Below are 57671 nucleotides of genomic sequence, written 5' to 3' on the forward strand. Positions count from 1 at the left end.
ACACGCCGGGGGGATTCAACGTCGACATGCTGATGCGAATCTTGATGGTATGAAGCGCGGAAATTAACCCCGGCTTGCGCTTCTTGGTTCGCCCAGTTCGTGCCGCAGCTGGTCGATAACGGCTTGGAAAGCTGATTCGTAGGTGCCGCTATTTCTCACGCGATGTTCGCGTACTAGTTTCGCGAAACGTCGCGGGTGAATCTCAGGCCAGTACGGTGAAAATACAAATATTTGCCTTACCTTCGTTGTTGGGCCATTCCGTCGCCATGCATATTTCCTCGGCCAAAATCGAGCCTCAGCCGTAGTTATGCCGGCAAGGGTAGCCTGAACCCATCCCGGTGGAATCAAAGTGCGCCATCCGGTTCCATTCGCTAAAACGCAAAACGGACTGTCACTCACGGTGCATACGTTGCCGTGAGCTAGCAATTCGCCACACCAGCAGCACGGTGCGAACCCTTCAATGGCCAGTCGCACACACGCTGGAAGTCCATCGAGGTCAAGGATGCGCCCGGAAGTGTGCTTTGACCTGGGAGAGGGAGGCGCCCAGGCTTTAGCGGAACTGCCCTGCTTAATGGCATCCATGTTAAATTGGTTATCAAAATAGCGATAGCCGATTTTTTTAATCTCACCCCGTGCTGCTGCAGCCGCGGCCGCCGCGGCTTGGGCGTCGACATCAGGGTGGTCTAACGCCACAATCTGACCCTCGCGACGCACCACGCGATGTTCAATACCATCACATATCACAGCCACGCCACCACCGTTGTCCCAGTCGGGAAGGGTGATGGTTACCGGCGGCCACGCAGATGTGTGGTATTTCCTTTCGCGGGCTCCCTTATCGGACCCACCCTGTGGCGAATCCTGCATATCTGTTGCAAGCGCGGCTTCAGCCTGAAGCGGCGACCACCCCATGTCGATGTATGTGGCGATCTCACCTGGACTAAGGTTGGTATTGATCCAGCGGTGTGCGACGCTGGGCGCTATACCTCGCCTCTGGTACGTCATCGCGTCCTCAAGCCCGATGCCAAACGCCTTCCAGTCCGCCCAGTCTGCTAACGGGATGTTTGAGTTGCGTTGCCACTGGTAGATCTCATTGCCGGTGAAACCGCAAGCGATCAAGCGCTTGAGTTCCGTCACCGCAAACCCGCAATCTAATAGCTCTTCCAGTTCGTTAACTGGCCGGACGTTGGCTACGTAGCGGCCAGGTGCTCTCCAGCCATTGAGCAGTTCGAGCATTTCTTCGAAACTTAGGGGTGCGTCTATGAAGCGTGCCATTCGATACAATGATTGCAGACGTAATCCAGCGGCAGCCCACCGTTTTGCATCCTCCGGCCCGAGGCCCGCGGCACCCAGCCTCTTCGCATAGCTGTGCACGTTCCAGACATCTAAACCGGCTGAAATCCAGCGCTCGCGGTCTTGTGGCCCGAATAGAGGCTCGTGCGGCTCGTTGAAATTCTGAGTGTTAGATTCCATATCGTCCCTTTTCGTTGAAGCGGAAGCTTAGGCGTTGCACGAAGGAAGCCAGGTGAGTTCGTGAGAGGTCTCTGGAACCATTTTTCAGCCTGCTAGGTTATCAACGTGACCATTTTCAACAAAATATACATAGTAAACCGTGTCACCGCCGACGATTTTATGAGAACGATCATGCATCGCCGGCCCGTTCGGCAGTATGGCCGGCGCCTCCGTTCGCTCGCGCACGACGTGGTTCATTTCCCGGTCATGCGTCAGCGATCGGCAGCGCCCGCGCCCGCGCTTCCGCAGCGGACCGAACGCTGGTGAGCACCCGGTGAAAACGATTGTGCACGTTATCCTGAAGATTCAACGGCAAGTCCAGCGCGGTGAACAGCTCGCGCTCTAACACCCATGGCTCCGGCACCGCAATCCAGGAGACCAGAGCGTTGTGGGCCATCCACTGACTCAGCAACGCCTCGCCGGCCGCAAACGTGCGTCGCGTCCCCGATCCAACGCGCCGGAGTTCGATGCCGAGCTCATCGGCCAGCAGACATCCCAACGTTTTGCGAAGCGTTGAACCTTTCGCGTTGCCCCGATAATGCTGCGTGATGCGCTTACGAATGTTCTGCTGGCTGGGTGGTTTTCCGTTTGCGGGCGGTCGGCTGGGACTGATTCCGGCGTAGAGCAACGTCAGTTCACCCTTCCGTTCGCATCGGGAGACATCAATGGCGGCCGGCAGCTGGCGAAACCACCACCCGTAAACGCCCGGTTCCGGCGGGATGGGGCTCGGCCGCGTGAAGATCTCGCTTCTTAAATGCGGCACCGCGGCCAGGTAGCGATCGATCAATTCGCCTTGACTCATGGCATCCTCCCGGTAAGGCACATCGGCGTCACTGCGCCGGCCCTTCGGGCGGCAGCTCCACACCGAGCCGCGATCGCAGCTCCCCGGACAGTGGCGTCAACAACCGGAACGTCACCAACATCGGCTCGGATCCTTCGTGGCGCAAGGGCACCACCCGACCCAGGTACGTGAACGCCCCGTCGGTCGATTTTCGCCGCATCCACAGCTCGATCGACTTGCCGGTCTGCAGCGCGTCGAGAATCTCCTTGCCCTTCTTGCCCCCGGGCGCCGTGGAAGACTGCGAGCTCCACACGAAGATGTCGGGGGCTTCGAAGTGTTCGACATATGGCGTGCGATCCGCGCGTTTCACCAACGTAGCGAACAAGATCGCGTGCTGCTTAAGCGATACATGGCCCGACTGCCAGTTTCCTGGGTTGAAAGCCTCACCGTAGAGCGCGGGAACGTCGCCCCGCTTGAACTGCTCACCGATCCGCGAGGCCAGCGGGTTGACGTCATGCTGGTCGAGCCTGGACACCAGACGGGCAACAGGCCGCATATCAGAACGCCCCTCGATCGGGGCCACAGCGGGATTCGTTGATTCCAGGAGATAGCCCGAACCTTGCCGGCGCAGAAACTTGAGCGTACCGGCAACGCCTGATTTTCCGGCCGTCTCGACCAACACCGGCTGGTCCACATAGTCGCGGGCCGATCCGCCGGTGATCCACTCAAACAGCAGCGGGTCGCCGTGCCGGATTGGATCCGGTCCGCCGTCCATCGAATCACCGTGGGCGAAGCACACGAAGTGACTCGACGGCGCTAGCTCGTGGCCGGCCTGGCGCCGGATCGCGATCTCGCTGGCTGCGTGGTCGCTCCACGATGTCGCCGCGTCCGGCCCGCACGCCACGGTATAGTCGCCGAAGAACGGCACGTAGTCAACGTCAAGGCCGTCAGCAGCGGCAGCGCCGGGGCGCAGCACCAGGGTGCCGTCGATCTGGTCGAGCTCCACGGTGTGCGAGGTTCCGGGATGACCGGCCGATGGCCCGAACCAGCCTCGCAGCAACCCCGGCAGCGCATTGCCGGCCAAGCCGTCCCGGGTGGCCAGGGCAATCGCGCCCTTGGCGAACGACGCGTCGTACTCGATGCCGTCGGCGATGAATGATGCTTGCCCCGAGGGCAAATTCGGATGCTGCCGCCGGTCCAACCGAATGACCGGATGCCCGTTTGCGTAGGCCAGCCGGCAGGTCCACGAGTGAGCCGCCGGGGCGTCCTTGTTGAGCAGGTAATTGGCCAGCCGGTACTCAATGATCTCGGCGACCAGCGAGTCGAAAATAGCCCCGAAGTCGTCGTCGACCACGAATGTCGGCACGATCCGGTCGGCTGCCAAGCGGAACAACGCGTTTGGCCGAGCAACGCCCGATCCGGTGCCGGCCAGGTGGGTGACCGGCCATTTGCGCCAGTAGCCTGCCCACTTCTCCGCCGGCGCGGCGGCCACGTCGGGGAACTCCTTGGCCGGCACTTCGCGGGCAAGGCGCGGATCAGCGAGCAGCAGCCCGCGCGAGGTGTCCGCGTTGTGCGCGATCGCGTCCCCGGTGCGCAGCGCGCCGTCGTGCAGTAGTGCGCGGATCGCTACCAGCTTGTAGCTCTTGGCGATGCTCTCGGTTTGGAAGCCGCGCAGCGTGTCGCCGTGGGCATCGACGACGGCCGCCTCGCGTTCACCGAGCAGGCCGGCGGTCCGCAGGAAAGCGAACCAACTGCCGTGCTTGGCGGTCACGACCGCGGGATCGTGTCCGGCCCGAAGCGCCTGCGCAGCAGTGGGACGCAGCCCTTCTTCATCGAGATAGGAACGGCAGAAGTCCTCGACTGCATCGTGAGCGGTGATGCGCGACAGCTGGCGCAGCATCTCCACCACCGTCAGGTCGTAGTCGACCGAACAGCCATCGGGAAGCTCGAATTCGCCCGCCTCCAAGGCTTGCAGCACCTGCAGCGTCGTCGGGGCCTCTCGGCGGCCCAGGCTCAACAGCGTGCGAGGCTTGAGCAGGAACGATCGGTGGTTGCCGATGAAGTCGATCACCGCCAGCGCATCCTTGCCGTCCAAGGTTCGCAGGCCGCGGCCCAGCTGCTGCAGGAAGACCACTGGTGACTCGGTGGGCCGCAGCATCAGTACGGTGTCGATATCCGGTACGTCGAGGCCCTCGTTGAAGATATCGACGGTGAAGATCATCTCCAGCTCCCCGCTGCGCAGCGCCTCGATCGACGCATGCCGCGGTGCGCTGGTCGGCCCACTGTGCACTGAGGCGCAACGAATCCCGCGCGCGGTGAAGAACTCGGCCATGAAGTCCGCGTGGTGCTTAGTGACGCAGAACGCCAATGTGCGGGCACCGCGCCGAGATTGCCACTCGTCGAACGCCGACTGGGCACGATCCTGGGTTTCGACGGCTGCTTCCAGGGCGGCCGGGTCGAACTTGCCGTTGCGCCATGGGATCGGCGTGAAGTCGACCGGGTCAGGCACACCCCAGTAGTGAAACGGCACCAACTCGTCGCGCTGAATGCCTTCCGCCAGATCGCAGGAGAACACCAGGTTGTCGGCGCAGAGTGCCAGCAGGTCGGCGCCGTCCATCCGATCCGGTGTCGCCGTCAACCCCAGCAGGAAGTTCGGGGTGAAGTGGTTGAGCACGTTGCGGTAGGTGGCGGCCGCGGCGTGATGAAACTCGTCGACCACGATGTAGTCGAAGGCGTCGGGCGTAAAGCGGTCGAGGTTTCGTGACAGCGTCTGCACTGAGGCGAACACCACCTCGGCGCCGGGCTGCTTCTCGTCGCCGTAATACAGGCCCAGCGAGGCTTGGGGGATCACCTGGCGGAACACGTCCCGGCTCTGCTTCAGAATCTCCTCGCGGTGTGCAACAAACAGCACCCGTACCACCTCGGGGCGTGCCGCGTCGAACGCCGCCAACCAGGTCTTGCCAAGACCCGTTGCCATCGTGACCATTCCGGCGCGGAACCCGGCGGCGCGGGTTTGTGTCAAAGCTCGCAGTGCCTCTTGCTGGATCGGGCGGGGTTCTGGTGGCGCTTCTGGCGCGTCGATGACTTCGACTGCTTGCGGAACGTGTGCTGGTGCCGGCTGGTAGGCGGCGATCAGTTCGTCGGTCAGCGGCAGGCTGCGCTCATCGCGCCACAGCGCCTGGAACCTTTCGCGCAGCTCAGCTGTGGCCCCCACCAGCAGGTTCCATTCGATGCCACTGTCGAGGCCCGACCGGCTCAGGTTGCTGCTGCCCACGAAGGCGGCCTCGGCGCGCCCGTGCGACGAATAGAACAGATACGCCTTCGGGTGAAAACTGACATCCGGATCGTGAAAGACCCGGACGTCCAGCTCGTCGGGATGATCGTCCATCAGGTCGTGCAGCCGGGCGAGTGCGGCGAGCTCGGTCAGCGATAGGTAATCAGTGGTGAGAATCCGCACGGTTGCGGCGCGCTCCAGGGCGTCCTGAAGCGCCCCGATGATCAGATTCAGTCCGGACATCTTGATGAAGCTGACGACGATGTCGACGTGGTCGTAATCGACGTCGCGTAGGTGCTGCACCAACTCAGGCAGTAGCAACCGCACCTGGCCGTCGACCAACAGTGGTGTCTTCGATGTCAGCCCGGGCTCTTCGAGACTCTCGGCTGGGTCGGCCAAGTAGTTGCCGCGAGAAGGGATCACGTTGCGCACGCCGCCGCGCGGGTCCGCGATGTCGCCGGTGTAGCGCGGGATGACGTGGAGGTGCAGGTGGTCGACGGTCTGGCCGGCGGCCCTCCCGGCGTTGAAGCCCACGTTGAACCCGTCCGGTTCGTGGCGCTGCGCGATGTGGGCACGCACGTCGTCAACCAAGGCCATCAGATCGATGCGTTCTTCCGGGGTGGCCGCCCACCAGTCGCTGATCTGGCGGCGCGACACCACCAGTGCGTGGCCTGGATTGACGGGAAAGGCGTCCCACACCGCGAAGGCGGACCGGTTCGAGGCAATCCACTCGGCGCGGGGGATGTCGAAGAACGGGGACTCCGGGGAGGGCATTGTTCACTTTCGGGTCGGGCGGCCGTTTCGCGGCGGTTGGCCAGCATTATGCCGAGCGGCGCCGACAGCCTCGCGCGATGGACGACGGCAAGACACCCGAGCAGTCGTCGTCCGTCGGCCCGGTATGCGAAGCTGCGGGTTACTTCGGCGGAAAGGACGTGACAGTGGACGGCGTGGAGCTCGGCGGGTCGGTCGAGGCGGAGGTCTGGGAGCTGCTCGACGCCGACGAGACGGTGAGCGAAGAGACCGCCTACCTGGTCGCCGCGGCACTGCACGGTGACGACGACCTCACCGAGCAGCTGGGCGGCCAGGCCCCGGTACCCCAGCGCCCCGACACCACGACGACAGATACGCCGGCGCCGTTGCGGGCGTTTCTGCGTTCGATCACGGTGTCGGGATTCCGCGGGATCGGCCCGCGCGCAACGCTGGAACTCAACCCGTACTACGGGATCACGGTGATCAGTGGCCGCAACGGATCCGGGAAATCCAGCTTCGCCGAGGCTCTGGAGTATGCCCTGACGGGTTCGAGCTACCGGTGGGACAACAAGAAGGGGCAGCACTGGGAAACCTCCTGGCGGAACCTGCACAGGGGCGAGCCGGCGGCGATCGCCATCGACTTCGCGATGGAACCCGACGATGCGCGCGGCGGAACCACCGCCACCGTCGGCGTCGACTGGGCGACGGGGGCAGAGCTGCACGGTGCCCGCCGGTGGTCGCAGATCAAAGGGCAGAAGCGTGAGCCGGTCACCGCGCTCGGCTGGGACCAGGCGCTGGAGACTCACCGCCCGCTCATGTCCTACGACGAGCTCGGTGGGCGGTTGGAGGATTCCCCGTCGGCACTTTACGACTCGCTCAACCGCCTCCTCGGGCTGGACCTGATCGCCGACGCCGACAACCGGCTCAAGGACGCCGAGAAGCAGCTGAGCGGGCCACGCAAGGCCGCCAACGAGGGCCGTACCCAATTGCGCAAGGGCCTGGACAGCTCGTCTGACCCCCGCGCGGTGCAGGTCAAAAAACTGACCGCGCGCACGCCCTACGACCTCGAGGCGATCACGGCGACGACGCTGGGCACCAACACCGCTCAGGCGGCCACCATCGCACGGCTGCGGGCGCTGGCCGCACTGGTTGTGCCCGAGCCGGCGAACGCCGCCGCGGTCGCGAGCGAGCTGCGGGCCGCGATCGATGACCAGGTGGCAGGCGCCGATGCCGCGGTGAAGGCGATGACGGCGCGGGCGGCGCTGCTGCGCGAAGCGCTGCATCTGCACGCCGACATCGGTGACGGAGCCTGCCCAGTCTGCGAGACCGGGGCATTCGACGCCGACTGGCGGACGGCGGCCGAGGAACGGTTGAAGGAAGCCGACGCGAGCACCATCAAATATCAGGCGATGACGCAGCGGTTGGCGCGGGCGCGGTCGGCGGCCGACGGATTCTTCGGAACCATCACGAGCCAACCTCCGATCGAGGGAGTCGACCTGCCTGCGTTGTCGACTTTCAACGACGCACTGGCGAGTGCGCGGTCGGCGCCCGACAGCTTGTCCGACCTGCCGACCCACCTGGAGGTGGCGGCATTGGACCTGGCTGAGGCCGCGTCCGCGCTGCGGGCCGAGGCCGCACAGCGTGCCGCCGAGCTGGAGGACGCTTGGGCGCCGATCGCCCGCACGATCGCGGCGTGGGTCGAACTGGAGACCGCAGCCCGCAACGACGACGACCGCCTCGACCAGGTGACGACGGCCTTGAAGTGGTTGCGCGCCAATGCCGAAACGCTGCGGGACCGGCGCCTGGCCCCGATGGTGGGCCAAGCTCAGCACATCTGGGGCCGCATGCGTCATGAGAGCAACGTCGACCTGGGCAGCATCACCCTGGAGGGAACTGCCACCCGGCGCCGTGCCGTCATCGACGGGACCGTGGACGGGGTACCGGCCGGAGCCCTGTCGGTGATGAGCCAGGGCGAACTGCACGCACTCGCGCTGGCGTTGTTCATCCCGCGAGCGACCACCGCGGCCAGCCCGTTCCGGTTTATCGTGCTTGACGACCCGATCCAGGCGATGGACCCAGCCAAGATCAGCGGGTTCCTCGACGTGTTGATTGAGCTTGCGAAGACCCGTCAGGTGATCGTTTTCTCCCACGATGACCGGCTGCCGGCGGCCATCCGCGCCCGCTCGGTGCCCGCCCAGCTGCTCGACGTCACCCGAGAGCATCAGTCGGTGGTCGTGGTGAAGGAGAACGACCTGCCGGCCGAGCGGTACGTCGCTGATGCCGAAGCGGTGATCTTCGATGAGGACCTGGATGACCTGATCAAGCGGAAGGCGGCACCCGGCCTGTTCCGCATGGCGATCGAGGCCGCCGCGCACCAGCGGTTTTTCAGCGACCGGGCCAAGGCCGGCGTGGCCTACCACGAGTCCGATGCCGAGTGGGAGAAGGCGATGACGACCCAGAGTCGGGTGGCGCTGGCGCTGACCGGGGACGCCTCAGGCGATGTGTCCGGCTGGAAAGCCTATCGGCCACACCGCTTCCCGACGATAGCCATCTGCGCTTCGGGCGTCCACAAGGGCGCCGCGCTCGACCGCAACAGCGTCGCGGATCTCCGCAAGACGGTGCGCGATATCGTGGAGAACCGTTGACCACCACCGGCGAACTCCTGCTCGCGCGGGCCGACGCACTGCTGGACTCCCCGGACGGCGCGGCAGTGGGCAACTCCGCGCGCCTCGCGGCATTCCTGGCACGCCAGGCGGTGGAGGAGCTGATCGACGCCCGCTGCGCGGTGCTGTGCGGGGGGCAGGCGGCGGTCGGGACGCAGAAGGCGAAACTCGCCGTACTTAAGTCGCTCGACACCACGCCGGCCGGCGGAGTCCTCATCGACGCCTGGCACCAGCTGAGCGGCTTCTGCCACCAACACGCCTACCAGCTTTCGCCGACGGTGGGAGAGGTTCGGGTGTTGTGCGCGGCGGTTCGGGACGCATACTTCAGCGGGATACGGTCGGGGACGGTGCCTGCTGCAGGAGACACAGCTGGCACATGACAGCGGCACTCATGTGCTCGCGCCAGCACCATGACCCCTTTCGACGTATTCCACCACCGCATTCAGCGTCGCGATCAACCGCATGTCCTCCACGTTGCGTGCGCGGGCGTTCAGCAGCTCCTCGGTGCACACCAGATATGCCAGGCACCGGGCTCGGCTGATCGCGACGTTGAGCCGGTTGCGGGAGAACAGAAAGTCGGCGCCTCGGGAGATGTCCTCCCCGGTGGAGGTGGTCATTGAGAAGAACACCACCGCCGCCTCACCGCCCTGAAACTTGTCGACGGTGCCGACCGCCACACCACGGGTCGACGCGTCGGCATCGAGCCGGTCTCGAATCATCCGCACCTGATGGTTGAAGGGTGCGACCACCATGAAATCTGAGACTGTCAGCGGGTTTTCGTCGCCGTCCTCGTCGGTCCAGATGGTGCCGACCAGCCGAGCGATCTCGGCCGCGATCAGCTCTGCCTCCTGCTCCGAGGATGTGCTGTTGCCGCGGTGCTCGGCCCGCAGCCAGCGCAGTCCGGTTCCGGCCACCGTGTTCTGCTGCTCGCAGCTCGAATCATGGCCGAGTTGGCCGGCATAGATCTCCTCGGAGATGAACCGGCACACGTCAGGGTGCATGCGGTAGGTCTTCGACAAGAAGACACCACGATCGCGGGGCATGATCGCGGCCTCGCCGAGGATGTGTTCCAGTACGCTGCGCCCGCTGTCGTTGGGGTGGCTGGCCTGGGCGACCTGCGACAGTTGCAGCGGATCACCGAGCAGAACGACATTGCGCGCCGACAATGATGCCGCAAGGGCGTCGGCCAGCGACACTTGGCCGGCTTCATCGATCAACAACACATCGACGGGGGAGTTGCGCATCTCCTTCGAACCGAAGAGCCACGTCGTACCGGCGACGAGGTTTACATCGCGCCGGGCGCACTTGGTTTTGCTGCCGGCCGTGGTGCCGTCAGGAACCCATGTCGAACCGCTCTTCGGCTTCTTCACCGCGTTGAGCTTGTCGATATCGCCGTTGTCGCGGAACAGCTCCACCACCTTCTTCAGCAGGTGGTCGACTGCGTGGTGCGTCGTCGCGGTAACCCCGACGCGTCGTCCCTCCAGTATCAACGTGCGAATGAGACGCGCTGCGCTGTAAGTCTTTCCCGCGCCCGGAGGGCCCTGGATCGCGACGAAGCTGTTGTCGAGTTTGGTCACCCAGCGCCTCATGTCGGCCAGATCGTCGGTGAAAAGACCACCGAGCGGCCCGGCACCGTCGGTGAAGCACGGTAGCTCGCGGCGCAGCAGCGCCATTGTCACCGGGTTGGTGTCGGCACCGTCGAGCAGCTGGGCGGCAAAGCCCGAGAGTGCCTCGCGCTTCGGTTCCGGACCGATCCAGTCGTGCAGGAGCACCACACTGGGCGGCAGAATCCCGGCTTCCCGCACCTTCGTGCCCCACTGCAGGTCGAGAAGGTGGTTCCTGCGGTCGAGGTTCTCAATCGCGCAAGAGAACCGTTGGCCTTCGGCGTCGACGAACATGACACTTCCGCCGTCGTAGGGGAAACGGTGGAGCGATTGCGGGGGGAAGACGAAGCGCAGCCCCGGGGTGATCGGCTTCCCGGTCTTGCCCAGCCGCTCGACCTCGCCGACGTACTGTAGTTCTGTCAGAGCTTCGGGGTCGTCCCGTAGGGCGGTGGTGTCGCCCTGCAGCTTGGCCATCTTCGGCCCGATGTAGGCGAACCATTCCCGGCGCCAGTATCCGAGCAGATCACCGAGAAGGTACTCGGAAGTATCGGCGGGGAAGGCGTGCAACTGCTCTACGTGCACGTCGAGTTCCGGCAACCCGGGGTCCGGTTCGAGGACGCTTTCGCGCCACGCCAACTCAGCCGGACGGTGCTGTACCAACCAATCTCGTAGCGCCATCGTCGCTCGCACATCGTCTTCGTTGTAGACGGCGATGCGGTCCAATCGGGCTTGGCCGCCGTGTTTCATGAATTCTTCGTATTGCAGTACCGCGCCGGCGCCCTTGTCGATGTCGTGGCTGCGTTGAAAGTCGGTGAGCCGCTCCAGGGCTTTGAGGCCGTAGGATTCGGTGCCGACCTGGATACTGTTGCGGGCCACCAGCAGAAGGTCCACGAACAAGCCGGTCTCGATCAGTTCCGCCAACGCCCGCTGCGCGACGTTGTGCTTCTCGGCGAGCGTTACCAGCGACGATCGTTCGGTGTGGTTGTAGTGGTAGACGTGCATCTCCGGAAAGGCCGCGCGCCGCTGCACCAGGTAGTCGATCAGTTCGGCTGCCGCCACGGCTTCGGCCTCGAGATCGTGCGCCCGCCATTCGCGGTAGTGCCACTGCCTGTCGCTGTCGCGTTCCAGCAGACCGAACAGGAAGAACAGTCCGGTCTCGACACGCCAGAACGGATGCCCCTCGAAGTCGAGGAACACATCGCCGTCGTCGGGGCGGGGAAGTTCCTCGAATCCATGCCCCCACATCGGATCTTCGCCGGGTTCGATGAGCTGGAACGGGGGTGCGGCGTCTTCGCCCAGCAACGCTGCTTCAATCTGCAGCCGTGCCTGTTCGGTCAATCGCTGCAGCCGCCGCGGACCCAATCCCTCCACGGGTGTCTGTGCCTGAGCCAGCGCGGTCATGTTCGGGATACCGGCAATCTCCAAAGTTGCGGTCTCCGGTGCGCGAATCCCGGCCACCAGGCTCAGCGCACCCTCGTCGCGCCACTGCTGATCGCAGAGCGTTCTGAACTCGCAGAAATCGCAGTACGCGCAAGGCCTCGGAACAGTACCGGCTTCGGGTCCGCCCGCCAGCGTCTCGGTCAGCTGCTTGCGCAATCGGCGCCAGTAGGGGCTGAAATCATTGACCCGCAGCGTCTCGGTCTTCCCCGAGCCCAACCACAGGTGCATGTGCTCGGGACGCACCCCGGTGAGTGCTTCCAACGCGTCGGCGTAGAAACAGAGCTGCAACACGTGGCCGGGCTTGGCTTCGGCGCGCGCAAGTTTGGCGTCCACCGGCTCGTAGCCGCCGTCCGCGGTGCGGACCAGGAAGTCGGCGATGCCGCGCACTCCGTCGTGGATGAACGGCATCTGATAGATGATGTCCCACCCGTCGTCGAACGGGTTGCCGACGCGAGCGACCCACGACTGGAAGGTCTCGCCTCGGCCTCTTGCGGGCACCTCCAGAACAGACTTGCGGTTCGCCCGGTACTCGTCCAGACACTGCTGCTCATGCTGCAATCCCTTGTCGAGCAGCAGCTTCGCGAACTCGCCGAACGTCGACCTCGGCTGCGGCAGGGTTCCGCCATCTACCTGGTTACGCAACGTCAGGTAGTGCGCGCAGTCCAGCCAAGCGGTGATCTTCGACGGCGTCAGCAGATACTCGGTTGGTATCAGGTCACTCACCGGACGATCCTCCTGTCGCGTTGTTGCGACGGTGATAAAACGGCGGCGGATACGCCGGCTCATACGGTGCGCACACCTCATGTGCGGGGTCGTAGTATCCGCCCGAGCAGGTCTGGTCGTAGCCGGGCTGGGGGTTGGCGGGTAGATACGGCTGGCAGATCTGGTGCACGGGGTCGTAGTAGCCGTTGCCGCCACAGGGGGCCAGCGGGATCACGATGCCCGCTATCAGTACGTCGATCATCGCCGTTGGCCTGGCACGGCGTTGTTGCCGGGGTGGGGAACCGCGACTGCGATCTCTTTCAACTTGAAAACCTTCCGTAGCTGAACCGCCGCAATAGTTATAGGCCGGGGCGCCGACACAAGGCGTTGGTTCGCCCAGTTTTCAGCGCGATTCCCAGCGCCAGCCCCGATGCTCCTGCCGATCGGTGGCGCAGGCCAGCAGCGACCACCGTGGCCCTTGCCAGGCGAAGATCGCTACCTGCCCGAAACGCAGCCCGACTGCACGGGCCTGATCATCGTCCAGGCCGAACACCGCCCGACTCTCTTGGCGATGAATGCCATCGAAGCTGCCGCCGATCGCCCGGATCGAGGCGACACCTGCGGCCTGCTGTTCGCGGTCCAACGCGGTCATCCGTGCGACGCTCTCCGCGCTGATGGGATCGGTGTTGGGTTGCATCGCGGTGATCGCGTGCAGCAGGCCCAGAGGAGTACGGGTGCAACCAATTTCGTCGCTATATAAGGGCCATGTTCTGCGAGCATTGAGTCCTGAGTGAGGGGGCCGATCCATGATCGAGATCGCAGTCATCGCCTTCGTCGTGGTGAACACCTTGGCGCCCGGCGCGGCCGCCGAGATCCGGCCGTCGATACACCGCAGTTATTGCGGTAACCGCACTAACTGCGGTATGGTGGAGTATGTCCAACCGATACAAGCTGATTCGCAGTCACCTTGACCACGCCGAGTTGGCCAACTCGGCGGCCCAAACGCTGCAGCACCTTCGTTCTGTTCTGACGGAGGTTGGCCAGTTGCTCGATGAGCAGCTGGCCAACGCGGTCGTCGACGACGAGCTGTCGCTCGCGGCGGCAGGAAAGAGCGCCGGCCTCACCGAAAACGCGGTGGGGCCACGGTTGGCCAACACGGCCAGGTTGGCGCCGTACGTGACGGCGGGAGCGGCCCGAATCACCGCCGAAGACGTCAAACGTGCCCGCCAAGACAAGTACGCCCGCAAGTCGCTGCCGCCGGCGGCTCCTGCCGAACCGATGCGGTTCAAGCCGCGCCGAAGCACCAAACCGTCCCGATAACCCCGAAAGGACCGACCATGTCCAATCAGAATCTCACCTGGCTCGTGTTCCTGCTCGACCGCTCCGGCTCGATGCAATCGATCAAGTCCGATGTCATCGGAGGATTCGAGGCGTTCATAGCCGAGCAACGCGCGGGGGAGGGTCGCTGCGCGGTGACCCTGGCGCAGTTCGACAACGAGTACGAAGTCGTCTACCACGGCATCGGCCTCGACGACGTGCCGACGCTGAGTTTGCACCCGCGCAACAGCACCGCGCTGTTGGACTCGATGGGTAAGCTCATCACCGACACCGCCGCCGAGATCGGTGCGCTGGACGAGGCCGACCGGCCCGGCACCATCGTCCTGGCGATCATGACCGACGGGCTGGAAAACGCCAGCAACGAATGGCGTCGTCCCGACATCAAAGCCCTTGTGGAACGACAGACCAATGACCACGGTTGGGAGTTCCTCTACATGGGTGCCGACCAGGATGCCGTCGAGGTGGGCAGGGGGCTTGGTGTCAAAGACGGACAAGCCATCACCTACGCGAGGGGCAAGTCACGCGAGTCGATGAGGGCAACGTCGATGAATATCCGCGGTTACCGCACCGCCAAACTGAGCGATGCGGACGCGGCGATGGTCGGATTCTCTGCCGAACAACGCGCAGAGCTGGCGGACGACGCTCAAGCGGGACGTGGGGATGCCGGGCGGGAGCGCTAGCCGCCTTTGCCTCGGCATATTCGGCACACGGGCGCGGGTATGGATGTGCAATTGATCGCCTGGCGAACGGCATTAGGCCGCTGCTCGATGGGATTCCCATAGCGACCGACATCGAAATGTGCCTACATGGGCCGTTCCCTCTCGGCCAGCGGCTGCGGCGGGTCCTCACCGCTGGCTTCCATATCGGCGATCACGTCGTCCATCAGACGCAACAAGCCGGCGAACGCCTCCGCAGGGGATGCCTCGAGCCACGATAGGGAGGGGAACTCCACGCACAATGCGACCCACTCGCCATCTTCGGGGGACCACTCAACGCGGTAGGTGTAGTCTTCACCGAGTTCTCGGTCGGCGGCCGGCGTGTGCGTCCTGCCGGGATGTGGCAGACCTGTTGCAGCCGTTGACGAAGACGCATCAGCACCGTCATTTCTCCCGTCTTGTCCTACCGCACTCTGGGGAAGCGCGGCTGGTGGGGCAGCCAGTCGAATAGCTCGGCTGCCCGTTGCGCACACCGTATCCGGAACGGCTGACAGGCCAGCGGGATTTTGCGAGCACAACGATCTGTCAGTGCCTGGCGCTATCCTGAGGTTGCGTCATGAGATGCCGTTGCCAAGCTCCGACTGGGCGGCACGCCAACCCCACGCTCGTGGGTGGCTCGGATGACGACGCGGCCTGCATCAACCGGTGCCGGCAAGAGCGCCTCTGTCAGCAGGGGCCCGAAAGCTCGGTGGAGTGATGGCGGAATTGGATCTGGCGAAGTTGCGTGCTGCCGCTGCGGAATTCGGATATTGGCCAGCGACTACCGACGATAAGCACCTGGCGAAGCTACGCGACGACAATGATCGCTTCGACGGCGTGAACTGGATTGGGCGACACCGTTTTCGCGGACATGATCCGCACCCAGCGCCGACCCATGATGATCCGGAGCGATGGGATTGCGATTGCGGCGAAGTGTGGCGCGGCCACACCCGCGGACAGACCAGTAGGAGATACGCACACCTCAGGGCCCAAAGAGATAGGAGAACCCCGGATGACTGACTCCGCGGTGGCAGGTTACGACATCATCGGCGACGTCCACGGCTGCGCCGACGAGCTGGAGGCGTTGCTGGCCCAGCTCGACTACGAGATCTCCGACGGCACAGGGGAATACCGCCACCCGAGCCGGCAAGCGGTGTTCGTTGGCGACCTCATCGACCGCGGTCCCGGCCAATTGCGGGTGCTACAGGTTGTCAAGGCCATGGTCGATGCGGGCAGCGCCCAGATCGTGATGGGCAACCACGAGTTCAACGCACTGGGCTACCATTACGAACACCCGGCCGGCAGCGGGAAGCACCTGCGAACCCGCAACGCGAAGCACACCAAGCAGCACCAGGAATTCCTGGACCAGCTCACCGACGACCAACAGCGCCACTACCTGGACTGGTTCGCCACCCTGCCGCTGTGGCTGGATCTGGAGGGCGGGCTGCGCGTCGTGCATGCCTGTTGGCATGAGGAATCGATGGATATGGTGCAACGGCACTGCAAGTCCAGCGCCCCTTTTGCAGATGCGGCGCACCTGGTGGCGGCATACGACAAGGCGCACGAGCTCTACGACGCGATCGAAAACCTGCTCAAGGGCGCGGAGATCAGCCTCGTCGGGCACGGCCTGCCCGCGTACCAAGACAAGGACGGCCACACCCGGGAGGAAGCCCGCACCCGCTGGTGGAACAGCGACGCGCGCACCCTGCGTGACATCGTCGTGATGAGCAGCAGCTACACCACCGCGGATGGCGAGCTCTACCCGCAACTGCCGGAGAAGGCACTGCCGCCCGGGGACCGACCGTTCGTCTACACCGGCGAGGTCCCGGTGTTCTACGGCCATTACTGGCGGCAGGATTCACCGACCCCCGGCGAGGACTTCACCGGCCGCACCGCGTGCGTGGACTTCAGCGCCGTCAACGGCGGGACGCTGACCGCCTACCGGTGGTCGGGGGAGGACACGATCGACCCCGACAACTACGCGCAACTGCGCTGACCGATGATAGCGTCGGCGCTACCCATTTCGGAACTATCTATGTCCTTCCGGCACGGCGGCAGCGCATTTTCCCGGGCCGATGATCGGCGCCGGGATCGGTCGCACCGGCTACGTCTACGTATTCGCCGCGCAGTGCCGCGCTGAGGCCCTGCGACCATGTACCCATGACCGCAACACTCGTCGCCAAGAACGTCGCCGGCGGCTTCGCGCACCGCACGCTGTTCGAGGGCGTGGACCTGACCGTCGCACCGGGCGACGTCGTCGGCGTCGTGGGTGCCAACGGCGCCGGCAAGAGCACCCTGTTGCGGATCCTGGCCGGCGATCTGGAGCCGCTGCACGGCGCGGTCACCATCGCCCCGGCCGATGCGTTCGTCGGGTGGCTGCCGCAGGAGCACGAGCGGGTGGCCGGGGAGACCGTCGGCGCCTACATCGCGCGCCGGACCGGCTGCGCCCAGGCGACGCAGGCCATGGACGCCGCGGCCGCGGCACTGGCCGATCCAGATCTGGCTTCCGCGCATGCCGATCCGGCCGAGGCCTACTCGACCGCGCTGGATCATTGGCTGGTCACCGGCGCGGCGGACCTCGACGACCGGGTGCCGGCGGTGCTGGCCGACCTCGGACTGGACTCCGAGGCGGTGCAGCCCGAGTCGACGCTGATGACCGGCTTGTCGGGTGGGCAGGCCGCCCGGGTGGGACTGGCCGCGCTGATGCTGTCGCGGTTCGACATCGTCCTGCTCGATGAGCCGACCAACGATCTCGACCTGGACGGGCTGGCCCGGCTGGAGCAGTTCGTCCAAGACCTCCGTGGCGGGGTGGTGCTGGTCAGCCACGATCGGGAGTTCCTGGCCCGCAGCGTCACTCGTGTCCTGGAGCTGGATCTGGCGCAGAACACCACGACCGTCTTCGGCGGCGGATACGACAGCTATCTCGAGGAACGGGAGATCAACCGCCGGCACCGGCGTGAGCAGTACGACGAGTTCGCCGAGAAGAAGGCCGACCTGGTCGCTCGGGCCCGCGTACAGCGGGAATGGTCCAGTCAGGGCGTCCGCAACGCCATCCGCAAGGCCCCCGACAACGACAAGATCCGCCGCCGCGCCGCCACCGAGTCCAGCGAGAAGCAGGCGCAGAAGGTGCGCCAGATGGAGAGCCGGATCGCCCGCCTCGAGGAGGTCGTCGAACCCCGCAAGGAATGGACGCTGCAGTTCACCATCGGGACGGCGCCACGGTCGAGTTCGGTAGTCGCGACACTCGACAATGCCGTAGTGCGGCACGGCGATTACGTCCTCGGACCGGTGTCGCTCCAGGTGGATGCCGGCGAGCGGATCGGCATCGTGGGCCCCAACGGGGCGGGAAAGTCGACGCTGCTGCGCCTGCTACTCGGCCGTCAGCAGCCCGACGCGGGCCGCGCAAGCCTGGGCGCCAACGTCGCCATCGGTGAAATCGACCAGGCCCGCGCCGATTTCACCGGCCCCGCCCGGCTGGTCGATCGCTTCGAGCAGCGGGTCCCGGACTGGTCGACCGCCGACGTGCGAACCCTGCTGGCGAAGTTCGGACTGACCGCCGATCATGTGGAGCGCGCGGTCGACGACCTTTCGCCCGGGGAGCGCACTCGCGCCGGCCTCGCATTGCTGCAGGCCTGCGGCACGAACGTGCTGGTCCTCGACGAACCGACCAACCATCTCGATCTGCCCGCCATCGAACAGCTTGAACAGGCACTGGAAACCTACGACGGTGCGCTGTTGTTGGTGACCCACGACCGCCGGATGTTGCAGAACGTCCGGTTGGACCGCACCTGGCGGGTCGAGGCCGGGAGCGTTACCGAGTTGTAGGCCGAAGGGCTCTAGGTGGCTCAGCCACCTGACCGGCGCATACGTAGACGGGCGGCGTGCGGTGCCATGGCCCCATCGCTCGGGGCGCCGAACTCCGCTAAATCTCGCAACGCGGCGGGTTACTGCCGGTGGATTTGAGGACTTCGGTGTGTGCTTCGGCGAGCAATTCCTCATTCTGGATGTCGGGTCTGCTGCATGAATAGGTGACTGTCACCTATCCGTGCAGCAGACCCCTTCCAAGAACTGGTTGCTCAGTGGGCTCCGAGCGAGGACGTTATGCGACACCACGTCGCCGAACGGAAGTTCCCCCGTCACCGCTGAGCTGCGCCACCAGTTCCACCGGATCGGCGCCGTCCGCCAGCAGGGCGGCCAGCGGATCACGCTGCTGCGGCGAGATCGGTTCCAGCGCGAAGAACTGCAGCCCGGCCCCGTCGGTCGTCACCCGGGCGCAGACCAACTGCCCGGGCTGCAACTGCAGGCTGGTCATGCGTAGGCCTACCTCGTGCCGGCCGCCGGTGTGCACGTCGCGGATGGTGACACTCTGGTCGCCATGCACGTCCCCGATTTCGAACACCGCCCGTGGTGCCAGCAGCCACTGCTGAGCCAATGCCCATTCGTCGTCGGGAAGCAGCGGGCCGCGCACGGTCAGGAAATCCTCGAAGCCGCCGCCCTCGAACAACACCGCATCGATCACCAGCGGATCGGCCAGCGCCGCGTTGAACGCGTCATCGTCGTCCAGGATGGCGAACCGACACCGTTCCCAGGCGACCGCATGGCGCAGATCGGTCCAATCGCTGAACAGCACGTGCTGAATCGCCTTGTGATACAGCCAGCCCACCCGGTCGCGCAACGGCAGCCCGCGGAGATGGCACTTCTTATATTTCCTTCCGGATCCACACCAGCACAGTGCATTTCGGCCTAGATCGGTCCGCGGCGCGACGCGGTGCAACTGCAGCAGGTATGTCAGCGGATGGTCCGCTGGTGCTCCGGCACGGCGCAGCAGGGCCAGGCCCGTCTCCGCATCGCCGCGGTCGGAGGCGATGCCGGCCAGATCGAGCAGGGGCAACGGCCACTGGCCGTCCATCGCCTCAGCCGCCAGCAACTCACGCTCGAACCCGGCGACATCGCCTGCGCGTTCCAGTGCCACCGCACGAAGCCAATGGCAGGCCACCCGTGCCGACGGCGGAACCCGTGAGGCCAAAGCGTCCGCCAGCAACCGCAAACCGCCCGCACTGAACCGGCCATACCGCACGGTTTCCGCCGCCAGCAGCTCGGCAATCACCGGATCGCTCAGCGCATGGCCCACGTCATCCATGATGTCGCCGAACTCGATCACTGCAGACTCGACGGTAGTTGCTTCGGGCCATGAGTCGTGCAGCTGGCGCACCACCATCAGCCGATACAGCCGCAGCAGCGTGTTCAGCGTCAGCGCGTCATCCTCGCCGAGCCGGTGGCGCCGCGCGAGCCGCTCGCAATCCCGATCGAAAACCCAACGGCTGAAATCGAATTCCGGTGGTGCCAGCCACACGCCATGCTGGGTCACGCCGTGTTCGGCGACAAGCTCCGACAGCGGGGCGCCCGGCCCGGTGAACAGCGTCGGATCTGCCAGGCACGCCTTCCAGGCCAGTGCGTCGACGCGCTCCGGCTGCCTATCGAGTTGCGTGGCCAACTGTGTGCCCGCCGCGGAGTCGGTTGTGGTGGCGACCCGTTCGACCACCAGGCCTGCCTCGCCCAGACGCAGGGCGACCAGATCACCTTTATCGACGCCGAGTGTCTCGAAAGTGCCTGTGGCCAGCGCGAGCACACCGCCTCTGTCGACCGCCCACGTCGGAATCTCCAACTGGCCCAGCAGATGATCATCGCCGGGCATCACGTAGTGGACCGCGGACCCGTCGACCAGTCGTTGATACGGGGCACTGTCGCAGAGTGCGGCGATCGGGGCCAGATCCGGGGTGATGTGGAGTAGGTCGAAGCTCACCTCCGGCTCGGTGACCCGGCGCGTGAACACCCGGCCGCCCAGCACGCCGGGCAGCCATGCCCAGCGCCCGTCGGTCAATTGACCTACCGGAATGTCGATTTCGAGGTGCAGTCGCCGCAGGACGCGGGCGGGGTCGGCCACGCCGGCGTCCCGCAGATAATCGGCGATGTCGTCTTCACCCAGCGGGCCGTGCTTAGTGAGAATCTTCGACAGTGCCCCAAGGGGATCCAACGGTTCGTTCATGGCGGTGAGGCTAGGGACGCGGCCGTTGAGCCGCACTTCACCTGATCGGCCGGTGGGGAGAACTGCCGCGACATGACGTCCGTTGTCGCTCAGAGGCGGTCAACGATCACATATGTCCGACGACTGGTTACTCGACTGGCGCTGGTTGGGCGGTGCCGCCCTGTCCGTCGATCACCTGCTGAATCAGCCCGGCAATGCGCTCTTGACCGGCCGCGGTGAGGGCGAACTTGGATCGCATCTCCTGGCGCATGTCGGTGATGTCGCGCCGCATGTCGACCATGTCCGTCCGCAACGTATTGACGCTTGCGACGGTCGCCCGACGGAAACCCCGAATCTCACTGACGTCGCGGTCGACCGCCCTGGCCAGCTCGCGAACAGCAGCCACACCGAGGTTGTCGGGCTGCATGGGTGGCAGCGTACGCCGCAGCCATGGGTAGGCAAGTCACGCCAATCCCAGCGCCGCCCGCAGTCGATCGGCGTCCATGCCGCGCCCCGCGGCGGCCCCGGACGGGAACGTGTCCAGCAGCTTGATCAGATCCCCGCGGCGGGTCGGGTCGTCGGCGGCATGCCGCGGCGTGGCCCCGTCCAGGGCCGGGATCGACTCGTCGAGCCACCGTTCTTCGTGCTCGCGGATCATCTTCTCCATCAACGCGAGCAGCTCCGGGTCGTCCGGCTCGGGAAGGGCCGCCGTGGCGCCCATTGCCGCGGCCTGCCGTAGGTCACTCATCGGGGTGCGGGTCTCCTCGAGAACTTCCAGTGCCGGATCGATCCCGTGCAGCACCCCCAGCACGCGGTCCATCCGGGCTTCGCTGTTGGTCTCCACGGTCGCCGTGTCGCCGTCGAGCCCCAGGCCGGCCCGAACCCGCTGTTGGCCATCGGTGGTGACGAATTCGATCCAGCGCGGCGGGTCGTCTTCGGTGCGCTCGTAGCACTCGTCGAGCTCGGCGGCCACCGCAATAGGGGTACTGACGCGCACCCGAGCTTCGCAGAGCACCATCGGGTCGCCCTCGGTGTTGACCAGCGTCGGCGGGGCGAACCGGCGAGTCAGGAACGCCACTAGCTCCACCGGATCGGGCTCGGAGTCCAGCAACTCGATCAGCGGCCCCCGTTGGTGCAGGGCGACCGGTTCGATCCCGCCGAAGAACTCCACCACGTCGTCGTCGGTCGGTACCACCCGCGCGCAGATCAGCTGTCCGGGCTGCAGCATCCGGCTGGCGGTGCGTTCGATGACCTCATGCACGTCGCCGGTGCGCACATCACGCACCGTGATGCTGTGGCCGGGCTGCACCTGCTCGACGTCGAACACCGACCGCCGCACCAACAACCACTGCTGGGCCAGCAGCCGCTCGTCGTCGGGCAACAGCTCCCCGCGTAACTCCAGGAAGTCCTCGAACGCCGTGCCCTCGAACAGCACTGCATCGACCGCCAGCGGATCGGCCAGCGCAGCGGCCAACAGATCGTCACGCTCCTGTTCGTCGTAACGGGACCGTTCGTAGCCCACCGCCGCCAGCAGGCCGCGCCACTCGCCCAGCACCACGTGCTGTTGAGCCTTGGCGTAGAGCCAGCCCACCCGCTCGGTCAGCGCGAGCTGCTCGTTGCCCAGGTGGCACTTCTTGTACTTGCGGCCGGACCCGCACCAGCACGGCTCGTTGCGCCCGACGTCGTTGCGTGGCTGGGCCCGGTGCTGTTCGAGCAGGTGCACCAGCGGGTGATCGGAGTCCGCACCGGCCCGACGCAGCAGGTCCAGGCCGGTTTCGGCGTCCCCGCGGTCGGAGGCGATCCGGGCCAGGTCGAACAGCGGTAGCGGCCAGTCCGGGTCCATCGCCTCGGCGGCCAGCAGCTCGTGTTCGGCCCCGGCGATGTCGCCGAGCCGTTCGCATGCCACCGCGCGCAGCCAGCGGGTCGCCACCCGTGCCGCCCTCGGCACCTTCGGCTCCAGGGTCTCGGCGAACAAGCCCAGCGCGGCGGCCCCCTGCCTGCCGCTTCGGGTGGTCTCCTCCATCAGGATCTCGGCCAGCAGGGGATGGGCCAGGACGGCACCGAGTTCGCCGAGGATCTCCGCGTACGTGCCGCCTGGCTGGTCGACCGATTCGCCATCGGTAACTGCGCCGTCGTCGGGTGCGGTGTTGTCATCTGCGGCGTCCAGCGCTCGCGCCATTAGGCCGTGCACCTCGATCAGCGTGGTCAACGCGAACGCGTCGTCGTCTTCCAAACCGTAGCGTGCGGCCAGCCGCATACACCTGCCTTCGAAATGCCAACGGGCAAAATCGAATCCCTCTGGTGCGAGCTGCTCCCCATCGCGTGACAGGCCCTGCCGGTCGGCGATCTCGCCCAGCGGGGCCACCGGCATGGTGAACAACGTCGGATCCGCAGCGCACACCGCCCACACCGCGGAGTTGAGGTAGGTCGGTTCGTCGGCGTCCAGGACAGCGGCCAGTCGGGAACCCGCGGTCGTGTCCGTCGTCGCCGAGACGGGTTCCAGCGCAAGCCCGTCATCGCTCAACCGCAGCCCGACCAGGTCGCCGGCGGTGACCCCCAACCCCGTCAGCGTGCCTGGCGGCAGCAGCAGCGCGCCGGAATCGTCGATCACGTCTTCCGGGATGCCACGCTGCTCCAGCAGTACCCAGTCGAAATCCGGCAGCACGCTCTGCACCGGCGCGCCGTCGCTGAGCTGCTGGTACTGGCTGTGCTGGCATAACTCGGTCACCGGATCCAGATCCGGGGTGACGTGCAGCAGATCGTGGGTGATCTCCGCGGCGGTCAGTCGGTGGGTGAAGACCCGACCGGCCAGCAGCGTCGGCAGCCACACCCAGCGGCCATCGGGCAATTCAGCAACCGGGCAACCGCATTCGTCGAGCAGGTCATCGATAACGGAGTCTGGATCGGTGACCCCAGCCACGCGTAGGTGCTCTGCGATGTCCCCATCGGCGAGCGGGCCGTGCTCGGTCAGGATCGTCACGAGGGCCGCGATCATCTCGGGGGCATCTTCCACAGTCGACACTCTAGAGTCGGCGGGCTTCAGGCCGGGGCGGCGCCGCCCTGTGTGTCGATGACGGTTTGAATCAGCTCCACGATGTGCTGCTGGCCGGCCGCGGTCACGTCGAACTTGCCGCGCATCTCTGCAAAGCCGTCGACCATGTCCCGGCGCATTGCATTGAAGCTGGCGGTAGTGGCTTTGCGGAAATCGCGGAGTTCTTCTCCGAGTTCGCCGACATCGCGGTCAGCCCCGCCGGCAAGCACCCGGGCCGCGGCGGCGTCCCGTTCGCTGGCAGCGACCCGGCGGCGCAAGTCCTGCACCTGGCCCTCCAGCGCCCTGACTCGTGGCTCAAGGTCCTCCGGCGGCATGCTGGCAGCGTACGCCGGGGCGGCGGCTTGGGCGGTCGGTTCATCCACAGCCCCCCGCTGTCGGTACCGGCTGCAAGAACTCAACCGTAGGCAGGAGCTGCAGATGGATGATCTCGCTGGTCGGTTGCTCGCCATCGGCCACCGGGCCGCGGCCCGGATGAGCCCGGAGACCAAGCGTCTGGACCACGGCACGCTGCTCTACGACGAGCGCGGACTGCCGGCATGATCGCCGACACCTCCGCGATCATCGCGATCCTCAGGGATGAAGACGACGCGGCCCGCTACGCCCGGCCGTCGCCGGGGCCAAGGCTCGTCGACTCTCGGCGGCCGCCTAGCTCGAATGTGGGATCGTCCTGGACTCCCAGCGTGACCCGATCATCAGCAGGGCGCTGGATGAATTTCTCGACGAAGCCGGCTTTGTCATCGAGCCGGTCACCGAGCGGCAGGCCCGGCTGGCCCGTCAGGCCTACGCGGATTTCGGCAAGGACAGCGGTCATCCTGCAGGGTTGAACTTCGGGGACTGCCTCTCCTACGCACTGGCCGCCGACGTTCGCGAACCGCTGTTGTGGAAGGGCGACGATTTCGGGCACACCGGAATCAGTACCGCCTTCGACGCGTAAACCATTTGACCAGCACAGATTTTCTAAGAGTCGCCGACGGCCCGGTAGCCTGCGACGTCCTGATCGCGCATATCGGCGAGCTCAGCTGACCCCGTCGCCTTTCCGGTGAATGGGATAGGACTGGCATTTCCCTTAGGGATATGATGTGGTGTAGACCACGTTGGAATCGTCGATGTGACGCACACCACAGGAGATGGGGCAATGACCACTTTTCTGAGCGGTCTCGGCATCACCGCTGCCACCGCGACCGTCGGCGCCAGCATGATGGGGCAGACGACGGTGGCGTTGTGCGTCGCTCTGGTATCGGCGGCGTTCTTCGCCGGCCGAATCTGCTGATTCGCGAGAGGGGCGCGTTTTCCCGCGCATGACCTCCCGGCAGCCATAGGTCGCCGGCATATTTCCCGTGCCCCACCGCAGCACGAGGCACCGACAACTATCGTCGAGCGATGACCCCTGAGGAGCGGCTGACCGCGCTCGAACAGATCGAGGCGATCAAAGCCCTCAAGCACCGCTACTTCCGGGCCTGTGACGCCAAAGACCCCGAGACCTTCCGGGCCTGCTTCATCAATCGCGGGGCCGACATTCATTACGGACCGCTGGGCGGGTTCGACGACGCCGATCAGATCGCGGAGGTCTTCACCCGGATCGCGCTGCACAAGGTGGACGGCAAACCGGTGATCCTGGACATGCACCACGGTATGCACCCCGATATCACCATCACCGGCCCCGGCACGGCCACCGGACGATGGACGCTGAAATTCCGCCAGCTCAACATGATTGAGCGCACCGAACGCCTGCTCACCGGCGAGTACGACGACGACTACGTGATCGAGGACGGAGCCTGGAAAATGGCCCGCAGCCATTTCCGCCAGTTCTGGGTGATCACCCGACCGCTCGGCGACGCGATCGTGGAGGCCTGAGATGAGCACCCGAATCGCGTTGGTCACCGGTGCCAGTCGCAGCGTCGGCAAGGGCATCGCACTGGCCCTCGGCTCGCACGGCTGGACCGTCTACGTCACCGCGCGCGGCGAAGTCGGCGCCGACGGGCCACTGGATCAGACCGCGGCCGAAGTCACCGAGCGCGGCGGACGCGGCATACCCGTGCAATGCGACCACCGCGACGACGAGCAGATCGCCGCGCTGTTCGCCCGCATCGCCGACGAGTGCGACGGCCGGCTGGATCTGCTGGTCAACAACGTCTGGGCCGCACCCAAGGGGTTCGCCGGGTTCACCGAGAAGTTCTGGCAGCGCCCACTGACCGATTGGGACACCCTGATCGGGGTGGGCCTGCGCGCCCACTACGTCGCCTCGGTGCACGCCGCGCAGCTGATGGTCCCGCGCGGCGCCGGTCTGATCGCCAACATCTCCTCGTTCGGGGCCCGCGGGCATCTGCACTCGGTGCTCTACGGCATGTCCAAGGCCGGGCTGGACAAGATGGCCGCCGACATGGCCGTCGAGCTGACCGGGACCGGGGTGAGCGCGGTATCGCTGTGGCCCGGCCTGGTGAAAAACGAAGTCATGCAAGGCTTCATGGCCCGTGGCCTGGACAACTTCCAAGGCTTCCCGCTGGCCAACGCCGAAACTCCGGAGTTCATCGGCCGCGTCGTCGCGGCCCTGGCCGATGACCCCGACCTTGCTGCCCGCAGCGGGCACACCCTGATCACCGCCGAGACCGCGCAGGACTACGACGTCACCGACATCGAGGGAAACCAGCCGGATTCGCACCGCAGCCTGTTCGGCGGCGGCCCACTGTATTGACCGGCTACCAGTTGCTGGGCGCGTAGTCCTTGAGGAAGCACCCGTACAGATCTTCGCCGGCTTCCCCGCGCACGATCGGGTCGTAGACCCGGGCGGCGCCGTCGACCAGATCCAACGGGGCGTGAAAGCCCTCCTCGGCCAGGCGCAGCTTGGTGGGATGCGGGCGCTCATCAGTGATCCAGCCGGTGTCCACCGCAGTCATCAGGATGCCGTCGTTCTCCAACATTTCGGCGGCACTGGTGCGGGTCAGCATGTTCAGCGCGGCCTTGGCCATGTTGGTGTGCGGGTGGCCCGGGCCCTTGTAGCGACGGCTGAACTGTCCCTCCATCGCCGACACATTCACCACGTACTTACGGCGGGCGGGAGCCGCCGCCATGGCCGGGCGAAGCCGACTCACCAAGATGAACGGCGCGGTCTGATTGCACAGCTGCACCTCGAGCAGCTCCAGGGCGTCGACCTCGTGCACCCGCTGGGTCCAGCTGTTGACCGCGGCGGTGTCGGGCAACAGCCCGCCCGCGTCGATTGCGGTACCGGCGGCGATCCGCTCGGGGGACGCGCTGCGGGCGGTCAGGGCCAGTTCAGTCAGCGCGTGCGGTGTCTGGTGCTCGGCGAGGCTGCCGGCCAGGGCCGCCGGGTGGGCGTCACTGACATGGTCGAAAGTGATCACATCCACCAGCTCGCCCGCGGGGGTGCGCTCGGCCTCGACCAGGGCGGCATAGGAACCCGGTGCGCGCCGCACCGTCTGCGCGGCGTTGTTGATCAGGATGTCCAACGGGCCCTGGGCGGCGACCGTGTCCGCCAGCGCGACAACCTGCGCCGGGTCGCGCAGGTCGATACCCACCACCTGCAGTCGATGCAGCCAGTCGGCGCTATCGGGCATCGCGGCGAAGCGGCGCACGGCATCGTTGGGAAACCGGGTGGTGATGGTGGTGTGTGCACCGTCGCGCAGCAACCGCAGCGCGATGTACATGCCGATCTTGGCCCGCCCGCCGGTGAGCAGGGCCCGTCGTCCGGACAGGTCGGTGCGCGCATCCCGCTTGGCCCGGCTCATGGCGGCACACCCCGGGCAGAGCTGGTGATAGAACGCGTCCACCTGGGTGTAGTGGGTCTTGCAGATGTAGCAGGCCCGCGAGCGCAGCAGCGTGCCCGCCGACGCCCCGACCGCGGCTGAGACCAGCGGAATGCCCTGCGTCTCGTCGTCGATGCGGCCCGGTGCCCCGGTGGCGGTGGCGGCGATGACGGCCTGGTCGGCGGCGGCCACCGCATCGCGTCGGGCGGTCCGGCGGGCCTTCTTGACCGCCTTGAACATGCGGGCGGTGGCCCGGCGCACGGCCACGGCGTCCGGGTGCTCCGGTGGCAGCGAGTCGATCTCGGCGAGCACCTGTAGGCAGGTGGCGAGCCTTTCCGGGTCGATGACGGTCACGCCTGGTAAGGGTACGGGCCCGTAACGACCGGCAGAAACACGACGGACCCGCGATTGGGGCCAAGGCCGTTCCACGCGGTCAGATCATCAGGTAATCTAAGCATCGCTCTACGCGCGGAACTCGGGTTCCGTATCGGTTGGCAGCATGGTTTCTTCGCCTGTAGTGGGCGTCGCGCGAGCCGGGTTGCCCCCGTCTGGATCTGATCGACCCGAACGACCGAGAGGCCTGCACCCGGTGTTCCGACTGATGAAGCGGTTCTGGATTCCGCTACTGCTGGTGGTCGTCGTGGCACTGGGCGGGTACGCCATTTCCCGGATTCGCCAATCCGTGGGCCACCAGGGCCCGAATCTGGCGGAGGGGTCGGCAATCACCGAGAACTTCAACCCGAAGCACATCACCTACGAGATCACCGGGACCGGCGGGACCGCGAACCTCAACTACCTCGACGAGAACGGGCAACCCAATCTCATCGAAAACGTATCGTTGCCCTGGTCGTTCACGATCGTGACGACACTGCCGTCGATGTCGGCCAACATCATGGCTCAGGGCGACCGCAACACCCGCGACCTTCGATGCCGGGTGACCGTCGACGACGAAGTGCGCGATGAGCGGACCAGCGACGACACCATCAAACCGTTCATCTACTGCTTGGTGAAATCCGTATGAGCCGGCCGCAGACCCACCGCTCCTTCTTGGCGCGGATGGTCCGGGTCTTCTCGCTGCCGATCATCTTGTTCTGGGTGCTGCTCGTGATCGTCCTGGGGGCGGTAATCCCGTCACTGGGCGAGGTCGCGGCCACCCGGTCGGTTCCGATCAGCCCCACCGGCGCCCCCTCGTATGCGGCGATGCTCAATATCGGCAAGGTGTTTCAGCAGTACGACTCGGACTCCACGGCGATGGTCGTGCTCGAGAGCGACGAGCCGGTCGGGGAGGCCGCGCACGCCTTCTACGACCAGATCGTCGCCAAACTCGAGGCCGATCACGAGCACGTGCAGAACGTTCAGGACTTCTGGAGTGATCCGCTGACCGCGGCGGGTTCACAGAGCGTGGACGGCAAGTCCGCCTATGTGCAGATCTTCCTCAATGGCTCACAGGGCACCACCGAAAGCCACGAGTCGGTGGCGGCGGTGCGCGACATCGTCGCCTCGGTGCCCCCGCCGCCGGGTATCAAGGCCCATGTCGCGGGTAACACGGTCCTCAATGCCGACACCAGTGTCGCCGGGCATCAAAGCATGCATCGGCTGGAGTTTGTGTCGGTCGCCATCATCATCGTGATGCTGCTCGCCATCTACCGCTCGGTGGTGACCATGCTGATCTCCATGGTCGCCATCGGCCTGGGACTGTTTGCCGCAATGAGCGTTACGGCCGCCGTCGGCAACCTGAACATCATCGGCCTGACCCCGTATGCGGTGAGCATGGTGACGATGCTGTCCATCGCGGCGATCACCGACTACCTGATCTTTCTCCTCGGCCGATATCACGAAGAGAGAGCAAACGGCCTCGATCCCGAAGAGGCCTTCTATGTCTCCTACAGCGGCGTCTCGCACGTCATCCTGGGTTCGGGGTTGACCATCGTCGGCGCCTTGATGTGCCTGAGCATGACCACGCTGCCCTACTTTCAGACCATGGGTCCGCCCTGCGCGATCGCGATCCTGGTGGTCATCGCCGCATCCCTGACACTGGCCCCGGCGATCCTCACCGTGGCTTCGAAATTCGGGCTGCTCGACCCCAAACAGAAACTCTCGACGCGGAACTGGCGCAAGGTCGGAACCATCACCGTCCGCTGGCCCGTCCCGGTCATCTTGATGAGCGGCGCGCTGGCCGTCGTGGGTTTCATCAGCTTGCTGACGTATGTGCCGCAGTACAACGACCAGAAGTTCACTCCCGCCGATATGCCGGCCAACCTGGCCATGGCGGTCGCGGACCGGCACTTCTCCCAAGCCCGGATGAACCCCGAACTGCTGATGCTCGAAACCGATCATGACCTGCGCACCCCAGCAGACATGCTGGTGATCGAGAAGGTCGCCAAGAGCGTCTTTCGGATGCGTGGCATCGACCGGGTGCAGACCATCACCCGCCCACTGGGCGCGCCGATCGAGCACAGCTCGATCCCATTCCTGCTCGGCGCGCAGAACGCCGGCACCCTGCAGGCCGCGAAGTTCAACAACGACAACTCGGCTCAGATGCTCGAACAGGCCGACGAGATGAGCAAGACCGTCGCCAACATGGAGCGCATGTACGCCATCACCAAGGAGATGACCGAAGTCACCCACAGCATGGTCGCCCGGACCCACGACATGGCCGACACCACCGATCAATTGCGAGACCATATAGCCGATTTCGACGATTTCTTCCGGGTGTTCCGCAACTACTTCTACTGGGAACCGCACTGCTTCGACATCCCGATCTGCAACGCACTGCGATCGATCTTCGACACCGTGGACGGCATCGACCAACTCGACGAACAGATCCAGAACCTCACCGTCGACATGGACCGTCTGGATAAAGTGCTGCCGCAGATGCTGCCGGTTCTGCAGAACACCATCGACTCGATGACGACGATGCGCGACTTCATGCTCGCGACCCACAGCACCATGGCCGGAACCCAGGCCCAGCAACAGGAATTGGCCAAAGGTGAGACGGAGATAGGCCTGTACTTCGATCAGGCCAAGAACGACGATTTCTTCTACATGCCGCCGGATGTGTTCGACAATCCTGACTTCAAACGCGGCATCAAGATGTTCATGTCGCCCGACCACAAGTCGGTCCGGATGATCATCACCCACCAGGGCGACCCGGCCTCGGTGCAGGGCATCGCTCATGTCCGGGACCTCAAAGACGTTGTCGCCGACGCCCTCAAGGGCACCCCGCTGGCCAGCGCCAAGGTCTCGCTCGCCGGTACCGCATCGCTGTACGCCGACATGCAGGACGGCGTCGTCATCGACCTGATGATCGTGCTCATCGCGTCGCTGATCCTGATCTTCGCGATCATGCTGATCATCACCCGCAGCGTGGTGGCCGCCCTGGTGATCGTCGGCACCGTGGCCGCATCCCTGGGTATCGCGTGCGGATTGTCGGTTCTGCTGTGGCAGGACATCCTGGGCCTGGGCGTGCAGTGGATCGTGATCCCGCTGTCGATGGTGATCCTGCTGGCGGTGGGCTCGGACTACAACCTCCTGGTGGTCTCGCGCCTGCGGGAAGAGATCAGCGCCGGGCTCAACACCGGCATCATCCGCGGGGTGGGGGCCACCGGGCGGGTGGTCACCGCGGCGGGCCTGGTGTTCGCCTTCACCATGATGGCGATGATCGTCAGTGACCTGCGCGTGGTCGGTCAGCTCGGTACGACTATCGGTATCGGCCTGATCATCGACACGTTGATCGTCCGGGCATTTATGACACCATCGATCGCCGCGGCGCTGGGCCGCTGGTTCTGGTGGCCGCTCAACACTTTTGAGATCACGCGGCCGGACCGCAGCGGACCCGGACCGCAGCCGGCCCGAGACGACACCGCGCCCATTCCGACCGCGAGCGGGTGAGTGACGGTGACGGCAGACACGGAATCGAAATTGCGCAGGCGCACCGATGGGCGGCTCGATCGGTCGCGTGATCCCGCGATCCTCGATGCCGCGTTGGCCGCCTTGGCCGAGAACGGCTACGACGACACCAACATGAACGACATCGCAGCACGAGCCGGCGTCGGCAAGGCCGCCATCTACCGCCGCTGGTCGTCGAAGGCGGCGCTGATCGCCGATGCGCTGGTGTACTGGCGACCCGACCTGATGGACGACGACGTCGCCGACACCGGCAGCCTGGCCGGCGATTTCGACGCGTTGGTGGGACGGATGGCGCGCACCGACGACGCGCTGATCCCCAACGACGTGGTGCTGCGGGTCGCGGCCGAGGCCGCCCACGACCCACACCTGGCCTCGGCGCTCGACGACATGCTGCTGCTCAAGGGCAGACGGGTGGTGACCACCATCCTTCAGCGGGCCGCCGACCGCGGCGAGGTGGCGCCCGGCCGGGACTGGTCGCTGATCGCCGATGTGCTTGCCGGGGTGGGTCTGATCCGGGTCATGAGTGGCCAGAGCTTCGATGCGAAGTTCGCCCGGCAGGTCATCGACACGCTGGTGCTTCCCGCTGTCCTGGCGGCGAGCGCCGATTAGTGATTCGCGCGAGGTCGCAAATACAATCGCTGGCGCAATGACCGACATCTCCACCGAGGCAGGCCGACGCCGCACCTTCGCCGTGATCAGCCACCCCGACGCCGGCAAATCCACCTTGACCGAAGCGCTGGTGCTGCACGCCAAGGCCATCACCGAGGCCGGCGCGGTGCACGGCAAATCCGGTCGCCGTGCCACGGTGTCGGACTGGATGGAGATGGAGAAGGCCCGCGGCATCTCCATCACCTCGACGGCCCTGCAGTTCCCCTACCGCACCCCCAAGGGGCAGGACTGCGTCATCAACCTGCTCGACACTCCCGGCCACGCCGACTTCTCCGAAGACACCTACCGGGTGCTGACCGCCGTCGACTCCGCGGTCATGCTCATCGACGCCGCGAAAGGACTGGAACCGCAGACCCTCAAGCTGTTCCAGGTGTGCCGGCATCGTCGGATCCCGATCATCACGGTGATCAACAAATGGGACCGTCCCGGCCGGCATGCCCTGGAATTGATGGACGAGATCCACACCCGCATCGGGCTGCGCCCCACCCCGCTGACCTGGCCGGTCGGCATCGCCGGAGAATTCGACGGGGTGCTCGACCGCCGGTCCGGCAACTTCATCCGGTTCACCCGTACCGCCGGGGGCGCGACCGCGGCGCCCGAGGAGCACATCGCCGCGGCCGATGCGCATGCCGCGGCCGGCGATGACTGGGACACCGCCGTCGAAGAGTGCGAGCTGCTGTCGGCCGACGGATCCGACTTCGACCGCGAGGCGTTCCTGGACTGCACGGCGACACCGGTGCTGTTCACCTCGGCGGCATTGAACTTCGGCGTGAATCAGCTGCTCGACGTGCTCACCGAGTTGGCGCCGGCGCCCAGCGGGGCGCTCGACGTCGACGGCGGCCGGCGCGCCACCGACGCACCGTTCAGCGCCTTCGTGTTCAAGGTGCAGGCCGGAATGGACTCCGCCCACCGCGACCGCATCGCTTTCGCGCGGGTGTACTCGGGCACCTTCGAACGTGGCGACGTGCTCACCCACGCCGCGAGCGGCAAGCCGTTTGTCACCAAGTACGCCCAGTCGGTGTTCGGCCAGCAGCGCTCCACCTTGGACACCGCCTGGCCCGGCGATGTGATCGGGCTGGCCAACGCTGCCGCCCTGCGTCCCGGCGACACGCTGTATTGCGATGTGCCCGTGCAGTATCCGCCGATCCCGAGCTTCTCGCCCGAGCACTTCTCGGTGGCGCGCAACGTCGATCCCAGCAAGCACAAGCAGTTTCGTCGCGGTATCGAGCAGTTGGACCAAGAGGGCGTGGTGCAGGTGCTGGTCTCCGATCGCCGCGGTGAGCAGGCGCCGGTGCTTGCCGCGGTCGGCCCGATGCAGTTCGAGGTGGCCGCACACCGGATGGCCAGCGAGATGGGCGCGCCGATCACGCTGGAGCCGCTGCCGTATCAGGTCGCGCGGATCGTGGACGCCGACGACGTCGACTTCGTGAACAAACAGTCGTTGGCGGAAGTCTTGACCCGCACCGACGGCGTGCACCTGGTGTTGTTCTCCAACGCCTGGCGGCTGCAGGGTTTCCAACGCGACAACCCCGCCGTGCAGCTCCGGTCCTTGGTGGCCGCGGAGGGGTAACCGACCGCCACCGCGAGCCCTCAGTCGCCCAGTGCGGCAAGCAGTTCGGGAAGTGGCACGGTGGCGATGCCGATGGCGGCGTCGCCGATACCGTACGGCAGTACCAGGGTGTCGGCATGTACCAGAGCGCCGCAGGAGTAGATTACGTTCGGCACATAGCCGTCCTGCTCGTCGCTGGCGGGGCTCAGCAGCGGTTGGCGTAGCCGACCGACAATCCGGGTCGGATCGTCGAGATCGAGGAGAACCGCTCCGACGCGATAGGTACGCATCGGGCCCACGCCGTGGGTGAGCACCAGCCAGCCCGCCTCGGTCTCGATGGGCGGACCACAGTTCCCCAGTTGCAACGCCTCCCACGCCTGCGCCGGCCGCTGCACGGGAACCGCGCTCGGCCATACCGATAAGTGATCGGAGTAGGCGATCGCATTCGATTCGCGGTCCGCCCTCGACAGGGCTGCGAATCGGCCGTGGATCCGGCGCGGAAACAACGCCAGTCCTTTGTTGGCCGCGGCGGAACCGACGATCGGTGTGGAGGTAAAGGATCGGAAATCCGTTGTCTCCAGGAGCTGTTGGCTGATATGAGATCCGCTGTAGGCGGTGTAGGTGGCAAGCCACCTGAGGGTCCCGTCATCGTCGGTGAAGCGAGCGAAGCGGGCGTCCTCCATCCCGGCCTGCTCAGCGTCCATCGCCGGCCACAGCACCCGCTCGGAAAGCGGTATGGCATCGGAGAACCCGACGGCATAGGTACGTGCGGCGATGGCGCGGATCGCAGAGATCGTCTCTCGGGCGCGTCCACGGGTGCTCAGATGGGTCTCCAGCGTGGCGAGTCGCTGATCGAGTTCCGCGCGGGTGAATCGGTCACCGAGCGCATCGAGTACGTAGCGACTGGCTTCGCCCGCATCGTCGAGACGGGCTAGCTCACTGCGGAAGATGGCCGCGTCCAACGGGGTCGGTGTGGCTGCTCCGACTGTGGCGAAGGGGCTCTTATCATCGATGGTGGCGCGCCCGGCCGCGTCGACGATGCCGGTCCGGAACCCGATCGAGGAACGATGTCCTTCCCCGATGCCCCGCACGCTCATCACGAATCGCAGCCCACCCTCAACCGTTCCCGATTGGTCGGGGTGCGCCACGATGCTGGGGTTGCACAATGCCGCACCCTCGATGGCGTATTCGCTGGTGAACGTCGCACCCAGCAGCAACATGCGTACCTCGGAGAGTTCCCGGTCGGGATCGAGCCGGTCGGCGAGTTCTCGGGCGTGCCGCCCAAAGGTGCCGACCAGATCGCGGTGACGCCCGTCGAAGCGTGTTCCGACGTCGTCCAATGACGACCGCACCTCGTCCTCGTCCAGTGCCAGGATCCGCCGCAGGACCACGCCGGCGCGGGACTCCTGGTGCTCGAAACCCTCCTGGCCGGGTACGAAGAGTCGGGTGACAACGCGTGACGGGTCGGCTGCGAGCCGCTGCGGGTTGCGCGTGACCAGTCCGTCAAGCACCGAAGTCATTGCGGCACAGTCGAGAAATGCTGAACCTGCTGCAGGGTCGACAGCACAGCCAGGGTCGACTCCGCGCCCTGATTACGGTTCACCCCGCAGGCCTGCAGACCGTCGAATCCGCCGCCCGTCTCGGGATCCCACATCGGCTGTCCCGCGTCGTTGTCGCCCTGGAACCACGCCGCGGCCGCTCGGACCCCGTCCGGCCAGATCTGCCTGGCGTCGACGCCGGCGGCGCGAGCGCACGCGTCGGCGAGCGTAGCCACCTCGATCGGCTGCTGGTCGAATCCGGGCCGAACGTCGTCGGGGCCGCGGCCCCCCGCCGGGGTGGGGGAGAGATGCCCCTCTGCCGTTTCGTATCCGAGCAGCCACTCCAACAGATCCAGGCCGCGCCCCCACAGTGTCGGCGTGTCGAGCGCAACGCCTGCGGCGATCATCGCGTCGGCTAAGACCGCGTTCGCGTAGGTCAGGCGTTCCTCGGGCCACGGCCAGGCCGGGTTGCCGTTCGGTTTGGCGACGGTGGCGGCGTAGTCGGTGACGAGTTCGCGGGCCGCGCGATGGTCAGGATTGACGGTCAGCAGTTCCGCGGCCCCCAACGCCGCGAAGGCCATGGCGCGCGGCCAGTTCGACCGCCCCTGGGCGGCGCGCTCGAACTGCACGATGGCCGACTGGCGCACCCAGCCCACTTCGCTGTGCGCGGCGGCCGTCCCGAGTCCCCAGACGCACCTGCCCCAGCAATCCTCCAGGGTCGGCTCGTCGGTCCAACCGCCGGAGCTGTCCATCCGATTGCGGCACGCGCCGGTGAGGGCTTGCGCCTCGTTCAGGAACCGCACCGCAACACTGGCGAGGCGGTGCACGTCCCCGTCGGCATGGGGCTGGCGGGTCGCAACGACGAGAACACGGCTCATGTCGTCGGCGCAGTAGCCGTGCTCGCGCCGAGGCTCGGCGAAACAAGCGTGCTCGAAGGTGCCTCGATGATCCGTCATGTGTAGCAGATGGTCGAAGATCGGGGCCGGTGCGGTGGTGCTCATACCGATGCCGGCCGCTGCGCGAGCTGGCGGCGCGCCAAGCCCAGATACGCATTGGCGACGCTCGTCCAGGCCATGGTCGGAGCCAGCCGGCGGGCCTCGGCGGCCATCGAGCCGGCCACGCGCGGGTCGGTCAGCACCCGGCGCAGGGCCGCGGCCAGCGCGTCGGGATCATCGTGCCCGACGACGATGCCCGCCCCGCTGCCGAGAAGCTCGACGGCGTGCGGGAAGGCGGTGGCGACCACCGGCCGGCCGCACGCGATCGCGTCGACCAGGACGCCAGATGTGACCTGATCGGTGGAGTCATAGGGCAGGACGACCGCCACTGAGGACTGGACTAGCGCGACCAATGACGAAACGCCGCGATAGTCGGGGTCGAACGACACCGAGCCTGCGACACCGCTGCTGCGCGCCTGTGCTGCGCGCGCGTCCCGGTAGGCCTCGCCATCGGCGGCCAGGACCTTCGGGTGCGTCCGGCCGGCTACCAAGTAGCGCGGACGCCCGGGGAGGTCATGCAGGGAACCCATCACGTCGATCACCCGCTCGATGCCCTTGCCCGGCCCCAGTAGCCCCCAGGTCAACAGAGTGGGTCGGCCCGAACGCTTCAGTGCGGCATGCCTTGGCACGGCCGCGCCATGCGGGATCGTGGTGACCTTGTTGCGATCGATGTTGAAGTCGAGGCGTAGACGCTCACTGGCGACCTCCGACATGACGACCACCTGATCCGCCTTGGCCGCGATCGCTTCGAATACCCAACGCTGGTGCGGGGTAGGGCTTTTGAGGATCGTATGAGCGACCACGATGGACGGGACGCGCAACCCGTCGATCAGATCCAGCACCTCTTCCCCGTCGGCTCCGCCATAGATCCCGTACTCATGCTGGATCACCGCGACATCGCTCTGGTTGAGCAATTCGGAGCTGGCCGCCACCGATCTCGCGGAACCGTTGACCAGCTCCCCGACGACTCGGGAACTGCCGGAAGGCGACCCATCCGCTATGCGCACCACGCTGACCTCGGCGCCTTTGGCGGACAGTCCGTCGGACAGGGCCGTGGTGAATGTCGCCAGCCCGCACGGCGTCGGTGGATACGTACTGAGGATGCCGAAACTCGGGGGGCTCGAAAAGTGTTGTTCCGCCTTAGGGGCGGTAAGGGGCGGGTAAGCGAACAGAGCATTCATGGTGATCCCGACGTACTGCCGTCACCGGTGTGCCCGGTGCGAGCGATTGCTCTACAAGATCAACGGCGAAATGCTGACTCATCCCGGACTGGCTCGGTTCCCAACCTTCTCGAGCGTACACCCCTATTTCGCCGGCCTCACCCGCGCAACCGCACCAGCCGCGTCGTCGAACTCTCGTCGAGCTCCACCAGGTCCGAGTAGGACCGCAGGAAGTCGCTGAATGACTTGTAGCCCAGGGCCTTCTCGCTGAAAGACGGATCCATTCGCTTCATCTGCGCCTTGACCGACGAATTGTGCAGCCACTCGACGTCGTCCTTCTCCAGGCCGATCTTCAGCGCGCGGATGAGCAGCCCGGTGGCGGTGTCCTGCGGATCCGGCGCTGGCGGCTCCTCGGGCTCCTCCTTGGCCCGGCGAGTGCGCCGCTTCGGCTCGGCGTCCGCGTCCGCGTCGGCGGTGGCCGGCGCGGGCTCGAACACCGGCACGCCGGGCAGCGCGTCGTAGCTGACGAAGTCGTCGCAGGCCGCGGCCAGGGCGCGGCTCGTCGATCCGGCCACTCCGATGCCGACGACATAGCGGCCCAAGCGTTTACAGCGTTGCGCCAGTGGTATGTAGTCGGAATCGCCGGCCACGATCACGACATGGGTCAGATCCGGTAGCCGGAACATGTCCTCGACCGCGTCGACCGCCAAACGAATGTCCGCGCCGTTCTTGCCGTACGCGGCCGCCGGGAACAACTGCACCAGATCGACCGCTCGTCCGACCAGCTGCGCGCGATAGCCGGTGTTGACCTCGGCCGACCAGTCGGCGTAGGCGCGGGTGAGCACCAGCGTCCCGAACGACGATGCGAAATCGATGATCGCCCCGACATCGACGGTGGCCCGCGCCAGCCGATCCGGTTGTTTGGACAGGCCCTTGGACTTGTCCTTTTGAAACGAACTGCGTCCGTTGACCTGGTCGTAGCGGGAGATCACGATGTTGTCGAAGTCGAGGTAGACCGCGACCCGGGTATTGCCGGATTCCGTCATGGTTCCAGTGTGGCGCACCACTGGTCTCATCCCTAATGGGTTGGCGGGGATGGGGCAGTTGCCCGCCTCTGAGCGACAGCTGGGGGGACGCGGGTGGGTGACGTGGGGTGAAGTGACGCCATCGGCGATGCCTGTCAGGCTTTGGCGCCAAGGAGGTCGGCGTCGTGCAGCAAGCAAAACAACTGCCGTCAACTGCAGGGTAGACAACATTGTCGAGAACGGCCTAGACAGCTACCATGCCTAAGCGGGCGAAGATCATCAGGCAGATTGCCAAGGCGGCGAAGTCAGCGGGGCTGGTGTTTGAGGTCAAGCGTGAGGGCGCCAACCACACGATCTTCAGTCTCGATGGCGTCATGATCGCGCTGGGCCGCCACAACGAGTTTGGTGATCGTTACGCCCAGATGATCTACCGGCAGTGCGAGCCAAAGCTGGGGAAGGGGTGGTGGAGGTGATGATCTATCACGTGGATGCCAGCCGCGACGGTCGCTTCTGGCTGCTGCACGTGCGCGAGATCGACCAATACTCCCAGGCGCGCAACCTGGCCGAGGTGGAGCCACTGGTCCGCGACTTGGTTGCGCTGTGGCGGGAGGTTCCCGCAGATTCGTTTGATATCTCGATTCACGTGCAGCTGCCCGGCGACGTCCAGCATCATCTGGAACGTGCCGCGAAATTCACCACCGACTCCGCGAACGCTCAGGCGCAGGCGGCCCGGGAGCGACGCATGGCCGCACGCCAGTTGAAATCCAAGGGGCTCACCGTGCGCGATATCGGTGCGGCACTGGGTGTTTCGTACCAGCGCGCGCAGCAACTCGCGTCGTCGTAGCACCGGCCCGGCGTTAGCCCGCCTTGTACCAGCGCGGAATCAGCTCCGGGTCCGGCAGCGGGTAGTGGCCGAAGAACCCGTGCGGGTCCCCGCGCAACACCTGGGCGTTCTGCACGTCGGCGCGCCGGCGGATTTCGCGCAGCCGGCTGACTTCGGCGGCGCGGTAGGCGGTGTAGCTGCGCATCAGCCGACGCGTGACGATCACGGCGAGGGTGATCACGCCCGCGGCCAGAACAAGCCAGCGCAGCCACCACAGCAGCACGATGAACAAGAGGATGGCGAAGCCCGTTCCGTTGCTGCCCGACTGTTTGCGATTCCCCATGATCGCGACGGTAATCCGGGGGTGTGACAGGTCAGCCCGTCATCGTCCTGGAGCGACGGCTGGCAAACCGAGGGTGCCTGCGGCGGCGCGTAGACGTTCGTCGTAGGCGACAAACGCCGTCAACCGGGTGCCGAACACCGCGTGACCGGTCGCTAGATGGATGGCGTCTAGGGATCGCAGCGCCGGGTCGGAATAGGCCGCAGCGGCGGCCCGAACCACCTCATCCACCTGGTAGCGGGAGACTCGCGATACCAGTGCGGGTACATCGGGCAGGCGGGCGGGGTCCAGCCGCCGAATAGCGCGAGGCAGTTCGACCTCGATCAACGTTGACGACACCCACGGCGCGGACTGCTGCGCGTCGAGCCAATCGGCGAGCGCGTCGGTCTCCGGTTCACGGCGGATCAGTTTCACCAGCGCCGACGTGTCCAGATACAACATCAGTAGCGCTCGTCATCCCGCATTTCGCGAAGCGCTTTGCCGGCCTCATGATCGGTGCGGATCGGGCCCGAGGGACGCGGCGCCGGCCCGTCGACGGTCGCAGGGTGAAGTCGCCCGGCCTTGATCATCTCGGCCAACGGATCCGCCTCGGCCGGGACCAGGCGAGCGATCACCGTGCCGCGTTCGGTGATCTCAAGTTGTTCGCCCCGTTTGACGCGGGCGAGCACACCGGCGGTGTTCTGATTCAGCTCGCGTACCGGCACCTCGGACATAGAAAAATGGTACTACGAATTTGTAGTACACCGCTGGTCACGCTTCCCGCAGTCGCAGCGCCAGCCCGGAGGCCCGCACCACCCGGCGGCCCAGCGCCGCCCGCACCGAAGCCTCCGACCCCACCACCCGGACCTTCGTCTTGGCCCGGGTCACCGCGGTGTAGAACAGCTCCCGGGTCAACAGCCGCGACTCGACGGGCGGCATCAGCACGGTCACCTCGCCGGCCTGGCTGCCCTGGCTCTTGTGGATCGTCATCGCATACATGGTCTCGACCTCGGCGAGCCGGCTGGTGGCGAACTCCAGTGGCCCGGACGCCGTGGAGATCACCGCGCGCAGGCCCTCATTGCGGACCACCACGGCCCCGGTGTCGCCGTTGCGCAGCCCTAACCCGTAGTCATTGGCGGTCACCAGCAACGGGCGTCCGGCATACCACTCGGTCCACATCGGGTCACCGGTCTGCTCGGCCACCCACCGGCGGATCTGCTGGTTCCAGTGCCGCACCCCGTGCACGCCCTCCCGGTGCGCACACAGCAACCGGTGCTCGTCCAGCGTCGCCGCCGCTGCGGTGGCGTCACCGAACAGCGCCGCCTGGCGCACCGCCAACGCGTGGGGCACCACCAGCGCCGCCAACCGCTGCGCCACGTCGGCCGTGTGGTCGGTGTCGATCCACTCCACGTGCTCGCCGCCGGCGGCCAGCAGCGCGATCGCGGTATCGGCATCACCGTCGCGGATCGCCACCGCCAGCGCCCCGATCGACTCGCCGAAGCGGTGCGACGTCCGCAGCGTGGCCACCCGGGTGTCCGGCCGCGCCGCCAGCCCGTCCACCAGATCGGCCAGCACCGCACCGGCTTCCACCGACGCCAGCTGGTCGGCGTCGCCCACCAGAATCAGCCGGGCATCCGGGCGCATCGCCTCCAGCAGCCGGGCCATCAACGTCAGCGACACCATCGACGTCTCGTCGACGACGATCACATCGTGCGGCAGCCGGTTGGCCCGATCGTGGCGGAACCGCACCGAGCTGTCCGGCCGCGACCCCAACAGCGTGTGCAACGTGGTGGCGCCCAATCCGGCCAGTCGCGCCTGATCCACCGGATCCAACGCGGCCACCTCCACGGCGACCGCCTCGGTCAGCCGGGCCGCGGCCTTGCCGGTCGGGGCGGCCAACGCGATCCGCAGCCCGGGCGTGCCGGACCGCTCGGCATGCTCGGCCAACAGTGCCAACAGTCGCGCCACCGTCGTCGTCTTGCCGGTGCCCGGACCGCCGGTGAGCACCGTGACCGGCTGCGACAACGCGATTTCGGCGGCCGCACGCTGCTCATCGAACTCGCCGGGCGGAAACAGTCGCTCAAAGGCGGGCAGTTCCGCCGGCACCGTCCCGGGCGCCGACAACGCCAACAGGTCCGCGCAGACCTGCTGCTCCTCGCGCCAATACCGGTCGAGGTAGAGCAGCCCGCCAGCAGGGATGTCATAGACCCTCAGCACCTGCTCCTGCACCAGCCGGCTGCCCCGCACCGCCGCCAACCAAGCACCCGGCGCCGGCCAGGACACGTCCGCGCCGTCGGTGTCGGCGGCCACCGATGACAGATCCAGGCACACCGATCCGTGCCGCAGCGCCCGCACGGTCAGCGCCAGCGCCAAGGCGACCGTCTCGTCGGGTTCGCCGGCCAATGCGGTGATGCGTTGGGCCGCATGCACATCGGCGGCATCCAATACGCCTGCCTGATTGAAGTCCCGAAGCAGTCCGGTGGCTCGGGAGGCCACTCGCCACTCCAACAGCTCGCTCATGCCGCCCGCCTTGCGTGCAACAGGTCCGACAACGCGACCACCAGCGCCGTCGGCGGCCGCCAGTCGAACACCCCGGCACGGTGCCCGTCGATGACCGGGGTGTCCGGCCCGCACATGCCGCGCACGAACAGATACAGCACGCCGCCCAGATGCTGCTCGGGGTCGTAACCGGGCAGCCGCCAGCGCAGGAAGCGGTGCAGCACCGCGGTATACAACAGCGCCTGCAACGGGTAATCCGAATGCAGCATCGCCGCGGTGAGCCGGTCGAACCCGTAGTCGGCGGCGGTGTCGCCCAGCCGGTTGGTCTTGTAGTCGACCACCACAAAGCGCTGTTGCCGAACCCGCAGCACCACATCGATCGACCCGGACAGATATCCGCGCAGCGGCTGGCCGCCCAGTGCTTCGGTGGCCAGCCGGTCGGCATACGGGGCGAACGGGTCGTCAGCCGGCAGATGCTCGCGCAACAGCGTCCCCACCTCGGCCAGCCGCAGGTCCGGCGCCACCCCCCGAACATCCCCTCCGGCCAATGGAATCTCGAAATCCAACTCCCGCAACCGGTCTCGGTTGCCGATGTCGCGCAGCGTCAGCCCACCGGCCAGCGGCCCCAGCGGGGTGTCGTGCATCGGCACCAGTGCCGCGGCCAATACGGCCGGCTCGGCGTCGACCGACCACCAGGCGGCGTGCAGGCTTACCTGGGCTTCCAGCTCGGCCGCCAGGTCGGCGGCGAACGGATCGGCGGTCTCCAACACCGCGTGCACCAACGAACCGAACGCCGCCCCCGCCGGCAACTCGGCCATCGGCGAGACCAGATCCGCGCCGTCCGGCGGCGCCGCCACCGCCACGGGCACGTCGTCGGCCTCGTCGTCGCGGGCGGTCAGCTCCGGCTCGCTGTGCACCCCGGACGCCGCGCCCGCCACATCTGCCACGCCTTCGGAGGCATGCCGGATCAGCCCCGAATACGACGTGCGCCGCCAGCCGGTGTCGATGTGGCGGTGGAAGTGCCGTGCTTCCAAGCCATCCGGAGGCTGTGCCGAGGCGACCGGGGCCAGCGGGGCGATCACCGACTCCTCGATGACCAGACCGCCGGCGGCCTCCCACTCCCGAAAGCAGCTCAGCGCTTCGTCGTCGGACGGCTTGGGCTCGCAGCGATCCGGTACCGGCGCCTCGCCACGGCACCGGCCCCGCAGCAACCGGGACAGGCCGCCGTTGGGTTCGTCGTAGGACGCCGCCCACCACGCCACCACCTGCGACTGCGCGCGGGTCAACGCCACATAGGCGAGCCGAATGTCATTGCGGGCGGCCTCGGCCACGCTCAACCGCTGCACCTCGTTGTGGTCGGAACTGTTCGGGCCGCCGACGTGCCGGCAACGCACACCGGCTTCGTGGTAGAGCGGGATGGCCTCGTCGAACATGTGCCGGTTGAACGCGAACGGCAGGTACACGATCGGAAACTGCAAGCCCTTGGAGCCCCACACCGTCAGGATCTGCACGGCGGCCGCGTCGGAGTCGAGCCGGCGATTGTGCTGCCCGCCACCGTTTCTTTCCGTGCACTGACGGCGCAACCAATCCCGCAACGCCGGCAGGCCCAACCGGTCGCGGTGCGCGGCCTCATGTAGCAGCTGCGCCACATGCGCCAGATCAGTCATGGTGCGTTCCCCGCCGTACTCGCCGAGCAACCGGCGCTTGAGGCCGGCCAACTGCGCCGCCTCGAACACCGCCGCCGGCCCGTGCAGACGCAGTTCATCGGACCAGTCCCGCAACGTGGACGCCACCTGGTCGGTCAACGTGTCACCACCGTCGGCCAGGGTAGCGGCGGTATGGCCGAAGAACACCGTCGCCGCGGCGGCCCGCACCAGCCCGGCGCGATGCGTTGCCTCGAACGCCTCCAAAAGACACAACCAGTCGGCGGCCGCGGCCGAGGAGAACACGTCGGCGTCGCCGGTGAACACCGCGGGAATCCCCGCCCGCAGCAAGGCTTCTTGGCAGGCGGCCGCGTCCTTGCTGTTCTCCACGATCACCGCCACATCGCCGGGGCTGATCGCACGGCCGTCGAAAGTCGCGCCGCTGGCCCACAAGGCGGCGACGTCGGCGGCCAGATCATCGGGGATATGGCGGCGCAGCTTGGTCATCGGGACGACACGATCGGCGCTGACACCGAAGGTCGCGCGGCCGACCACCCGCAGCCGCAACGGCGCGGTGCTGGGCGCACCGGCCAGCCGGGTTCCGCTGACCGCGGCTTCGACATCGTGGACCACGATCTGCGGATCGCCCAGCGCCGCACCGCCCATCACCGTCTGCAGCGCCTCGACCAGTGCGGAGTCGCTGCGCCAGTTCACCGCCAGGGTGCGCTGCTGCCCAGCGGTGCGGGCCGCCTGCAGATAGGTGTAGATGTCGCCGCCGCGGAACCCGTAGATCGCCTGCTTGGGGTCGCCGATCAGCACCACCGCCGAATGCCCGACGAAGCCGCGTTCGATCACCTGCCACTGGATGGGGTCAGTGTCCTGGAACTCGTCGACCATCACGATCGGCCAGCGCTGCCGCATCCGTTCGCGGGCCGGCGAGTCTTCGGGCTCCAAGGCGCCGGCCAGCCGGCGCAACAGGTCGTCATAGCCCAGCACGCCGAGCTGGCGTTTGCGCAACTCCAATTCGGTGCAGACCGCATCGACGAATCTCAGCCGCACCTCGGCCACCGAGTCGGGTTCGGGATCCTGCGGGCGCAGCTGGGCATACGGGTCGGAGACCACCTGCCGCGCGAGTTCCAGCGCGTCGGCGTAGCTCAGCGCCACCTCGTCGCGCTGGGTACCGAACTTCGCCAGGTACAGGTCGTCGACGACCCGGATCACCAGGTCGTCAAGGCTTTCCACCAACTCGACCCCGGCGCTGGTGTCACCGGCGATGCCCAGTGACTTCAGCACCAGATGACAGAACTGATGCGTGGTGGCGATGGTCGCGGCGTCGAATCCGGCCAGCGCATCACGCAGCCGGCGCCGGCTCAGCTCCCGCTCGTCGGCGCTACCGGCGCACAGATGCGCGACAAGATCATTGGGTTCCTGTGCGCACATGCCGTCCAGGGCGGCCAATGTCTCCACCAGTTGGCGACGCACCCGGTCACGCAGCTCCCGGGTGGCGGCGCGGCTGAAGGTGATCAACAACATCTCGTCCAGGGTGGCGTGACCCTCGGCCAGGTAGCGGGTCACCAGACCGGCCAGCGTGAACGTCTTACCGGTGCCGGCGCTGGCCTCCAGCACCGTGGTGGTGCCGCGGGCCGGCAGCGGGCCCAGCAGATCGAAGCGTTCCATCAGCGCATCCGCCGTTCCGCGCGCAGCAGCGGCAGCCACAGCCGGGCGGCCAGCGCGCCCAGGCGGGTGTCCTCACCGTCGAACTCCTCGCCCGGGCGTGGTGGGGCCTGCAGCACGTCAAACGGCGCGTGCGGTCCCCACACCCGCACGCTGGCGGGTTCGGCGTCCTCACCGGGATAGCGCTGGGTGGCCCATTTACTGCTCGCATACGACACCGGGTCGCGCCCGGCGTGACGCTTCTCTGCCCATGCGAACGACGTCTTGATCGGCAGTGGCAGCGGTTCGCGCCGCCCCATGTCATAGAGCCACACCAGCTCCCGCAATGTTTCGACCGGGTTGGGTGGCGGCCCGAGCACCCGCTGCCGGACGCGCTCGCCGCCGCGGTCGCGGCCGATGCAGCGGGCGGTCCACTCGACGTCCGGACGCTGGGCGGCCAACGCCACCAGCGGAATCCAGGCCTGCAACAGATGGGTGTCCCGCAGTTTGGAGTAGTTGACCGACACCGTGGTGGCATCGAACACCGGGGTGACGGTACCGGTCAGCCGGCGCCCACCTCCGAGATCCAGATCGATGTCAAAAGTCGCCGGAGCGCCTTGGCGATGCTCCAAGGCCGCGGCCGCCAGGTACATGACCCGGTCCCGGATCTGTTTGGCGGTGCGCCAGCCCAGTTGCCCGGGTGGCAGGCTGCCGCGCCGCCACTCAGCCGCGATGGCATTGGCCGGGTCGGTGCCCAGCAGCATGTCGTGCAGCATTCGGTTGCCCACCGCCCACTCGCCCAGCGCGTCGATCTCGACCGGCATACCGTCTTCGACCTCGTCGACCTCCCACGGCAGGGTGTAGTTCAGCGCACTGAAAAAGCCCTTGACCGGGTCCTTGAAGAACTTGAGCAGGTCGACGAGCGCGACGTCTGCCGGCGGCGGTGCGGGAAGCGGGTCGGTGATGAACTCTCGCGCGGCACAACGGATTCCGGCGGCGGTTCTGGCGGCCAGCGGCACGGTCGGGTCGAAGGTGAACGGCACATCGGGGATCAGCCGGCCGGGTTCGACGTTCTTGACGTCGAACGGCTGCAGCGGATGCTCCACAACAAGCTGCGCGCGCACCGGTTCGGGGGTGGTCTGATCCAGCGCATCGAGCAACTCGGCCAACGGGACGGCGGGCGGGCGGGGGTGGCCGCTGTGTTCGTCGGCGCCGGTGTAGGTGATCACCAGCTTGTCGGTGGCCGCGGTGATCGCATCCAGCAGCAATTGCCGGTCCTCGGAACGGATGTCACGTTCCCCGGTCATCGGGCGCCGCGCCAGCACGTCGTCGCCGTCGGGCAGGTTCAGCCGGGGGAACACTCCGTCGTCCACGCCCAGCAGGCACACCACCCGGTGTGGCACCGACCGCATCGGCACCATGGTGCACACCGTCAGCGTTCCGGTGCGGAAGTTGGCCCGGGTCGGCCGCCCGGCCAGATGCCCGGCCATCAGCACGCGCACATCGGGTAGCCGCAGGGCGGTGTCGCTGCGGGCCGCGGCGTCGTCGAGCACCTGCGCCAACTCCCGTTGCAGATGCGCGCTCTGCCAGGCATCAGCGCCGGCATCGGCCAGCTCGGCGACCCCGTCGCGCAGCGCGGTGATCCACTCCGCCAGCGGGCGCGTGCCCTCCAACTTCTCGACCGCCGACTGCAACCGGGCCACGAACTCGGCCAGTTTCCCGGCCAGCTCCACCTGACTGCTGCCGACGTCGTCGAGGGGGAGCGCGGTGCCCAGCCAGGCCTGCGAATCATCGGACATCGCCACCCCGGTCAAGATGCGGTCCAGGCCGAATCTCCAGGTGTTGTGCACGATGTGCGACAGCCCGTAGCGCTCGCGGGTGTGTGGGTCAAAACCCCAGCGGATGTTGGCGGTACGCACCCAGGTGGTGATCTGGGCCAGATCGTTGTCGGTGAAGCCGAACCGCGCCCGTACCGGGTCGGCGTGGGCGAGGTTGAGCACGGCGGTGGCGGTGGCGCGGCTGCCGGCGATCTCCAGCAGTTCGGCGGCCACCGCGAGCAGCGGATTGGTCTGGGTCAGTGCCCTGTCGGCGAGCTGCACCCGCAACCGATGCGCCGGGTGGGTGTCGCCGGCGAGCTCGCCCAGACCGAAATCGGCGACGATCAACGGCGCATAGGTTTCGATGTCGGGGCACATCACCACGATGTCGCGGGGCTCCAGCGTCGGATCGTCGTGCAGCAGCCCCAGCAGGACTTCGCGTAGCACGTCGACCTGCCGCGCCGGGCTGTGGCAGCTGTGCACCTGCACCGAGCGGTCTGATGCGGCGTGGCGGCGGCCCGTTGGGCGCAGCGCATTGGCGCCCAGATCGGATTGCAGCCAACCCAAGAGCGTGTCCGGCCGCGTTGCGGCATCGAGGAATTCATCACTGTCGGGCGCGGCGGGCAGGCCGCGTTGCAGCTCACGCAGATCGCGGCCCAGCGTCTCCAGCAGCGGATGGTGGGCGTGGTGGCGGGTGTCGTCCTCGGTGCGCGGTACGACGCCGTGCACGTCGCCGAGCGAGCGCCACAGCGCGTCGGAGGGATGCGGCAACCACAGGTGCAGGTCGTGATGAGTGGCCAGCGCGTCCAGCAACTCGATGTCGGTGCACGCCAACCGGGTGTGCCCGAACAACGACAGCCGGGCCGGCAGTGTGTCGGTCGGCGCCTGGCGCAGACGCGCGACGGTATCGCGGTGCCGAACGGGTGGGGGATCGATACCGATGGCGGCCACCAACGCCCGCCACAGCGGCGGCTGCCAGGCCAGGTCCTCATGCAATTCACCGGTCGCACCGGCGTTCCAGTCGACCAGCAACTGCGGGCGCTGCCGGGCATAGGAGGCGAACAGTCCGGCCAGCCGGCGCGCCACCGCATAGCGCCGGCCGCGCCGCAGCTCACCTTCTCCGCTGGAGTCGGCGTGGCCCAAATGCGTTGCCAGCGTGGCGCACCAGGGCTCGGCCAGGTTCGCGTCGATCACCGCCAACAGCGGCCAGGTCATGGCATCCGGGGACCACGGATCGTCGTCGCCGGCGCCGGTGATCTCGGCGATGAGCGAGATCGGGTTGCGAAACTCCACGCCCGCGCAGACCCCGTCGCCGCCGGGACCGGCACCCAACACATGCGACAGACGTTGGGACAGCCAGCGCTCGACCCCGCGCGCCGGCACCAGCACCAGCTCCTGGGCGAACGGGTCGGCCGGCGGCGTCGCCAACAGTGCACCGAGGCCGTCGGCGAGGACGTCGGTGCGCTCGGCGCGGTGCAGGTGCAGTCCCATCGCGGCCACCATAAACCGCGGCCCCGACGCGTGGGCTGAACCATCGGCCGTCCGCGTTCGTGATGCCTCACATGAGGATCTACACGTTGGTACTGGCCGCTGTCGCCGCACTGGTTGTCGGGCTGGCCGCCTCACCGGCCGCCACCGCCGCAGATGACCGGTTGCAGTTCACCACCACGACCATTGACGGGACCCCCTTCAACGGCGCCAGCCTGCAGGGCAAACCCGTAGTGCTGTGGTTCTGGCGGCCGAGTTGTCCGTTCTGCAACGCCGAAGCGCCGTCGGTGAGCCAAGTCGCGGCCGCCAACCCCCGGGTGACCTTCGTCGGAGTCGCGGGCCGCTCCGATGTGGCGTCGATGCAGGCCTTCGTCGCCAAGTACCACCTGAACTTCACCAACCTCAACGACGCCGACGGCTCGATCTGGACCCGATTCGGAGTGCCGTGGCAGCCCGCCTACGTATTCGAGCGCTCCGACGGCACCTCGACCTTCGTGAACAACCCCACCTCGGCGATGTCGCAACAGGAGTTGTCCGACCGGGTCGCGGCGCTGACCTAGGTGAACCAGAACCTGCCCGCGCTGGCCTTCGCCGCAGGGTTGGTGGCGGCCCTGAATCCGTGCGGGTTCGCGCTGTTGCCCGCCTACCTGGCATTGGTGGTGCGTGGCGAGCGGACCGGCGGGCGGCAGGCGGTGGGCCGCGCGCTGGCGGCCACCGCGGCGATGACCCTGGGCTTTCTGGCGGTGTTCGGCGTCTTCGGGCTGCTCACCGTCACGGCGGCCGCACGGGCGCAGCGCTACCTGCCCTATGCCACGGTGGTGATCGGGGTGGTGCTGGTGGCCCTTGGGTTTTGGCTGCTGGCGGGCGGCCGACTCGCGGTTGGATCGTTCGGCGGACGATGGGCGCCCACCGCCCGGATCGGGTCGATGCTCGGCTACGGGGTGGGCTACGCGTGCGCGTCGCTGGGCTGCACGATCGGCCCGTTCCTGGCGGTCACCGGGGCGGCCTTGCGCGGTGGCCGCGACGCGGTGACGGTCTATCTGGCATATGCGGCCGGGTTCGGCCTACTGGTCGGGGTGCTCGCGATCGCGGTGGCGCTGGCCCGCTCCGCGCTGATCGCCAAGATACGGCGAATCACCCGCTACGCGAGCCGGATCAGCGGGGCACTGCTGGTGGCCGTGGGACTCTACGTCGGCTACTACGGCTACTACGAAGTTCGCCTGTTCCAGGGCGACGCCAGCGTGGGCGATCCGGTGCTGGCCGCGGCGGGACGGCTCCAGGGCACGCTCGCCGGGTGGGTGCACCAGCACGGCGCCTGGCCGTGGCTGGCGGTGTTGGCGATCGTCCTGGTGGGAGCCCTGTTACGTGCTCGCCGCCCCGGTCGTTGACACCCCGCCCGCCGGTCACCCTCGTAGGCTGGAAACCGTGAAAGCGGTCAGTTGCAGCAACAGCGAACTCGAGCTCGTCGAACTACCTACCCCCGTCCCGGCCAGAGGCCAGCTCCTCATCGACGTGCTGCGGTGCGGTATCTGCGGATCTGATCTGCACGCACGCCAGCACTGCGACGAGGTCGCCGATGTCATGGCCGCGACCGGATACGACGGCTTCATGCGCTCGGATCAGCAGGTGGTGCTCGGGCACGAAGTCTGCGGCGAAGTACTCGACCACGGTCCCCGTACTCGAAAGGCGCCGCGCCCCGGCACCCGAGTAGTCGCACTACCGCTGTTGCGGCGCGGTGACGCTGTCCATGCGATCGGGTTGTCGGAATCGGCGCCGGGCGGCTACGCCGAGCAGATGCTCGTCGAGCAGTCGCTGACCCTGCCCATTCCCAACGGCCTGTCGGTGGACGCGGCCGCACTCACCGAACCGATGGCGGTCGCCTGGCATGCCGTGCGACGCGGCGAGGTGCGCAAGCGCGACGTGGCGATCGTGATCGGCTGCGGACCGATCGGCCTGGCGGTGGTGTGCATGCTCAAAGCCCGCGGTGTGCGCACGGTGATCGCCAGCGACTTCTCGCCCGGCCGCCGCGCGCTGGCCACCCGATGCGGCGCCGACATCGTCGTCGACCCGGCACACGATTCGCCCTATGCCGCGGCCGCGGGCCACGGCCACCTGGAGAACGCGCCGGATGCGCTGGGCTTGGCGGTGGGCACCGTCGAAAAGCTGTACAAGGCACGGTTGCCCTGGTGGCATGTCTGGCGGGCCGCCGAAGCCGTCGGCGCCGCCACACCCAACCGCCCGGTGATCTTCGAGTGCGTCGGGGTGCCCGGTGTCATCGACGGCATCATCGCCGGCGCGCCCCTGTTCTCCCGGGTGGTCGTGGTCGGCGTCTGCATGGGAACCGACGCGATCCGGCCGGCGATCGCGATCAACAAGGAAGCCGACCTTCGGTTCGTATTGGGATACACACCAATGGAATTCCGAGACACCCTGCACATGATCGCCGAGGGGAAGGTCGACGTCTCGCCGTTGATCACCGGCACCGTCGGACTGGGCGGGGTGGCGAACGCGTTCGACGCGCTGGCGGACCCGGCCCGGCATGCCAAGGTTCTGATCGATCCCAAAAGCCCGGTGCTGGCGGTCCAGGGGTGACGGCGGGCATCAAGCGCATCGCGATCAGCACTGGTGGCGGTGACGCACCAGGTCTCAACGCCGTCGTCTACGCCGCCACCCTGGCCGCCCAAAGACGAGGCTGGGACGTGGTCGGGATCCGCGACGGCTACAACGGGCTGCTGCTGGGCGACGACTATCCCGATGGCGGTCTGATCGAGCTGAACCGTAACCGGGTGCGCGGCATCATCCACCAGGGCGGCACCATCTTGGGCAGCACCAACCGCGGCAACCCGATCGCCTACCCGGTGCAGCAGCCCGACGGCAGCTGGAGCGAACAGGACCGCACCGACGAGCTGCTCGAGCGCTTCGCAGAGCACGAGATCGATGCGTTGATCACCATCGGGGGCGACGGGTCCCTGGCGATCGGCCACCACCTGCACCAGGCTGGGCTGCGGCTGGTCGGGGTGCCCAAGACCATCGACAACGACCTGGAGGGCACCGCGGCGACGTTCGGTTTCGACAGTGCGGTCGATTTCGCCTCCGAGTGCATCGATCGGTTGTTTCCCACCGCGACCTCGCACAGCCGGATCATCGTGGTGGAGGTGATGGGCCGCTACGCCGGCTGGATCGCGCTGCATGCCGGGCTGGCGTCCGGGGTGCACGCCATCTTGCTTCCGGAGATCCCGTATCGGCTCGAGCCGGTGGCCGAGCTGATCAACCAACGCGCGCAACGTGGTTCGACCTACTCCATTATCTGCGTGGCCGAAGGCGCCAAGCCGGTAGGCGGCGAGCTCACCGTGGCGGGCAAGGCGGTGGGTCAGGCCGAACGCCTGGGCGGCGTGGGCGCCAAGGTTGCCGCTGAACTCGAGGCGCTCACCGGGCGCGAGTCGCGTGCCGTGGTGCTGGGGCATCTGTTACGCGGCGGTTCGCCGTCGTCGGTGGACCGGCTGCTGGGGCTGCGGTTCGGCGCTGCGGCGGTGCGGGCCCTCGACGAGGGGCGCAGCGGGGTGATGGTGGCGCTCAACCCGCCGACGGTGGATTACGTGCCGTTGGCCGAAGCTACCCGCCGACAGAAAACCGTTCCAGTGGAATGTGATTCGATCGAGACCGCGCGCGATCTCGGGATCAGGTTCGGCGACGAGAGCCTGCACGATGACTGAGGCGCCACGCCATCGCGGCGACTACGGCATCGACGGATCGTTTCACCGGGTCTCGCTGGGCGGGCAGCTCGCCGCTTTGGCGATCGGGTCCGCCGCGCTGGCGATCTACGGCGGCATCGCCCTGGCCCGCGGTCCACTGTGGCCCGGCGCGGCGGCGTTGGTCCTCGACGCCGCCGTCCTGACCCAGGTCGGGCTGTATTGGCATGCGACGCGGGCCGGCAAGTTCAAGGTGTGGGACGACGTACTCGATGGGCTGCGCCTGCGCGGCGACGAAACCGTGCTCGACATGGGATGCGGTCGAGGTGCGGTGTTGTGCGCCGCGGCCAAGCGGCTGCCCGACGGCCGTGCGATCGGAGTCGACCTGTGGCAGGCCGATCAGACCGACAACTCAGCTGATGCCACCCGGGCCAACGCCGCCCTGGAAGGCGTCGCCGACCGGATCGAGGTGAGCACCGGCGACATGACCGCGCTGCCGCTGCCCGACGCCAGCGTCGACCTGGTGGTGTCCAACCTGGCGATCCACAACATCGGGTCTCGCGAGGGCCGCCGGCGTGCGCTGGCGGAGGCGGCCCGGGTGCTGCGGCCCGGAGGCCGGTTGGCCATCGCCGATCTGTGGGAGATCCGCCGCCACGCCGCCCAACTGCGTGAAATGGGTTGGCGTGACGTGACATGGCGCAACCTGGGCTGGCGAATGTGGTACGGCGGGCCGTGGACTTCGACCCGGCTGGTCACCGCGACGAAGCCGGGCTGAGCGCCGGGATCGGTCACGTCCGTCTCAGGCGTCACGCGGGAGCGGGGGTGTGGTGTGTGCCCGGCTCCGAGCGACAAGCGACGTTATGTCAGGCCGTGGCGGGGTGCTGGTGGAGAATCGCGCCTCGGCGAGCGCAATGCGAGTTGACATAACCGGCGTTGTCGCTCAGAGGCGGGCGCATGCCCACATCCTCCGTGCTGTGACTGGTGGGTATGTGACGGGTGGGTCTGTGGCAGGTGGGTCTGTGACGGATGGGCCTGTGACGGGTGGGTCTGTGACGGTGGGTCTGTGGCAGGTGGGGCAGTGCGCTATCGGACTCAGTACGCGACGGTAAACCCGTGCCGCAGCACCAGATCCGCGGTCACCTCCGGGCGCTCCGCGAGCGGCCAGCACTCCACCGCGAATGCACCGACATCGAAGAACGCATAGTTGACCGAAGTCTCCGGGGTGGTGCGCGAACGATAGACGATCGCATCCGGGCATTCGTCGGGCTCGGGCCACCAGCGCCGCACGGCATCTGCCAGGTGCTGGCAGGTGGCCCACACCGCGTCGTGCTGGCCGGTGCTGATCTGGTCGTCGACGCCCAGGGCATCCAGGTTGCGCTCGGTGCGCAGATCGAGCACCCGCAGGTGTCGGGCGGCGGACAGCCGCACCAGATGGTGGCGGGCGTGATCGCCGGGGATCATCAATCCGGTCAGTCGGTAGCGTTCCCGGAACGCGCCGACGAGATCGGTCGCCGCGTAGCGGGTGCGAAACCCGCCGGACGGGGGATCGAAGCGATAGCGCGGCTGACCGAAGCCGCCCCAGGTCCACTGGCCGGGGGGCTCGGCGTCGAGTCGCCACAGCTGTGAGCCGGCGGCGATGCGCCGGCGGCGCAGCCCGCTGGGCCGGGCATCGGGCAGCGGTGCCCGATAGCCGGCCGGGAGTTCAGGCACCGAGCGAGGTGAGCAGTCGACGCGCGGCGGGCGCCGTCTCGCCGTGGCGCAGCGCCTCGGCGATCGAGAAACCGCCCAGTTCGTCATGGGTGAGCCGCATGATGCGGTCCGCGGCCAGCGGGTCGGTGGTGAACCGGCCCAGCAGCTCCAGGATCTCGGTCAGCTCCGGGCGCAGCCGGGCGTCATCGAATTGCCAGGCCGGAAACCAGGTCTGGTTGCCGATGGCCGCGCCGATGAGCTTGCCGCGGCTGCGCAGCCGGTGCACCGCCTGCGGTGTGCCCAACCGCAGGAGGTCTTGGACCTTCGGCGTGGGCAGCGCCCCGGCGACGAAGTCGTCGACGAGGGCAGCGCGGCGCTGGTCGTTCAGGGCGTGGGCGGCGATACGCTCCAACGTGCCCTGAGGGGCGGTGGGCGCCTCCAGGAGCGCGTCGAGGACAAGGGCGAACCCGGCGTCGGTGCGGGCGCGTTCGGCGACCTGGCGGGCGATCGGGGCGACGGCGGTGGGCATGCGCCCATGCTACCCGCCGCTGCCCGAGATTGAAACAATCGAAACAATTATTCGGGGGCGGACCGGTGCCGGCGCCGCAGCGCTCGCCAGCCCAGTGCGCCGGCCACCAGCGCGACGATCGCGCCCAGCAGCGGCCAAACACCCAGCGCGTCGACCTGATCGGCCAGCCAGGACTGCACCGCACCCGCGGCACCGACCACCGGATCATGAGCGTCGCCCTCGGCGAAGTACAACCGGATCTCGTAGTAGCCGTAATAGCTGACGTACAGCCCGGTGAGCAACACGATCACCCCGGCGACGCGTCCCACATACGGCAGCACGCGCCGCAACGCGGAGCTGGCGGCAGAACCCGCCACCGCCACCGCCAGCGCCGCAACGCCGACGGTGATGCTCATGCCCACGGCATAGGCGATGAACGCCAGCACGCCCGCCACCGTCGAACCCTGCCGAAACGTGGTGCTGATCACCGCCAGAAACGGAGCGATCGTGCAGGACAGTGACGCCATGGCGTAGCCGACGCCGTAGCCGTACATCGACCCCAGCCGTGCCGTGGGTATCCCGCCCGCCCTACCGGGCAGCAACAGCGGGATCTCGCGGCCGGCCAACAACCAGACGCCCGTGGACAGCAGCGCCACGCCGATCACCACAGTGGCGAACGGCAGATACTTCTGTGCCGAAGCGATCAACGGCGAGACAGCCAATCCGAAGATCCCGAACACCGTCAGAAATCCGGTGGCCATCACCATGGTCGCCAGCGCTGCCCGGGCCAGGGCGACCGGTCGTGAGGTGTCTCGGCTGGTGGCGATAACCAGGCCCAGATAGCCGGGAAGAAACGCGAAACCACACGGGTTCAGCGCCGCCACCAGCCCGGCCCCCAGGGCAAAACTGAGTGCGGCGGTGTCGATCACGAACCGGTCAGGGCCTGTAGGCGCCTGTTCAGCTCGGCCTCGGCCAGCGAGCCCGTCACCACTTCGACGTGCCCGTCGGGCTTGATGAAGGCGTACGCCGGCTGCCGGGTGACCCCGAACCGGGCCCACACCGCCGCGTCGGTGTCGGCCAACTCGGTGAACTCGTCGACGCCGTACCTGTCGACGAACGCCCGTAACGCGTCCGGCCGGTCCTGCGCGCCCACGCCGACGAAGGTCACCTTGGGGTGTGCGGCGGCCAGTCGAGCGACCATCGGTGCATCCCGTTGGCACAGCGGACACCACGGCGCCCAGAACCACAACACGGCCGGTCTGCCGACCAGGCTCGCACCGGAAAATGGTCGGCCATCGAGGGTTTGGGCGGCGAAATCAAGTTGGGTGTTCTCGGCCCGGGTTTGCGATCCGCAGCCGAAGAGCAGCACCGCTATCGCCGCTACAGCCATGAGCAGTACGACCGATTGGCGACGCCCAGAGGCCTTGTCTTGCGGCATACCGGCGAGTATGCCACCGCAACCTGCGGGGCTAAGGTGCTGCCATGGCACGCGGACGCCTGGAGCACACTGCCGTCATCGCTGCGCCGCCCGAGACCGTCGCGGCGTTTCTGGCCGATCTGGTCAACTACGAAGCCGTGCACCCGATGCTGGTGCACGTCCGCCAGGTTCCCGGCGGCGCCGACGGCGTCACCCGATACCTGGCTCCGCATCGTATGCGCCTCTACGGAATACCGATCCGGTTCACCTGCCGGGTGGACCTGCGCACCAGCGCGCCCGGCGAGATCCGCACCCACACCCGGCAGCGGCCCGGCATCGAGATGTGGTCCACCATGACGGTGCACCCGCACGGTGGGGGCACCAGACTGCACGAACTGGTCGACATCAGCGCCCCACGGTTGTTGATGAAGACCGTGCTGCGCGACGGCGGCAGCTCGCACGCCGCGATGTGGGACAACCTGCGTAGCTATTTCGAACAGTGACCGAGGCGGGCATGCTGGATGCCATGAACCGAAGCCAGATCACCGAGCAGATCATCGCCGCCCGCCTCGCCAAGGGACTGACCTGGCAGGAGCTGGCCGACGCAATCGACAAGCCGGTCGTGTGGACCACCTCGGCACTGCTGGGCTCACATCCCATTCCCGCCGAAGCGGCCAAGACCCTCGCGAGCCTGCTCGGACTGGACCCCGAGGTGGTGCCGGTACTGGCCGCGGTACCGATGCGCGGCGGGCTCACTGGACCGCCCACCGACCCGACCATCTACCGGCTTTATGAAGCGGTGGGCGTGTACGGCCCGGCGATCAAAGAGCTGATTCACGAGCAGTTCGGCGACGGCATCATGAGCGCCATCAACTTCAGCATGGACATCGAGCGCAAGCCCCATCCGGGCGGCGACCGAGTGGTGATCACTTTCGACGGTAAATTCCTTCCCTACGAATGGAATTCAGCGGACTGAGCGCCGGTCGATGGCTACTCGTCGAGCCCGCGACACCGACCCGCTGACCGCCGACCTGGTGCTGTCCGGCGGGGGAGTGCGCTTCATCGGGCTGGTCGGAGCGGTGGTCGCCCTGATGGAGGCCGGCTACTCGGTACAGCGCATCTCCGGGGTGTCCGGCGGTTCGGTGGTGGGCACGATTCTGGCCGCCGCGGCCCAGGGCGACCAGCTGACGGCGGCGCAGGTCAAAGACCTGGCGCTGTCGGTACCGCTGCACACCTGGCGCGACGCGGGGCCGATCCCGCTGGTCGGACCGGTGTGGGGGTTCCTGCGCGACAACGCCCTCTATCGCGGCGACGTCGCCTACGAGTGGATCCGCAGCGAGCTGGCGAACCTGGGAGTGCGCACCTGGGGAGATCTGGGCTACCACGCCGACAACCTGCTGCCCGAGCGGCGCTACCGCGCCGTGGTCACCGTCACCGACGTGACGACCGGGCAGCTGGCGCGGCTGCCGTGGGACTACCGGCGGCTCTATGGGCTCGATCCCGATGAGCAGTCCGTCGCCGACGCGGTGCGCGCTTCGATGGCGGTGCCCTTCTTCTACCGCCCGGTGACGCTGACCAGCGCCAGCGGGCTGCGATCCACCCTGGTCGACGGTGGGGTGCTGTCGAACTTCCCGATCTACACCTTCGACCGGCTCGACGGCCGAGCACCGTTGTGGCCCACGTTCGG

General features: G+C 67.0%; 48 protein-coding genes, 2 pseudogenes and 1 riboswitch (1 of these 51 running past the window's edge). Of the genes and pseudogenes, 25 read left to right on the forward strand and 25 right to left on the reverse strand.

The genetic code is table 11. The features are described from left to right. Positions 1-63: 63 nt before the first annotated feature. The 3 genes from N416_RS23105 to N416_RS0104460 all read right to left on the reverse strand — a co-directional run bounded on the left by N416_RS23105 (position 64) and on the right by N416_RS0104460 (position 6338). Positions 64-1470, reverse strand: coding sequence for a hypothetical protein (locus N416_RS23105; protein WP_155943317.1), 1407 nt, complete (start codon positions 1468-1470; stop codon positions 64-66). 244 nt (positions 1471-1714) lie between these two features. Further along, the gene (locus tag N416_RS0104455; RefSeq protein WP_024440928.1) at positions 1715-2311 is read right to left on the reverse strand and encodes a GIY-YIG nuclease family protein; all 597 of its coding nucleotides are present in this window, start codon (positions 2309-2311) and stop codon (positions 1715-1717) included. 28 nt (positions 2312-2339) lie between these two features. Continuing rightward, the gene (locus N416_RS0104460; RefSeq protein ID WP_024440929.1) at positions 2340-6338 is read right to left on the reverse strand and encodes a DUF3427 domain-containing protein; all 3999 of its coding nucleotides are present in this window, start codon (positions 6336-6338) and stop codon (positions 2340-2342) included. A gap of 77 nt (positions 6339-6415) precedes the next feature. Here N416_RS0104460 and N416_RS0104465 point away from each other — a divergent pair, with 77 nt between their 5' ends. Together N416_RS0104465 and N416_RS0104470 are read left to right on the forward strand one after the other, a co-directional pair. Beyond that, positions 6416-8959: an AAA family ATPase gene (locus N416_RS0104465; RefSeq protein WP_231383988.1), complete on the forward strand. Its 2544-nt coding sequence runs from the start codon at positions 6416-6418 to the stop codon at positions 8957-8959. Further along, the gene (locus N416_RS0104470; RefSeq protein ID WP_024440931.1) at positions 8956-9357 is read left to right on the forward strand and encodes a hypothetical protein; all 402 of its coding nucleotides are present in this window, start codon (positions 8956-8958) and stop codon (positions 9355-9357) included. The genes N416_RS0104465 and N416_RS0104470 overlap by 4 nt, the downstream gene beginning before the upstream one ends. A 9-nt stretch (positions 9358-9366) precedes the next feature. Here the strand turns inward: N416_RS0104470 and N416_RS0104475 are convergent, their stop codons facing one another. The 3 genes from N416_RS0104475 to N416_RS23720 all read right to left on the reverse strand — a co-directional run bounded on the left by N416_RS0104475 (position 9367) and on the right by N416_RS23720 (position 13549). Next, positions 9367-12744 carry a TM0106 family RecB-like putative nuclease gene (locus N416_RS0104475; protein WP_024440932.1) on the reverse strand — a complete coding sequence of 1126 codons (3378 nt, stop codon included), beginning with the start codon at positions 12742-12744 and terminating at the stop codon, positions 9367-9369. Beyond that, complete coding sequence (locus N416_RS23110; protein ID WP_024440933.1) at positions 12737-12985, reverse strand: hypothetical protein; 249 nt, start codon at positions 12983-12985, stop codon at positions 12737-12739. The genes N416_RS0104475 and N416_RS23110 overlap by 8 nt, the downstream gene beginning before the upstream one ends. A gap of 141 nt (positions 12986-13126) precedes the next feature. Further along, positions 13127-13549 (reverse strand): DUF3293 domain-containing protein, encoded by a 423-nt coding sequence (locus N416_RS23720; RefSeq protein WP_369797567.1) that lies wholly within the window; start codon positions 13547-13549, stop codon positions 13127-13129. Between the two features lie 107 nt (positions 13550-13656). Here N416_RS23720 and N416_RS0104490 point away from each other — a divergent pair, with 107 nt between their 5' ends. The 4 genes from N416_RS0104490 (at position 13657) to N416_RS0104510 (ending at position 18581) form a co-directional block, all read left to right on the forward strand. Next, a complete protein-coding gene (locus N416_RS0104490; protein ID WP_024440935.1) occupies positions 13657-14043 on the forward strand; it encodes a hypothetical protein in 387 nt (128 codons plus the stop codon). A gap of 17 nt (positions 14044-14060) precedes the next feature. Next, entirely contained in the window at positions 14061-14741 is a 681-nt protein-coding gene (locus tag N416_RS0104495; RefSeq protein ID WP_024440936.1) for a VWA domain-containing protein, read from the forward strand. A gap of 588 nt (positions 14742-15329) precedes the next feature. Next, positions 15330-15441: riboswitch (SAM riboswitch) on the forward strand. 327 nt (positions 15442-15768) lie between these two features. Beyond that, positions 15769-16752: a metallophosphoesterase gene (locus N416_RS0104505; RefSeq protein WP_024440937.1), complete on the forward strand. Its 984-nt coding sequence runs from the start codon at positions 15769-15771 to the stop codon at positions 16750-16752. 164 nt (positions 16753-16916) lie between these two features. Next, on the forward strand, positions 16917-18581 hold the full coding sequence (locus tag N416_RS0104510) for an ABC-F family ATP-binding cassette domain-containing protein (RefSeq protein ID WP_024440938.1): 1665 nt from the start codon (positions 16917-16919) through the stop codon (positions 18579-18581). 274 nt (positions 18582-18855) lie between these two features. Here N416_RS0104510 and N416_RS0104515 read toward each other — a convergent pair whose 3' ends face one another. From N416_RS0104515 to N416_RS0104530, 4 genes are all read right to left on the reverse strand, one after another. After that, a complete protein-coding gene (locus tag N416_RS0104515) occupies positions 18856-20802 on the reverse strand; it encodes an SEC-C domain-containing protein (protein WP_024440939.1) in 1947 nt (648 codons plus the stop codon). Positions 20803-20929: 127 nt separating this feature from the next. Then, on the reverse strand, positions 20930-21208 hold the full coding sequence (locus N416_RS0104520; protein WP_024440940.1) for a hypothetical protein: 279 nt from the start codon (positions 21206-21208) through the stop codon (positions 20930-20932). Between the two features lie 36 nt (positions 21209-21244). Next, positions 21245-23794: an SEC-C metal-binding domain-containing protein gene (locus N416_RS0104525; RefSeq protein ID WP_024440941.1), complete on the reverse strand. Its 2550-nt coding sequence runs from the start codon at positions 23792-23794 to the stop codon at positions 21245-21247. A 26-nt stretch (positions 23795-23820) separates the two neighbouring features. Continuing rightward, positions 23821-24147, reverse strand: a complete 327-nt coding sequence (locus tag N416_RS0104530) for a hypothetical protein (RefSeq protein ID WP_024440942.1) — start codon at positions 24145-24147, stop codon at positions 23821-23823. Positions 24148-24244: 97 nt separating this feature from the next. Here N416_RS0104530 and N416_RS21290 point away from each other — a divergent pair. The 5 genes and pseudogenes from N416_RS21290 to N416_RS0104560 all read left to right on the forward strand — a co-directional run. After that, positions 24245-24373: pseudogene (locus N416_RS21290) on the forward strand (antitoxin); the annotation flags it as partial. After that, positions 24370-24767, forward strand: a pseudogene (locus N416_RS21295) (type II toxin-antitoxin system VapC family toxin). The pseudogenes N416_RS21290 and N416_RS21295, both read left to right, overlap by 4 nt. Before the next feature lie 201 nt (positions 24768-24968). After that, entirely contained in the window at positions 24969-25103 is a 135-nt protein-coding gene (locus tag N416_RS24115) for a hypothetical protein (protein WP_255341876.1), read from the forward strand. Between the two features lie 110 nt (positions 25104-25213). Continuing rightward, entirely contained in the window at positions 25214-25687 is a 474-nt protein-coding gene (locus tag N416_RS0104555) for a nuclear transport factor 2 family protein (RefSeq protein ID WP_024440945.1), read from the forward strand. A 1-nt stretch (position 25688) separates the two neighbouring features. Then, positions 25689-26525: an SDR family NAD(P)-dependent oxidoreductase gene (locus N416_RS0104560; protein ID WP_024440946.1), complete on the forward strand. Its 837-nt coding sequence runs from the start codon at positions 25689-25691 to the stop codon at positions 26523-26525. Between the two features lie 4 nt (positions 26526-26529). Here N416_RS0104560 and N416_RS0104565 read toward each other — a convergent pair whose 3' ends face one another. Beyond that, entirely contained in the window at positions 26530-27948 is a 1419-nt protein-coding gene (locus N416_RS0104565) for an SDR family NAD(P)-dependent oxidoreductase (RefSeq protein WP_024440947.1), read from the reverse strand. Between the two features lie 235 nt (positions 27949-28183). Here N416_RS0104565 and N416_RS0104575 point away from each other — a divergent pair, with 235 nt between their 5' ends. Genes N416_RS0104575 through N416_RS0104590 form a run of 4 tightly spaced genes read left to right on the forward strand, consistent with a single transcriptional unit; the run spans position 28184 to position 33742 of the window. Continuing rightward, on the forward strand, positions 28184-28615 hold the full coding sequence (locus tag N416_RS0104575; protein WP_024440948.1) for an MmpS family transport accessory protein: 432 nt from the start codon (positions 28184-28186) through the stop codon (positions 28613-28615). Continuing rightward, positions 28612-31485, forward strand: a complete 2874-nt coding sequence (locus N416_RS0104580; RefSeq protein WP_155943318.1) for an RND family transporter — start codon at positions 28612-28614, stop codon at positions 31483-31485. The genes N416_RS0104575 and N416_RS0104580 overlap by 4 nt, the downstream gene beginning before the upstream one ends. Before the next feature lie 6 nt (positions 31486-31491). Next, a complete protein-coding gene (locus tag N416_RS0104585; RefSeq protein WP_024440950.1) occupies positions 31492-32112 on the forward strand; it encodes a TetR/AcrR family transcriptional regulator in 621 nt (206 codons plus the stop codon). A gap of 37 nt (positions 32113-32149) precedes the next feature. After that, positions 32150-33742, forward strand: a complete 1593-nt coding sequence (locus N416_RS0104590) for a peptide chain release factor 3 (protein ID WP_051190179.1) — start codon at positions 32150-32152, stop codon at positions 33740-33742. Positions 33743-33762: 20 nt separating this feature from the next. Here N416_RS0104590 and N416_RS0104595 read toward each other — a convergent pair whose 3' ends face one another. The 4 genes from N416_RS0104595 to N416_RS0104610 form a co-directional block, all read right to left on the reverse strand. After that, on the reverse strand, positions 33763-35241 hold the full coding sequence (locus N416_RS0104595) for a glycoside hydrolase family 130 protein (protein ID WP_024440952.1): 1479 nt from the start codon (positions 35239-35241) through the stop codon (positions 33763-33765). Further along, entirely contained in the window at positions 35238-36260 is a 1023-nt protein-coding gene (locus N416_RS0104600) for a hypothetical protein (RefSeq protein WP_024440953.1), read from the reverse strand. The genes N416_RS0104595 and N416_RS0104600 overlap by 4 nt, the downstream gene beginning before the upstream one ends. Beyond that, positions 36257-37435, reverse strand: coding sequence for a glycosyltransferase (locus tag N416_RS0104605; protein WP_024440954.1), 1179 nt, complete (start codon positions 37433-37435; stop codon positions 36257-36259). The genes N416_RS0104600 and N416_RS0104605 overlap by 4 nt, the downstream gene beginning before the upstream one ends. A 137-nt stretch (positions 37436-37572) precedes the next feature. After that, on the reverse strand, positions 37573-38460 hold the full coding sequence (locus tag N416_RS0104610) for an NYN domain-containing protein (RefSeq protein ID WP_024440955.1): 888 nt from the start codon (positions 38458-38460) through the stop codon (positions 37573-37575). 236 nt (positions 38461-38696) lie between these two features. Here N416_RS0104610 and N416_RS0104615 point away from each other — a divergent pair, with 236 nt between their 5' ends. Both N416_RS0104615 and N416_RS0104620 read left to right on the forward strand, forming a co-directional pair. Then, the gene (locus N416_RS0104615) at positions 38697-38912 is read left to right on the forward strand and encodes a hypothetical protein (RefSeq protein WP_024440956.1); all 216 of its coding nucleotides are present in this window, start codon (positions 38697-38699) and stop codon (positions 38910-38912) included. Further along, positions 38912-39283 (forward strand): hypothetical protein, encoded by a 372-nt coding sequence (locus tag N416_RS0104620; protein ID WP_036457281.1) that lies wholly within the window; start codon positions 38912-38914, stop codon positions 39281-39283. The genes N416_RS0104615 and N416_RS0104620 overlap by 1 nt, the downstream gene beginning before the upstream one ends. 13 nt (positions 39284-39296) lie before the next feature. Here the strand turns inward: N416_RS0104620 and N416_RS0104625 are convergent, their stop codons facing one another. From N416_RS0104625 to recC, 6 genes are read right to left on the reverse strand one after another with little or no spacing between them, the layout of a single operon-like run. Further along, a complete protein-coding gene (locus N416_RS0104625; RefSeq protein WP_024440958.1) occupies positions 39297-39605 on the reverse strand; it encodes a hypothetical protein in 309 nt (102 codons plus the stop codon). A 39-nt stretch (positions 39606-39644) separates the two neighbouring features. Beyond that, a complete protein-coding gene (locus N416_RS0104630) occupies positions 39645-40043 on the reverse strand; it encodes a type II toxin-antitoxin system VapC family toxin (RefSeq protein ID WP_024440959.1) in 399 nt (132 codons plus the stop codon). Beyond that, complete coding sequence (locus N416_RS0104635) at positions 40043-40315, reverse strand: type II toxin-antitoxin system Phd/YefM family antitoxin (RefSeq protein WP_024440960.1); 273 nt, start codon at positions 40313-40315, stop codon at positions 40043-40045. Before N416_RS0104635 ends, N416_RS0104630 begins: the two co-directional genes overlap by 1 nt. Before the next feature lie 37 nt (positions 40316-40352). Further along, complete coding sequence (gene recD / locus N416_RS0104640; RefSeq protein WP_051190180.1) at positions 40353-42101, reverse strand: exodeoxyribonuclease V subunit alpha; 1749 nt, start codon at positions 42099-42101, stop codon at positions 40353-40355. Continuing rightward, positions 42098-45400 (reverse strand): exodeoxyribonuclease V subunit beta, encoded by a 3303-nt coding sequence (recB, locus tag N416_RS0104645; RefSeq protein WP_024440962.1) that lies wholly within the window; start codon positions 45398-45400, stop codon positions 42098-42100. Before recB ends, recD begins: the two co-directional genes overlap by 4 nt. Next, positions 45400-48684: an exodeoxyribonuclease V subunit gamma gene (gene recC, locus N416_RS0104650; protein WP_024440963.1), complete on the reverse strand. Its 3285-nt coding sequence runs from the start codon at positions 48682-48684 to the stop codon at positions 45400-45402. Before recC ends, recB begins: the two co-directional genes overlap by 1 nt. Before the next feature lie 62 nt (positions 48685-48746). On the opposite strand from recC, the gene N416_RS0104655 reads away from it, so the two are divergent. From N416_RS0104655 to N416_RS0104675, 5 genes are read left to right on the forward strand one after another with little or no spacing between them, the layout of a single operon-like run. After that, positions 48747-49241, forward strand: coding sequence for a protein disulfide oxidoreductase (locus N416_RS0104655; RefSeq protein ID WP_125078136.1), 495 nt, complete (start codon positions 48747-48749; stop codon positions 49239-49241). Next, a complete protein-coding gene (locus N416_RS0104660) occupies positions 49242-50069 on the forward strand; it encodes a cytochrome c biogenesis CcdA family protein (RefSeq protein WP_024440965.1) in 828 nt (275 codons plus the stop codon). Between the two features lie 37 nt (positions 50070-50106). Beyond that, positions 50107-51273 (forward strand): zinc-binding dehydrogenase, encoded by a 1167-nt coding sequence (locus N416_RS0104665; RefSeq protein ID WP_024440966.1) that lies wholly within the window; start codon positions 50107-50109, stop codon positions 51271-51273. Continuing rightward, positions 51270-52394 (forward strand): 6-phosphofructokinase, encoded by a 1125-nt coding sequence (locus N416_RS0104670; RefSeq protein ID WP_024440967.1) that lies wholly within the window; start codon positions 51270-51272, stop codon positions 52392-52394. The genes N416_RS0104665 and N416_RS0104670 overlap by 4 nt, the downstream gene beginning before the upstream one ends. Beyond that, a complete protein-coding gene (locus N416_RS0104675) occupies positions 52387-53145 on the forward strand; it encodes a class I SAM-dependent methyltransferase (RefSeq protein ID WP_024440968.1) in 759 nt (252 codons plus the stop codon). Before N416_RS0104670 ends, N416_RS0104675 begins: the two co-directional genes overlap by 8 nt. Before the next feature lie 317 nt (positions 53146-53462). On the opposite strand, the gene N416_RS0104680 is transcribed toward N416_RS0104675, so the two are convergent. The 4 genes from N416_RS0104680 to N416_RS0104695 are packed head-to-tail and all read right to left on the reverse strand — an operon-like array spanning position 53463 to position 56005. Then, positions 53463-54080 carry an RES family NAD+ phosphorylase gene (locus tag N416_RS0104680; protein WP_024440969.1) on the reverse strand — a complete coding sequence of 206 codons (618 nt, stop codon included), beginning with the start codon at positions 54078-54080 and terminating at the stop codon, positions 53463-53465. Further along, positions 54073-54588: a hypothetical protein gene (locus tag N416_RS0104685; RefSeq protein ID WP_024440970.1), complete on the reverse strand. Its 516-nt coding sequence runs from the start codon at positions 54586-54588 to the stop codon at positions 54073-54075. Before N416_RS0104685 ends, N416_RS0104680 begins: the two co-directional genes overlap by 8 nt. Positions 54589-54635: 47 nt before the next feature. Beyond that, positions 54636-55496 (reverse strand): cytochrome c biogenesis CcdA family protein, encoded by an 861-nt coding sequence (locus N416_RS0104690; protein ID WP_024440971.1) that lies wholly within the window; start codon positions 55494-55496, stop codon positions 54636-54638. Further along, the gene (locus tag N416_RS0104695; RefSeq protein WP_304412331.1) at positions 55493-56005 is read right to left on the reverse strand and encodes a redoxin domain-containing protein; all 513 of its coding nucleotides are present in this window, start codon (positions 56003-56005) and stop codon (positions 55493-55495) included. Before N416_RS0104695 ends, N416_RS0104690 begins: the two co-directional genes overlap by 4 nt. A gap of 44 nt (positions 56006-56049) precedes the next feature. Between N416_RS0104695 and N416_RS0104700 the strand changes: the two genes are divergently transcribed. The 3 genes in view from N416_RS0104700 to N416_RS0104710 are tightly spaced (at most 11 nt apart) and all read left to right on the forward strand, a layout consistent with a single transcriptional unit that may run on beyond the window. After that, on the forward strand, positions 56050-56487 hold the full coding sequence (locus N416_RS0104700; RefSeq protein WP_024440973.1) for an SRPBCC family protein: 438 nt from the start codon (positions 56050-56052) through the stop codon (positions 56485-56487). Positions 56488-56498: 11 nt separating this feature from the next. Continuing rightward, positions 56499-56960 carry a cyanase gene (gene cynS / locus N416_RS0104705; protein ID WP_024440974.1) on the forward strand — a complete coding sequence of 154 codons (462 nt, stop codon included), beginning with the start codon at positions 56499-56501 and terminating at the stop codon, positions 56958-56960. A gap of 10 nt (positions 56961-56970) precedes the next feature. Continuing rightward, a protein-coding gene (locus tag N416_RS0104710) for a patatin-like phospholipase family protein (protein WP_024440975.1) crosses the window boundary here: on the forward strand, positions 56971-57671 show its 5' portion. Its footprint extends 364 nt past the window's final position; only the first 701 of its 1065 coding nucleotides appear in the window; the start codon lies at positions 56971-56973; its stop codon lies beyond the right edge, outside the window.

Origin of the sequence: Mycobacterium sp. UM_WGJ, from assembly GCF_000455125.1 — a bacterium.
Taxonomy (GTDB): domain Bacteria; phylum Actinomycetota; class Actinomycetes; order Mycobacteriales; family Mycobacteriaceae; genus Mycobacterium.

What these genes read in the sequence shown, in the direction of transcription:
- N416_RS23105 (WP_155943317.1), bottom strand. Translation starts at nt 1,470, where the DNA reads ATGGAATCTAACACTCAGAATTTCAACGAGCCGCACGAGCCTCTATTC.
- N416_RS0104455 (WP_024440928.1), bottom strand. Translation starts at nt 2,311, where the DNA reads ATGAGTCAAGGCGAATTGATCGATCGCTACCTGGCCGCGGTGCCGCAT.
- N416_RS0104460 (WP_024440929.1), bottom strand. Translation starts at nt 6,338, where the DNA reads ATGCCCTCCCCGGAGTCCCCGTTCTTCGACATCCCCCGCGCCGAGTGG.
- N416_RS0104465 (WP_231383988.1), top strand. Translation starts at nt 6,416, where the DNA reads ATGGACGACGGCAAGACACCCGAGCAGTCGTCGTCCGTCGGCCCGGTA.
- N416_RS23110 (WP_024440933.1), bottom strand. Translation starts at nt 12,985, where the DNA reads ATGATCGACGTACTGATAGCGGGCATCGTGATCCCGCTGGCCCCCTGT.
- N416_RS23720 (WP_369797567.1), bottom strand. Translation starts at nt 13,549, where the DNA reads ATGACTGCGATCTCGATCATGGATCGGCCCCCTCACTCAGGACTCAAT.
- N416_RS0104490 (WP_024440935.1), top strand. Translation starts at nt 13,657, where the DNA reads ATGTCCAACCGATACAAGCTGATTCGCAGTCACCTTGACCACGCCGAG.
- N416_RS0104495 (WP_024440936.1), top strand. Translation starts at nt 14,061, where the DNA reads ATGTCCAATCAGAATCTCACCTGGCTCGTGTTCCTGCTCGACCGCTCC.
- N416_RS0104505 (WP_024440937.1), top strand. Translation starts at nt 15,769, where the DNA reads ATGACTGACTCCGCGGTGGCAGGTTACGACATCATCGGCGACGTCCAC.
- N416_RS0104510 (WP_024440938.1), top strand. Translation starts at nt 16,917, where the DNA reads ATGACCGCAACACTCGTCGCCAAGAACGTCGCCGGCGGCTTCGCGCAC.
- N416_RS0104515 (WP_024440939.1), bottom strand. Translation starts at nt 20,802, where the DNA reads ATGAACGAACCGTTGGATCCCCTTGGGGCACTGTCGAAGATTCTCACT.
- N416_RS0104520 (WP_024440940.1), bottom strand. Translation starts at nt 21,208, where the DNA reads ATGCAGCCCGACAACCTCGGTGTGGCTGCTGTTCGCGAGCTGGCCAGG.
- N416_RS0104530 (WP_024440942.1), bottom strand. Translation starts at nt 24,147, where the DNA reads ATGCCGCCGGAGGACCTTGAGCCACGAGTCAGGGCGCTGGAGGGCCAG.
- N416_RS24115 (WP_255341876.1), top strand. Translation starts at nt 24,969, where the DNA reads ATGACCACTTTTCTGAGCGGTCTCGGCATCACCGCTGCCACCGCGACC.
- N416_RS0104555 (WP_024440945.1), top strand. Translation starts at nt 25,214, where the DNA reads ATGACCCCTGAGGAGCGGCTGACCGCGCTCGAACAGATCGAGGCGATC.
- N416_RS0104560 (WP_024440946.1), top strand. Translation starts at nt 25,689, where the DNA reads ATGAGCACCCGAATCGCGTTGGTCACCGGTGCCAGTCGCAGCGTCGGC.
- N416_RS0104580 (WP_155943318.1), top strand. Translation starts at nt 28,612, where the DNA reads ATGAGCCGGCCGCAGACCCACCGCTCCTTCTTGGCGCGGATGGTCCGG.
- N416_RS0104590 (WP_051190179.1), top strand. Translation starts at nt 32,150, where the DNA reads ATGACCGACATCTCCACCGAGGCAGGCCGACGCCGCACCTTCGCCGTG.
- N416_RS0104595 (WP_024440952.1), bottom strand. Translation starts at nt 35,241, where the DNA reads ATGACTTCGGTGCTTGACGGACTGGTCACGCGCAACCCGCAGCGGCTC.
- N416_RS0104600 (WP_024440953.1), bottom strand. Translation starts at nt 36,260, where the DNA reads ATGAGCACCACCGCACCGGCCCCGATCTTCGACCATCTGCTACACATG.
- N416_RS0104605 (WP_024440954.1), bottom strand. Translation starts at nt 37,435, where the DNA reads ATGAATGCTCTGTTCGCTTACCCGCCCCTTACCGCCCCTAAGGCGGAA.
- N416_RS0104610 (WP_024440955.1), bottom strand. Translation starts at nt 38,460, where the DNA reads ATGACGGAATCCGGCAATACCCGGGTCGCGGTCTACCTCGACTTCGAC.
- N416_RS0104615 (WP_024440956.1), top strand. Translation starts at nt 38,697, where the DNA reads ATGCCTAAGCGGGCGAAGATCATCAGGCAGATTGCCAAGGCGGCGAAG.
- N416_RS0104620 (WP_036457281.1), top strand. Translation starts at nt 38,912, where the DNA reads ATGATCTATCACGTGGATGCCAGCCGCGACGGTCGCTTCTGGCTGCTG.
- N416_RS0104625 (WP_024440958.1), bottom strand. Translation starts at nt 39,605, where the DNA reads ATGGGGAATCGCAAACAGTCGGGCAGCAACGGAACGGGCTTCGCCATC.
- N416_RS0104630 (WP_024440959.1), bottom strand. Translation starts at nt 40,043, where the DNA reads ATGTTGTATCTGGACACGTCGGCGCTGGTGAAACTGATCCGCCGTGAA.
- N416_RS0104635 (WP_024440960.1), bottom strand. Translation starts at nt 40,315, where the DNA reads ATGTCCGAGGTGCCGGTACGCGAGCTGAATCAGAACACCGCCGGTGTG.
- recD (WP_051190180.1), bottom strand. Translation starts at nt 42,101, where the DNA reads ATGAGCGAGCTGTTGGAGTGGCGAGTGGCCTCCCGAGCCACCGGACTG.
- recB (WP_024440962.1), bottom strand. Translation starts at nt 45,400, where the DNA reads ATGGAACGCTTCGATCTGCTGGGCCCGCTGCCGGCCCGCGGCACCACC.
- recC (WP_024440963.1), bottom strand. Translation starts at nt 48,684, where the DNA reads ATGGGACTGCACCTGCACCGCGCCGAGCGCACCGACGTCCTCGCCGAC.
- N416_RS0104655 (WP_125078136.1), top strand. Translation starts at nt 48,747, where the DNA reads ATGCCTCACATGAGGATCTACACGTTGGTACTGGCCGCTGTCGCCGCA.
- N416_RS0104675 (WP_024440968.1), top strand. Translation starts at nt 52,387, where the DNA reads ATGACTGAGGCGCCACGCCATCGCGGCGACTACGGCATCGACGGATCG.
- N416_RS0104685 (WP_024440970.1), bottom strand. Translation starts at nt 54,588, where the DNA reads ATGCCCACCGCCGTCGCCCCGATCGCCCGCCAGGTCGCCGAACGCGCC.
- N416_RS0104695 (WP_304412331.1), bottom strand. Translation starts at nt 56,005, where the DNA reads ATGCCGCAAGACAAGGCCTCTGGGCGTCGCCAATCGGTCGTACTGCTC.
- N416_RS0104700 (WP_024440973.1), top strand. Translation starts at nt 56,050, where the DNA reads ATGGCACGCGGACGCCTGGAGCACACTGCCGTCATCGCTGCGCCGCCC.
- cynS (WP_024440974.1), top strand. Translation starts at nt 56,499, where the DNA reads ATGCTGGATGCCATGAACCGAAGCCAGATCACCGAGCAGATCATCGCC.